The 55,341-nt window shown below is 69.7% G+C and carries 57 protein-coding genes and 1 riboswitch (2 of these 58 cut by a window edge); of the genes, 24 read left to right on the top strand and 33 right to left on the bottom strand.

What is annotated here, in order from left to right; genetic code table 11:
- The 5 genes from ABIE44_RS14345 to ABIE44_RS14325 form a co-directional block, all read right to left on the bottom strand.
- Positions 1-206, bottom strand: partial view of a BMP family lipoprotein gene (locus ABIE44_RS14345; protein ID WP_209716237.1) — the 5' end (the start) only. 868 nt of this gene lie to the left of the window's left edge; the window shows 206 of its 1,074 coding nt (coding positions 1-206); it begins with the start codon at positions 204-206; the stop codon falls past the left edge of the window.
- A 158-nt stretch (positions 207-364) separates the two neighbouring features.
- A complete protein-coding gene (locus tag ABIE44_RS14340) occupies positions 365-1,573 on the bottom strand; it encodes an amidohydrolase (RefSeq protein WP_354438086.1) in 1,209 nt (402 codons plus the stop codon).
- Between the two features lie 11 nt (positions 1,574-1,584).
- Positions 1,585-2,586: a methylmalonyl Co-A mutase-associated GTPase MeaB gene (meaB, locus tag ABIE44_RS14335; protein ID WP_209716240.1), complete on the bottom strand. Its 1,002-nt coding sequence runs from the start codon at positions 2,584-2,586 to the stop codon at positions 1,585-1,587.
- Positions 2,586-4,763, bottom strand: coding sequence for a methylmalonyl-CoA mutase (scpA, locus tag ABIE44_RS14330; RefSeq protein ID WP_209716243.1), 2,178 nt, complete (start codon positions 4,761-4,763; stop codon positions 2,586-2,588). The genes meaB and scpA overlap by 1 nt, the downstream gene beginning before the upstream one ends.
- The gene (locus ABIE44_RS14325; protein WP_209716247.1) at positions 4,760-6,547 is read right to left on the bottom strand and encodes a methylmalonyl-CoA mutase subunit beta; all 1,788 of its coding nucleotides are present in this window, start codon (positions 6,545-6,547) and stop codon (positions 4,760-4,762) included. Before ABIE44_RS14325 ends, scpA begins: the two co-directional genes overlap by 4 nt.
- A gap of 142 nt (positions 6,548-6,689) precedes the next feature.
- Here ABIE44_RS14325 and ABIE44_RS14320 point away from each other — a divergent pair, with 142 nt between their 5' ends.
- Complete coding sequence (locus ABIE44_RS14320; protein ID WP_209716250.1) at positions 6,690-7,697, top strand: glycosyltransferase; 1,008 nt, start codon at positions 6,690-6,692, stop codon at positions 7,695-7,697.
- Between the two features lie 16 nt (positions 7,698-7,713).
- Here the strand turns inward: ABIE44_RS14320 and ABIE44_RS14315 are convergent, their stop codons facing one another.
- From ABIE44_RS14315 to sdhC, 4 genes are all read right to left on the bottom strand, one after another.
- Entirely contained in the window at positions 7,714-8,433 is a 720-nt protein-coding gene (locus ABIE44_RS14315; RefSeq protein WP_209716254.1) for a hypothetical protein, read from the bottom strand.
- Between the two features lie 82 nt (positions 8,434-8,515).
- Positions 8,516-9,292 (bottom strand): succinate dehydrogenase/fumarate reductase iron-sulfur subunit, encoded by a 777-nt coding sequence (locus tag ABIE44_RS14310; RefSeq protein WP_209716257.1) that lies wholly within the window; start codon positions 9,290-9,292, stop codon positions 8,516-8,518.
- Positions 9,292-11,196, bottom strand: a complete 1,905-nt coding sequence (locus tag ABIE44_RS14305) for a fumarate reductase/succinate dehydrogenase flavoprotein subunit (protein WP_354438085.1) — start codon at positions 11,194-11,196, stop codon at positions 9,292-9,294. Before ABIE44_RS14305 ends, ABIE44_RS14310 begins: the two co-directional genes overlap by 1 nt.
- A complete protein-coding gene (gene sdhC, locus ABIE44_RS14300; protein ID WP_354438084.1) occupies positions 11,196-11,906 on the bottom strand; it encodes a succinate dehydrogenase subunit SdhC in 711 nt (236 codons plus the stop codon). Before sdhC ends, ABIE44_RS14305 begins: the two co-directional genes overlap by 1 nt.
- Before the next feature lie 289 nt (positions 11,907-12,195).
- Here sdhC and ABIE44_RS14295 point away from each other — a divergent pair, with 289 nt between their 5' ends.
- The 4 genes from ABIE44_RS14295 to ABIE44_RS14280 all read left to right on the top strand — a co-directional run bounded on the left by ABIE44_RS14295 (position 12,196) and on the right by ABIE44_RS14280 (position 16,844).
- Positions 12,196-12,924: a succinate dehydrogenase cytochrome b subunit gene (locus ABIE44_RS14295; protein ID WP_354438083.1), complete on the top strand. Its 729-nt coding sequence runs from the start codon at positions 12,196-12,198 to the stop codon at positions 12,922-12,924.
- A 31-nt stretch (positions 12,925-12,955) separates the two neighbouring features.
- The gene (locus ABIE44_RS14290; RefSeq protein ID WP_209723236.1) at positions 12,956-14,971 is read left to right on the top strand and encodes a fumarate reductase/succinate dehydrogenase flavoprotein subunit; all 2,016 of its coding nucleotides are present in this window, start codon (positions 12,956-12,958) and stop codon (positions 14,969-14,971) included.
- An 11-nt stretch (positions 14,972-14,982) separates the two neighbouring features.
- Positions 14,983-15,726: a succinate dehydrogenase/fumarate reductase iron-sulfur subunit gene (locus ABIE44_RS14285; protein ID WP_209716267.1), complete on the top strand. Its 744-nt coding sequence runs from the start codon at positions 14,983-14,985 to the stop codon at positions 15,724-15,726.
- Between the two features lie 107 nt (positions 15,727-15,833).
- Positions 15,834-16,844 carry a CAP domain-containing protein gene (locus ABIE44_RS14280; RefSeq protein WP_209716271.1) on the top strand — a complete coding sequence of 337 codons (1,011 nt, stop codon included), beginning with the start codon at positions 15,834-15,836 and terminating at the stop codon, positions 16,842-16,844.
- 109 nt (positions 16,845-16,953) lie between these two features.
- Here the strand turns inward: ABIE44_RS14280 and ABIE44_RS14275 are convergent, their stop codons facing one another.
- From ABIE44_RS14275 to ABIE44_RS14265, 3 genes are read right to left on the bottom strand one after another with little or no spacing between them, the layout of a single operon-like run.
- Positions 16,954-17,463: a 2'-5' RNA ligase family protein gene (locus ABIE44_RS14275; RefSeq protein ID WP_209716274.1), complete on the bottom strand. Its 510-nt coding sequence runs from the start codon at positions 17,461-17,463 to the stop codon at positions 16,954-16,956.
- 4 nt (positions 17,464-17,467) lie between these two features.
- Positions 17,468-18,478: a tryptophan--tRNA ligase gene (trpS, locus tag ABIE44_RS14270; protein ID WP_209716276.1), complete on the bottom strand. Its 1,011-nt coding sequence runs from the start codon at positions 18,476-18,478 to the stop codon at positions 17,468-17,470.
- Between the two features lie 55 nt (positions 18,479-18,533).
- Complete coding sequence (locus ABIE44_RS14265; protein ID WP_209716280.1) at positions 18,534-18,833, bottom strand: hypothetical protein; 300 nt, start codon at positions 18,831-18,833, stop codon at positions 18,534-18,536.
- A gap of 86 nt (positions 18,834-18,919) precedes the next feature.
- Between ABIE44_RS14265 and ABIE44_RS14260 the strand changes: the two genes are divergently transcribed.
- Entirely contained in the window at positions 18,920-20,032 is a 1,113-nt protein-coding gene (locus ABIE44_RS14260) for a GNAT family N-acetyltransferase (protein WP_209716283.1), read from the top strand.
- Here the strand turns inward: ABIE44_RS14260 and ABIE44_RS14255 are convergent.
- The 3 genes from ABIE44_RS14255 to ABIE44_RS14245 all read right to left on the bottom strand — a co-directional run bounded on the left by ABIE44_RS14255 (position 20,025) and on the right by ABIE44_RS14245 (position 22,923).
- Complete coding sequence (locus tag ABIE44_RS14255) at positions 20,025-20,417, bottom strand: type II toxin-antitoxin system VapC family toxin (protein ID WP_209716286.1); 393 nt, start codon at positions 20,415-20,417, stop codon at positions 20,025-20,027. The two genes, ABIE44_RS14260 and ABIE44_RS14255, sit on opposite strands and share 8 nt — an antisense overlap.
- Positions 20,414-20,650: a FitA-like ribbon-helix-helix domain-containing protein gene (locus ABIE44_RS14250; RefSeq protein ID WP_209716289.1), complete on the bottom strand. Its 237-nt coding sequence runs from the start codon at positions 20,648-20,650 to the stop codon at positions 20,414-20,416. The genes ABIE44_RS14255 and ABIE44_RS14250 overlap by 4 nt, the downstream gene beginning before the upstream one ends.
- 83 nt (positions 20,651-20,733) lie before the next feature.
- On the bottom strand, positions 20,734-22,923 hold the full coding sequence (locus ABIE44_RS14245; RefSeq protein WP_209716292.1) for an NADP-dependent isocitrate dehydrogenase: 2,190 nt from the start codon (positions 22,921-22,923) through the stop codon (positions 20,734-20,736).
- Positions 22,924-23,110: 187 nt separating this feature from the next.
- On the opposite strand from ABIE44_RS14245, the gene aqpZ reads away from it, so the two are divergent.
- The 4 genes from aqpZ (at position 23,111) to ABIE44_RS14225 (ending at position 27,656) form a co-directional block, all read left to right on the top strand.
- Positions 23,111-23,839 (top strand): aquaporin Z, encoded by a 729-nt coding sequence (gene aqpZ / locus ABIE44_RS14240; protein ID WP_209716296.1) that lies wholly within the window; start codon positions 23,111-23,113, stop codon positions 23,837-23,839.
- Positions 23,840-23,944: 105 nt separating this feature from the next.
- On the top strand, positions 23,945-24,367 hold the full coding sequence (locus ABIE44_RS14235) for a Fur family transcriptional regulator (RefSeq protein WP_209716299.1): 423 nt from the start codon (positions 23,945-23,947) through the stop codon (positions 24,365-24,367).
- Between the two features lie 46 nt (positions 24,368-24,413).
- Positions 24,414-26,543: a catalase/peroxidase HPI gene (gene katG / locus ABIE44_RS14230; RefSeq protein WP_209716302.1), complete on the top strand. Its 2,130-nt coding sequence runs from the start codon at positions 24,414-24,416 to the stop codon at positions 26,541-26,543.
- A 129-nt stretch (positions 26,544-26,672) separates the two neighbouring features.
- Positions 26,673-27,656 carry a malate dehydrogenase gene (locus ABIE44_RS14225; RefSeq protein ID WP_209716305.1) on the top strand — a complete coding sequence of 328 codons (984 nt, stop codon included), beginning with the start codon at positions 26,673-26,675 and terminating at the stop codon, positions 27,654-27,656.
- 82 nt (positions 27,657-27,738) lie between these two features.
- On the opposite strand, the gene ABIE44_RS14220 is transcribed toward ABIE44_RS14225, so the two are convergent.
- The 6 genes from ABIE44_RS14220 to ABIE44_RS14195 all read right to left on the bottom strand — a co-directional run bounded on the left by ABIE44_RS14220 (position 27,739) and on the right by ABIE44_RS14195 (position 33,510).
- Complete coding sequence (locus tag ABIE44_RS14220; protein ID WP_209716308.1) at positions 27,739-28,623, bottom strand: Gfo/Idh/MocA family protein; 885 nt, start codon at positions 28,621-28,623, stop codon at positions 27,739-27,741.
- Positions 28,620-28,943: a DUF3017 domain-containing protein gene (locus ABIE44_RS14215; protein WP_209716311.1), complete on the bottom strand. Its 324-nt coding sequence runs from the start codon at positions 28,941-28,943 to the stop codon at positions 28,620-28,622. Before ABIE44_RS14215 ends, ABIE44_RS14220 begins: the two co-directional genes overlap by 4 nt.
- Positions 28,940-29,809 carry a bifunctional methylenetetrahydrofolate dehydrogenase/methenyltetrahydrofolate cyclohydrolase gene (locus tag ABIE44_RS14210; protein ID WP_209716316.1) on the bottom strand — a complete coding sequence of 290 codons (870 nt, stop codon included), beginning with the start codon at positions 29,807-29,809 and terminating at the stop codon, positions 28,940-28,942. The genes ABIE44_RS14215 and ABIE44_RS14210 overlap by 4 nt, the downstream gene beginning before the upstream one ends.
- Before the next feature lie 172 nt (positions 29,810-29,981).
- On the bottom strand, positions 29,982-31,559 hold the full coding sequence (purH, locus tag ABIE44_RS14205) for a bifunctional phosphoribosylaminoimidazolecarboxamide formyltransferase/IMP cyclohydrolase (protein ID WP_209716320.1): 1,578 nt from the start codon (positions 31,557-31,559) through the stop codon (positions 29,982-29,984).
- A gap of 27 nt (positions 31,560-31,586) precedes the next feature.
- Positions 31,587-31,664: riboswitch (ZMP/ZTP riboswitch) on the bottom strand.
- Between the two features lie 8 nt (positions 31,665-31,672).
- On the bottom strand, positions 31,673-32,284 hold the full coding sequence (purN, locus tag ABIE44_RS14200; protein WP_209716323.1) for a phosphoribosylglycinamide formyltransferase: 612 nt from the start codon (positions 32,282-32,284) through the stop codon (positions 31,673-31,675).
- A gap of 5 nt (positions 32,285-32,289) precedes the next feature.
- On the bottom strand, positions 32,290-33,510 hold the full coding sequence (locus ABIE44_RS14195) for a cell division protein PerM (RefSeq protein WP_209716326.1): 1,221 nt from the start codon (positions 33,508-33,510) through the stop codon (positions 32,290-32,292).
- An 86-nt stretch (positions 33,511-33,596) separates the two neighbouring features.
- Here ABIE44_RS14195 and ABIE44_RS14190 point away from each other — a divergent pair, with 86 nt between their 5' ends.
- The 4 genes from ABIE44_RS14190 to ABIE44_RS14175 are packed head-to-tail and all read left to right on the top strand — an operon-like array spanning position 33,597 to position 37,064.
- Positions 33,597-35,390 carry a SigE family RNA polymerase sigma factor gene (locus ABIE44_RS14190; RefSeq protein ID WP_354438081.1) on the top strand — a complete coding sequence of 598 codons (1,794 nt, stop codon included), beginning with the start codon at positions 33,597-33,599 and terminating at the stop codon, positions 35,388-35,390.
- Positions 35,387-36,634: a kynureninase gene (gene kynU / locus ABIE44_RS14185; RefSeq protein WP_354438080.1), complete on the top strand. Its 1,248-nt coding sequence runs from the start codon at positions 35,387-35,389 to the stop codon at positions 36,632-36,634. The genes ABIE44_RS14190 and kynU overlap by 4 nt, the downstream gene beginning before the upstream one ends.
- Before the next feature lie 47 nt (positions 36,635-36,681).
- The gene (locus ABIE44_RS14180; protein WP_209716330.1) at positions 36,682-36,882 is read left to right on the top strand and encodes a hypothetical protein; all 201 of its coding nucleotides are present in this window, start codon (positions 36,682-36,684) and stop codon (positions 36,880-36,882) included.
- Positions 36,879-37,064 carry a hypothetical protein gene (locus ABIE44_RS14175; protein WP_209716333.1) on the top strand — a complete coding sequence of 62 codons (186 nt, stop codon included), beginning with the start codon at positions 36,879-36,881 and terminating at the stop codon, positions 37,062-37,064. Before ABIE44_RS14180 ends, ABIE44_RS14175 begins: the two co-directional genes overlap by 4 nt.
- A 17-nt stretch (positions 37,065-37,081) precedes the next feature.
- Here ABIE44_RS14175 and ABIE44_RS14170 read toward each other — a convergent pair whose 3' ends face one another.
- Positions 37,082-38,683 (bottom strand): phytoene desaturase family protein, encoded by a 1,602-nt coding sequence (locus ABIE44_RS14170; protein ID WP_209716336.1) that lies wholly within the window; start codon positions 38,681-38,683, stop codon positions 37,082-37,084.
- A 31-nt stretch (positions 38,684-38,714) separates the two neighbouring features.
- A complete protein-coding gene (locus ABIE44_RS14165; protein ID WP_209716339.1) occupies positions 38,715-39,326 on the bottom strand; it encodes a TetR/AcrR family transcriptional regulator in 612 nt (203 codons plus the stop codon).
- 96 nt (positions 39,327-39,422) lie between these two features.
- On the opposite strand from ABIE44_RS14165, the gene ABIE44_RS14160 reads away from it, so the two are divergent.
- Entirely contained in the window at positions 39,423-39,947 is a 525-nt protein-coding gene (locus ABIE44_RS14160) for a DUF2834 domain-containing protein (protein ID WP_209716342.1), read from the top strand.
- A gap of 65 nt (positions 39,948-40,012) precedes the next feature.
- A complete protein-coding gene (locus ABIE44_RS14155) occupies positions 40,013-40,195 on the top strand; it encodes a hypothetical protein (RefSeq protein ID WP_209716345.1) in 183 nt (60 codons plus the stop codon).
- Between the two features lie 52 nt (positions 40,196-40,247).
- Here the strand turns inward: ABIE44_RS14155 and sucD are convergent, their stop codons facing one another.
- From sucD to ABIE44_RS14140, 3 genes are all read right to left on the bottom strand, one after another.
- The gene (sucD, locus tag ABIE44_RS14150; protein WP_209716348.1) at positions 40,248-41,129 is read right to left on the bottom strand and encodes a succinate--CoA ligase subunit alpha; all 882 of its coding nucleotides are present in this window, start codon (positions 41,127-41,129) and stop codon (positions 40,248-40,250) included.
- Between the two features lie 18 nt (positions 41,130-41,147).
- Complete coding sequence (gene sucC / locus ABIE44_RS14145) at positions 41,148-42,314, bottom strand: ADP-forming succinate--CoA ligase subunit beta (protein ID WP_209716351.1); 1,167 nt, start codon at positions 42,312-42,314, stop codon at positions 41,148-41,150.
- Between the two features lie 157 nt (positions 42,315-42,471).
- A complete protein-coding gene (locus tag ABIE44_RS14140) occupies positions 42,472-42,861 on the bottom strand; it encodes a cobalamin B12-binding domain-containing protein (protein ID WP_209716354.1) in 390 nt (129 codons plus the stop codon).
- 194 nt (positions 42,862-43,055) lie between these two features.
- Here ABIE44_RS14140 and ABIE44_RS14135 point away from each other — a divergent pair, with 194 nt between their 5' ends.
- Positions 43,056-43,910, top strand: a complete 855-nt coding sequence (locus tag ABIE44_RS14135) for a M23 family metallopeptidase (protein ID WP_209716357.1) — start codon at positions 43,056-43,058, stop codon at positions 43,908-43,910.
- 166 nt (positions 43,911-44,076) lie between these two features.
- On the opposite strand, the gene pcrA is transcribed toward ABIE44_RS14135, so the two are convergent.
- Positions 44,077-46,572, bottom strand: a complete 2,496-nt coding sequence (gene pcrA / locus ABIE44_RS14130; protein WP_209716361.1) for a DNA helicase PcrA — start codon at positions 46,570-46,572, stop codon at positions 44,077-44,079.
- Between the two features lie 172 nt (positions 46,573-46,744).
- On the opposite strand from pcrA, the gene ABIE44_RS14125 reads away from it, so the two are divergent.
- Positions 46,745-47,137 (top strand): DUF2510 domain-containing protein, encoded by a 393-nt coding sequence (locus tag ABIE44_RS14125; RefSeq protein WP_209716367.1) that lies wholly within the window; start codon positions 46,745-46,747, stop codon positions 47,135-47,137.
- Between the two features lie 4 nt (positions 47,138-47,141).
- On the opposite strand, the gene ABIE44_RS14120 is transcribed toward ABIE44_RS14125, so the two are convergent.
- Entirely contained in the window at positions 47,142-48,296 is a 1,155-nt protein-coding gene (locus ABIE44_RS14120; RefSeq protein WP_209716370.1) for an MBL fold metallo-hydrolase, read from the bottom strand.
- Positions 48,297-48,358: 62 nt separating this feature from the next.
- Between ABIE44_RS14120 and ABIE44_RS14115 the strand changes: the two genes are divergently transcribed.
- The 6 genes from ABIE44_RS14115 (at position 48,359) to ABIE44_RS14090 (ending at position 52,638) form a co-directional block, all read left to right on the top strand.
- On the top strand, positions 48,359-48,748 hold the full coding sequence (locus tag ABIE44_RS14115; protein WP_209716373.1) for a DUF2237 family protein: 390 nt from the start codon (positions 48,359-48,361) through the stop codon (positions 48,746-48,748).
- A 110-nt stretch (positions 48,749-48,858) separates the two neighbouring features.
- Positions 48,859-49,149 (top strand): hypothetical protein, encoded by a 291-nt coding sequence (locus tag ABIE44_RS14110; RefSeq protein WP_209716377.1) that lies wholly within the window; start codon positions 48,859-48,861, stop codon positions 49,147-49,149.
- A 107-nt stretch (positions 49,150-49,256) separates the two neighbouring features.
- Complete coding sequence (locus tag ABIE44_RS14105; protein ID WP_209716380.1) at positions 49,257-49,928, top strand: hypothetical protein; 672 nt, start codon at positions 49,257-49,259, stop codon at positions 49,926-49,928.
- A gap of 89 nt (positions 49,929-50,017) precedes the next feature.
- Positions 50,018-50,395, top strand: coding sequence for a YciI family protein (locus ABIE44_RS14100; protein WP_209716383.1), 378 nt, complete (start codon positions 50,018-50,020; stop codon positions 50,393-50,395).
- Between the two features lie 49 nt (positions 50,396-50,444).
- Complete coding sequence (locus ABIE44_RS14095) at positions 50,445-51,755, top strand: RNA polymerase sigma factor (RefSeq protein ID WP_209716387.1); 1,311 nt, start codon at positions 50,445-50,447, stop codon at positions 51,753-51,755.
- Positions 51,756-51,825: 70 nt separating this feature from the next.
- The gene (locus ABIE44_RS14090; protein WP_209716390.1) at positions 51,826-52,638 is read left to right on the top strand and encodes an alpha/beta fold hydrolase; all 813 of its coding nucleotides are present in this window, start codon (positions 51,826-51,828) and stop codon (positions 52,636-52,638) included.
- Between the two features lie 81 nt (positions 52,639-52,719).
- On the opposite strand, the gene ABIE44_RS14085 is transcribed toward ABIE44_RS14090, so the two are convergent.
- The 5 genes from ABIE44_RS14085 to ABIE44_RS14065 form a co-directional block, all read right to left on the bottom strand.
- Positions 52,720-53,601: an Ig-like domain repeat protein gene (locus ABIE44_RS14085; RefSeq protein WP_209716393.1), complete on the bottom strand. Its 882-nt coding sequence runs from the start codon at positions 53,599-53,601 to the stop codon at positions 52,720-52,722.
- Positions 53,602-53,721: 120 nt separating this feature from the next.
- On the bottom strand, positions 53,722-54,105 hold the full coding sequence (locus ABIE44_RS14080; protein WP_209716396.1) for a VOC family protein: 384 nt from the start codon (positions 54,103-54,105) through the stop codon (positions 53,722-53,724).
- A 68-nt stretch (positions 54,106-54,173) separates the two neighbouring features.
- Positions 54,174-54,413 (bottom strand): hypothetical protein, encoded by a 240-nt coding sequence (locus ABIE44_RS14075; protein ID WP_209716400.1) that lies wholly within the window; start codon positions 54,411-54,413, stop codon positions 54,174-54,176.
- 16 nt (positions 54,414-54,429) lie between these two features.
- On the bottom strand, positions 54,430-54,867 hold the full coding sequence (locus ABIE44_RS14070) for a hypothetical protein (protein ID WP_209716404.1): 438 nt from the start codon (positions 54,865-54,867) through the stop codon (positions 54,430-54,432).
- 110 nt (positions 54,868-54,977) lie between these two features.
- On the bottom strand, positions 54,978-55,341 hold the end of the coding sequence (locus ABIE44_RS14065; RefSeq protein ID WP_209716407.1) for an Eco57I restriction-modification methylase domain-containing protein. The gene runs 1,607 nt beyond the window's last position; the window shows 364 of its 1,971 coding nt (coding positions 1,608-1,971); the start codon falls outside the window, past its right edge; it ends in the stop codon at positions 54,978-54,980.

The raw sequence follows: 55,341 nt of genomic DNA, 5'->3' as shown, positions 1-55,341 counted from the left end.
GTGTAGGCGGAGTCGTTGAACGACTGGTCGCCCTGGCCTCCGACGTCGTACGCGAGGCCGACCTTCGGGCCGTCACCCTTGGCGGTCTCGCAGACGTCCTTGCTGGCGCTGCCCTTGTTTCCGGAGTCACCGGACTTGTCGTCGTTCTTGCCGCAACCGACCAGCGCCAGGGACGCGACCAGTGCTACGACAGCGATCTTGCTCATGCGACGCAAGATGCCCTCCTAGGGATGTTGGGGCGCACCGCTCGGCACGGCGCGGATTCGTCGTCACCATATGCGGGTGCACCGTCCGGGGATAGGACGATCTCGGGCATTGACCGAGTTGTTACCGATCGGTGACCAAGCACCGATGACGGCGTGGTTCAGAGCGCCCGGATGGCGGTCGCACCCAGGACCTTGGCCCCGATCCCGATGGCTGCTTCGTCGATCCGGAGGTCGCCCTGGTGCAGGTCGTACGTCGGTCCGCCCGGGGTCCGGGTGCCCAACCGGGCCATCGCGCCGGATGCGCGTTCGAGGTACCAGGCGAAGTCCTCGCCGCCGAGGCTCTGCGCGGTGCTGACCAGGCCCTCGGGGCCGAGCACGTCCTCGATCGCCGCGCCCATGGTCCGGGTCGCGGAGGTCGCGTTGACCACCGGCGGGACACCGCGCGTGTAGGTCACCTCGGTGCTCACGCCGTACGGGCTGACGATCGCCGCGATGGTCTCGCGCACGATCTGCTCCGCGTCCGCCCACGCCACGGCGTCGAGCATCCGGACGGTGCCGGCCAGGCGGCCGGTCGACGGGATCACGTTCATGGCGGCCCCGGAGTGCAGCATCCCCCAGACCACGCTGACCCCGGCCCGCGGGTCGAGGCGGCGCGAGAGGACGGCGGGCAGCTCGGTGACGAGCTTGCCGAGGGCGAAGGTGAGGTCCTCGGTGAGGTGCGGTCGCGAGGTGTGCCCACCCCTGCCGGACAGCTCGATCTCCAGCGAGTCCGCCGCACCGGTCAACGGTCCCTCGCGCAGGCCGATGCGACCGATGTCCAGGGACGGGTCGCAGTGCAGCATGTAGATCTGACCGACACTGGCCATCACCCCGGCCTCGATGCTCATCAGCGCACCGCCGGGCATGATCTCCTCGGCCGGCTGGAAGATGAGTCGGACGCGTCCCGGGAGCTCGTCGGCGATCTCGTTCAGGGCGAGCCCGACACCGATCAGCGAGCTGGTGTGGACGTCGTGGCCGCAGGCGTGCGCGACGCCGTCGACGGTGCTCGCCCACGGGTCCCCCGTGCGGTCGGCGACCGGGAGGGCGTCCAGGTCGGCGCGCAGGGCGACGATCGGACCGGTGCCGTGACCGAGGTCGGCGTACAGGCCGCTGCCGGGCAGCAGGGTGACGTCGATGCCGGCCGCGCCGAGCCGCTTCGCGACCAGCGCGGTCGTGCGCTCCTCGCGCCAGGACAACTCCGGGTGCGCGTGCAGCTCGCGGCGGACCTCGATCAGGTCGTCAGCGATCCGATCGACACCGGCGGAGAACCGGTCGATCAGTGCGGAGGTCGGCCCGGGAGTCGGCCCGGAAGGCGGCAGCGTGGACACAAGTACCGACTTTACTGCGCGTCGTCGCCGTCGTACGCCGCGATCAGCCGGTCCGCCGCAACAGGCGCGGTCAGCTCGCCGGCGAGGACCTCGGCACGGACCTGGTCACGGATGGCGGCGACCCCCGGGGAACGGCGCAACCGCTCGGCGAGCTCGTCGCGGACCAGGGCCCAGGTGAACTCCAGCTGCTGGTCGGCCCGCTTGGACCGCAGACCGTCCTCGCCGAGGTGGGCGCGGTGGTCCAGCACGCGCTGCCAGACCGTGTTGACCTCGAGGCCCTCGAGACCGGAGCAGGTCAGGACGGGAGGCACCCACGCGTCGCCGCCGGCGTACACCAGGCGCAGCGCGCCGGCGAGCTCGCGGGCTGCCGACCGCGCCTCGGTCTCGCGGTCACCGTCGGCCTTGTTCACCGCGATCACGTCGGCGATCTCGAGGACGCCCTTCTTGATGCCCTGGAGCTGATCACCGGTGCGGGCGAGGGTGAGGAACAGGAAGCTGTCGACCATCCCTGCGACCGTGACCTCGGACTGTCCGACACCGACGGTCTCGACGAGGACGACGTCGTACCCGGCGGCCTCGAGCACGAGCATCGCCTGGGTGGTGGCACGAGCGACCCCGCCCAGCGTGCCGGCCGACGGGCTGGGTCGGATGTAGGCGTTCGGGTCTGCCGAGAGCTCGACCATCCGGGTCTTGTCGCCGAGCACCGAGCCGCCGGTGCGGACGCTGGAGGGATCCACCGCGAGGACACCGACCCGGTGACCGGTCCTGGTCAGGTGGACGCCGAGCGCCTCGATGAACGTGGACTTGCCGACCCCCGGGACACCGGAGATGCCCACGCGCACAGCCGTCCCGGTCGTCGAGCCTGCCGAGACGTCCGCCAGCGCCGTCAACAGCTCCCGCGCCGCTGCCCGGTGATCGGCCCGTGAGCTCTCGACCAGCGTGATGGCACGACTCACCGAGGCGCGGTTACCGGCACGGATGCCGGCAACCAGCCCAGGTACGTCGACGGGCATCAGTGACCGAGTCGCTCGGACAGCTTGGCGAGCAGGTCGAGGGCGGACTCCGCGATGACGGTGCCCGGCGGGAAGACCGCGGCCGCACCCATCTCCAGCAGCGTCGGGACGTCGTCCGGCGGGATCACGCCACCCACGACGACCATGATGTCGTCGCGACCGAGGTCGGCGAGCGCCTGCTTCAGCGCCGGCACCAGGGTGAGGTGACCTGCGGCGAGCGAGTTCACGCCGACCAGGTGCACGTCGGCGTCGACCGCCTGCTGGGCGACCTCCTCCGGCGTGGCGAACAGGGGACCCACGTCGACGTCGAAGCCGAGGTCGGCGAACGCCGTGACGATCACCTTCTGGCCGCGGTCGTGTCCGTCCTGGCCCATCTTGGCGACCAGGATGCGCGGGCGGCGCCCCTCGTCCTCGGCGAACTTGTCAGCGGCGGCGATGACGGCGGCCACCTTGTCGTCGTCACCGGCTTCGCGCTTGTACACACCCGAGATCGTACGGATGACGGCCTTGTGCCGGCCGTAGACCTTCTCGAGCGCGTCGGAGATCTCGCCGACGGTCGCCTTCGCACGGGCCGCGTCGACCGCGAGCGCGAGCAGGTTGCCGTCCAGCGAACCCTTCGCGGCACCCCGGTCGGCCGAGCTCGTCAGCGCGGCGAGGGCCACGTCGACGGCTTCCTGGTCGCGCTCCGCGCGCAGCCGCTCGAGCTTGGCGACCTGCTGCTTGTAGACCTCGTTGTTGTCGATCGAGAGGACGTCCAGCTTGTCCTCGTCAGCCAGCCGGTAGGTGTTCACGCCGATCAGCTTCTGGCTGCCCGAGTCCAGGCGGGCCTGGGTACGGGCGGCGGCCTCCTCGATGCGCAGCTTCGGGATGCCCTGCTCGATCGCCTTCGCCATGCCGCCGGCCTTCTCGGCCTCGACGATGTGCGACCACGCGCGGGTGGCCAGGTCGTGGGTCAGCTTCTCGACGTAGTACGAACCCGCCCACGGGTCGATCGTTCCGGTGGTGCCGGACTCCTGCTGGAGCAGCAGCTGCGTGTTCCGGGCGATCCGGGCGGAGAAGTCGGTCGGCAGCGCGATGGCCTCGTCCAGCGCGTTGGTGTGCAGCGACTGGGTGTGACCCTGGGTGGCGGCCATCGCCTCGATGCAGGTGCGCTGCACGTTGTTGAACACGTCCTGCGCGGTCAGCGACCAGCCGGACGTCTGGCTGTGCGTGCGCAGCGACAGGGACTTCTCGTTCTTGGGGTCGAACTGCGCCACGAGCTGCGCCCAGAGCGCACGCGCGGCGCGCATCTTGGCGATCTCCATGTAGAAGTTCATGCCGATGGCCCAGAAGAAGGACAACCGCGGCGCGAACGCGTCGATGTCGATGCCCGCGTCGAGACCCGCCCGGATGTACTCGACGCCGTCGGCCAGCGTGTACGCGAGCTCGAGGTCGTTCGTCGCCCCGGCCTCCTGGATGTGGTACCCGGAGATCGAGATCGAGTTGAACCGCGGCATCTTCTGCGAGGTGTAGGCGAAGATGTCGGAGATGATCCGCATGCTCGGCGCCGGCGGGTAGATGTAGGTGTTGCGGACCATGAACTCCTTGAGGATGTCGTTCTGGATCGTCCCCGCGAGCTGTTCCGGCTTCACCCCCTGCTCCTCGGCCGCAGCGATGTACAGCGCCAGCACCGGGAGGACGGCGCCGTTCATCGTCATCGACACCGACATCTCGTCGAGCGGGATGCCGTCGAACAGCACCCGGGTGTCGTAGATCGAGTCGATCGCCACGCCTGCCATGCCGACGTCACCGCGCACCCGCGGGTGGTCGGAGTCGTAGCCGCGGTGGGTGGCCAGGTCGAAGGCGACGGAGAGACCCTTCTGACCGGCCGCCAGGTTACGGCGGTAGAACGCGTTGGACTCCTCGGCGGTGGAGAACCCGGCGTACTGCCGGACCGTCCACGGCTGGGTCGTGTACATCGTCGGGTACGGCCCGCGCAGGAACGGCCGCAGACCCGGGTAGGTGTCCTGGGCGTCCAGGCCGGCCAGGTGCTCGGGGCCGTAGACCGGGAGGACGGGCACGCCCTCCGGGCTGTCCCAGACCTCTCCGCCCCCGGTCGTCGAGCCGGCACCGGTCGTCGAGCCTGTCGAGACGTCCGCAAGCGGGAGCCCCGCGAAGCTCTCGGGAATCGTGCTCATGCCAGCTTCTCCCTCGTCCGGTTCAGGAAGTCGAGCGCATCGACACCCATCGCGCAGGTGTCGTCGACGACGACACCCTCGGGGGCCTTGCCCGCCAGGATCACGTGCGTCGCCCCGGCGGCGCGCAGCGCCTCGGCCAGCTCGGCACCCCACTCGGCGTACGCCTTGTCGTTGCCGGTCAGGCACACGACCGGCTGACCGCCGTCCGGTCCCGTGTACGCAGCCACGACGGCGTCGACGTCGTCGTTGCGCCCCGGGTTGACAGCGGCGATCCCGCCGGCGGCGAACAGGTTGGTCGCGAACGTCGCACGCGCGGTGTGCGCGGCGACCGTGCCCATGGTGGCCAGGAAGACCGTGCCGGCGGGCTCGTCGCGCAGCGCCTCGAACGCGTGGCCCCACGGCTGCACGGCGCGGTGACCGGCGGCGTACGGGCGGCGCTCGGGGAGCGTCTCGTCGAGGTTCGGGAACTCCGAGAGGCCGGTGAGCGGGCGCTTGCGCAGGGCGATCTGGCGCTCGCGGTCGGCGACGACGCCGTCGATCCGGGCCTGCAGCGAGCCGTCCGCGACCGCGGCTGCGGCACCGCCGGCGGCCTCGATCGCGGAGAACTCCGCCCAGCCCGCGATCGCGAGGTCGTCGGTGAGCTTCTCGATCGCGTAGGCGCCGCCGGCGGGATCGGCGACCCGGGCCAGGTGCGACTCGTGGATGAGCAGCGCGGAGGTGTTGCGCGCGATCCGTCGGCTGAACACGTCGGCCAGACCGAGGTGCAGGTCGAACGGGAGGACGGTGACCGAGTCGGCACCACCGACGCCGGCGGAGAAGGACGCCACGCAGGTGCGCAGCATGTTCACCCAGGGGTCGTACTTGGTCATCATCGGGCGCGAGGTGACCACGTGCTGGCGCTGGCGTCGCGAGGACTCCTCGACGCCGCTCAGCTCGAGCACCCGGGCCCACAGCCGGCGGGCGGCACGCAGCTTGGCGATCGTGGGGAACTGCTCGTCGGTGGCGGCGTAGCGGAACTCGAGCAGCGCCGCTGCGTCGGCGACGCTGTGACCTGCGGCCACCAGCGAGCGCAGGTACGCCGCACCCGCGGCCAGCGACCAGCCGAGCTCCTGGACGTCGGAGGCGCCGAGGTCGTGCACCGCGGTTCCGTCGACGACCAAGGCGAGGCAACCGAGCTCGGTGGCCTTGTCGGCGACGGCCGACACGATCGCGTCCACGTCGAGCTCGGCACCGTCGCGGACGACCTGGCCGAGCGGGTCGGCACCGAGGTTGGTGCCGTCGGCGAGCTCCGTGCCGGACGCGTGCGCGGCGAACGCCATCGCGGCGGCGACCGCGTCGTCGGACTCGAGCACGACCGGGGCGACGTCGAGCAGCACACCCTCGAGGGCGGCCGCGACGTCGGTGGCGGGCACCCCGCCTGCGCCGACCTGGAGCCAGACCGAGTTCACGCCGTTGTCCAGGTCGAGCGCGATGTCGGCAGCGGTGTTCTTGGCGTCGGGGTCCGCGAACCACCCGCGGACGTCCCAGTCGCCCGCCCGGTCCGGGCGGCCGGACGTGGTCAGGTCCCCAACCAGCGCCGGGGTACCGAGGGGGGTGACCGCGATCCCGTCCAGCGTCGTGCGGGTGAGCTTGTCCCAGACCAGGGAGTCGTCGTCGGACTCGGACAGGCGGCCGGACTTGCGCAGGACGCCGGCAGCGAGCCGCTCCCAGTCCGCGCTGGTCTGCTCGGGGCCGGAGTCGAGGGGGATGGTCCCCTCGGGCACGGCAGCACTCGGTGAGGTCATGACTCGCAGGATAAGGGCGACCGACCGGTAGGCGTGACCGGAACCGGGTGTGTGAGACGTCACCCGCGCGACGCCCACGGGTTCACCCGACACTCACCGCCTGTTCACCGGACCTGCGTTGAACGGAGGCACCCTCGGAGTCATGAGGATCCTCCTGGTCACCGAGTCGTTCGCCCCGGCCACCGATCCGGCCGCGGACGCAGCGCGCCACATCGCCGACGCCCTGATCGGCGCCGAGCACGAGGTCGTGGTCGTCACGACCGGTCCTGGCAGCGACAGCTACCGCGGAGCCCGGGTGCACCGGACCCGCACCCTCTTCTCCGCCGCCACCATCCGGCGGGTCTCGCTCGACTTCGCCCCGGACGTCGCCCAGTTCCTCGCGCCGCGCGCGATGGGCGGGGCCGCGATGCGGGCGTTGGAGTCCGCCGGCGTCCCCATGGTCGTCCTCGACCCCACTCCCCTGCACCCGCGCCTGGGTACCGTGCTCGCGAGCAGCGACGCCTACGCCCGCGTGCTCGCGACCGCCGGGGTGCGCGCCCGGGTCTGTCGGCCGGGGGTGCGGACCGACGAGCACCACCCGGGACTGCGCTCCGCGGAACTGCACGACCGCTGGGCCAAGATCGGCAAGCCCGAAGGCCCGCTGACTGTTGTCGGGTACGTCGGTCCGGTCGGTCTGCCGACGTCGAAGTCCGTGCGCCGCCTGGCCAAGGTCGCGGCGCTCGACGGCGTCCGGCTGGTCGTGCTCGGCTCCGGCCCGGGCACTGTGACCCTGAAGGAGGCCGGCGCCAAGATCGTCGGCCCGACCAACGGACTGGAGCAGGCCCGCGCCATCGCGTCCCTCGACGTGCTGGTGCAACCGCGCAAGCAGGACCGCAACCTCAGCGCCGTGCGCAAGGCCCTGGCCAGCGGCGTCCCGGTGGTCGCCTACGCGACCGGCGTTGCCGCCGAGGTGATCACCCACGAGAGCACCGGACTGCTGGTGCGGCCCGGGTCCGGCGGGCTGGCCGGCGCCGTCGCACGCCTGGTCGCCGACCCGGCGCTGCGCGACCGCCTGGCCGCGAACGCCCGGGACTCGGTGACCGGTCGGACCTGGTCCGACGCGGTGGACGAGCTCGTCGGGCACTACCGGCGCGAGCCGGTCGCCGTCTGAGGACCGACCACCCGGCTCAGCGGACCGCGAGGTAACCGTCGACCGCCTCGGCGACGACCTCGTCCGCGCTGCGACCGGTCGCCGCGGCCCGCTCCCGGATCGCCGCGGACTGGGCGGCTGTGAGCGTCGGCCGCAGCGGGTCGTCGGCGCCGACGACCTCGGCCCCGCCGCCGCCGCTGAACTTCGCGAGCGCGATCACCACGAGTGTGCCCAGCACGTCGAGGATCGCGACGATGCCGAGCAGCTGCCAGACGTCACCGTCGATGGCCTCCACGATCAGCCCGCTGACCAGGACCGCGTTGAGCGCGGCCATGGCGATCGTGCCCCAGAGCACGAGGGCCAGGTTCTTGCGCGCGCCGGCGAGCGCGAGCAGCAGGCAGATCTGCGCCAGGGTCAGCGACAGGTCGACGCCGACGCCGAACGGCTGCACCAGCTCGCCGAACTTGTCGGCCGACCAGTCGCTCCAGACGAGGACCAGCGCGGTGATCGTCGGCAGCAGGGCGACCACCCCGCCCACGACACCGACGGGAGCCCACCGGGTGCCCGCGGTGGCGAGGTAGCAGAGCACGCAGACGCTGGCCGCACCGACGACCAGCGTCGTCAGCAGGACCTTGCCCTCGCGCTCGCCGAAGCCGCCGGCACCGAGGAGCGCGAGGATCCCCATCAGCGCGGCGATCGAGAAGGAGCCGATGGTCAGGGTCGCCGCGACGCGGCGGAAGGTCGTGGTCTCGTTCATGGGACCAACCCTGCCGCGCGCAGGCGTTCGCGCGCGTGAGCCCGGGTACTCATCTCGGCCGACTCGATGGGCCTGAGCCGCCTCAGACCTCGGTACGGCCGTCGTTGTCCTTGTTCCGGATGCCGATCTTCGAGCCGAGCCAGACCAGCGGGTCGAACTTGCGATCGGCGACGCGCTCCTTCATCGGGATGATCGCGTTGTCGGTGATCTTGATGCCCTCGGGGCAGACCTCGGTGCAGCACTTGGTGATGTTGCACATGCCGAGGCCGGCAGCGTCCTGGGACATCTTGACGCGGTCGTTCTGGTCGAGCGGGTGCATGTCCAGCTCGGCGTACCGCAGGAAGAACCGCGGGCCCGCGAAGGCCGGCTTGTTCTCCTCGTGGTCACGGACGACGTGGCAGGTGTTCTGGCACAGGAAGCACTCGATGCACTTGCGGAACTCCTGGCTGCGCTCGACGTCGACCTGGGCCATCCGGCGCTTGTTGTCCGCGTCGCGCGGGCCGAGATCGGCGTAGGGCAGCTCCTTGGCCTTCTCGTAGTTGAAGGAGACGTCGGTGACCAGGTCCCGGATGACCGGGAAGGTGCGCATCGGGGTGACGGTGATGGTCTCGTCCTCCTCGAAGTCCGAGAGCCGGCACATGCACATGAGGCGCGGCTTGCCGTTGACCTCGGCGCTGCACGACCCGCACTTTCCGGCCTTGCAGTTCCACCGGACCGCGAGGTCTCCGGCCTGGGTGCCCTGCACGCGGTGGATCGCGTCCAGCACGACCTCGCCCTCGGAGACCTCGACCGGGTAGTCCTTGATCTCGCCACCGGACTTGTCACCGCGCCAGACACGGAGCTTCAGGGTGTAGCCCATCAGTTCTTCCCTTCCTCGGTCTGCACGTTGGCCATCGGCGCTGCTGCCGCGAAGTACTTGGTGAGCTCCTCGGGCATCACCGGGAGCGGCTTCTCGTGCAGCTCGACGCCGGACCCGTCGGCGGTGAGGTTGACGACCAGGTTCTTGGTCCCCCACTCGGGATCGGTGGCCGGGTAGTCGTTGCGGGTGTGACCACCGCGCGACTCCTGCCGGGCCAGAGCGGCCTTGGCGATCGACTCGCTGACGATGAGCATGTTGCGCAGGTCGATCGCCAGGTGCCAGCCGGGGTTGTACTGCCGGTGCCCCTCGACCTTCATCGTCTTCGCCCGCTCCTTGAAGGCCTCGATCGCGACCAGGGACTGCTCGAGCTCGGACCCGTCGCGGATGATGCCGACCAGGTCGTTCATCGACTGCTGCAGGTCGGACTGGATCGTGTACGGGTTCTCACCGCCCTCCACCTCGAAGGGGGCGAGCGCGCTGCGCTCAGCGGCCTTCACGTCCGCCTCGTCGATCGTCGGACGGTTCGCACCAAGACTGCTCGCGTACGCCGTCGCGGCGTCGCCGGCCCGTTTGCCGAAGACCAGCAGGTCACCGAGCGAGTTGCCGCCGAGGCGGTTCGAGCCGTGCATGCCGCCCGAGCACTCGCCGACGGCGTACAGACCGGTGACCGCGCTCTCCTGGGTGTCGGCGTCCACCTCGACGCCGCCCATCACGTAGTGGCAGGTCGGTCCGATCTCCATCGGCTCGGAGGTGATGTCGACGTCCGCCAGCTCCTTGAACTGGTGGTACATCGAGGGCAGCCGCTTCTTGATGAACTCCGGCGTCCGGCGCGAGGCGATGTCGAGGTAGATGCCGCCGTGCGGGGTCCCGCGGCCGGCCTTGATCTCGGAGTTGATCGCCCGGGCGACCTCGTCGCGCGGCAGCAGCTCGGGTGGCCGCCGGTTGTTCTTCTTGTCCTCGTACCAGGCGTCGGCCTCCTCGACGGTGTCCGCCGTCTCGGCCTTGAAGAACTCCGGGATGTAGTCGAACATGAACCGCTTGCCCTCGGAGTTCTTCAGGATGCCGCCGTCGCCGCGGACCGACTCGGTGACGAGGAGTCCCTTCACCGACGGGGGCCAGACCATCCCGGTGGGGTGGAACTGGATGAACTCCATGTTGATCAGCGAGGCACCCGCGCGCATCGCGAGGGCGTGACCGTCGCCGGTGTACTCCCAGGAGTTCGAGGTGACCTTGAAGGACTTGCCGATGCCGCCGGTCGCCAGGATCACCGTCGGGGTGTCGAAGACGATGAACCGTCCGGACTCGCGCCAGTAGCCGAAGGCGCCGGCGATCGAGCCGGACCCCTTGTCCTTGAAGACATCGGTGATCGTGCACTCCATGAACACGTCGATGCCGAGCTGCACCGCGCGCTGCTGCAGCGTGCGGATCATCTCCAGACCGGTGCGGTCGCCGACGTGCGCGAGCCGGGCGTACTTGTGACCGCCGAAGTCGCGCTGGCTGATCAACCCGTCCTCGGTGCGGTCGAACAGCGCTCCCCAGTCCTCGAGCTCCATCACCCGCTCGGGGGCCTCCTGCGCGTGCAGCTGGGCCATCCGCCAGTTGTTCAGCATCTTGCCGCCACGCATGGTGTCGCGGAAGTGCACCTCCCAGTTGTCCTCGGGCCAGCGGTTGCCCATGGCTGCGGCGATGCCGCCCTCCGCCATCACCGTGTGCGCCTTGCCGAGCAGCGACTTGCAGACGATCGCCGTCCGCGCGCCGGCCTCGTGCGCAGCGATCGCGGCGCGCAGACCCGCGCCGCCGGCACCGATCACGACCACGTCGTAGGTGTGCCGTTCCATGCCGCCCTCGGCGTCGCCGTCCAGGGCGTTCCCGGTCATCGGGTGACGGCCGTCCTGTCCACTCATCAGAAGAACCTCAGATCCTCGATCGTGCCGTTGGCCACGAGCATCACGTAGAGATCCGCGAGCGCGACCGAGAACAGCGAGTACCAGGCGAACTTGGCGTGGTGGGCGTTGAGCTTCGAGACCTGGGTCCACATCCAGTAGCGCACCGGGTGCTTGGAGAAGTGCCGCAGGCGCCCGCCGACCGCGTGCCGGCAGGAGTGGCAGGACAACGTGTAGAGCCAGATCAGGACGACGTTGGCCAGCAGCACCAGCGTGCCGAGGCCCATGTGGATCCCGTCGCTCTCGCCCTCGGCCGGCCCGAAGGCCAGCACCACGTCGTAGGTCAGAATCACCCCGATCACCATCGCGGCGTACCAGGCGTAGCGGTGGATGTTGTTGAGGATCAGCGGGAGCCGGGTCTCACCGGTGTACTTGGCGTGCGGCTCGGCAACCGCGCACGCGGGCGGGCTCAGCCAGAACGCCCGGTAGTAGGACTTGCGGTAGTAGTAGCAGGTCAGCCGGAAGCTCAGCGGGAAGACCAGGATGATCAGCGCCGCGGAGAGCGGGAAGCCCCCGAACGGCGTCCCGAAGTCGGCGGCGGCCTTGCAGCTGTCGGTCAGGCACGGCGAGTAGAACGGCGAGAGGTACGGCTCGGTGAAGTAGTCCTTGTCCGCGAAGGCCCGCCACGTCGCGTAGACGATGAACGAGCTGAAGACGACGAAGGTCGCCAACGGTGCCAGCCACCAGCGATCGGTCCGGAGGGTCCTCTCAGCGATCGAGGCCCTCGTGGGGCCTCCGACACCGTTCCTCGTGCGATCGTCCGTGACTGACATCGACACCTCCGCGTTCCTGAACCACCGGGTGAGCACAACGTGTGGCCCAGGTCACCTGGGCACGACCGACTATGGCGTCTAACGCCTCCGGACGGAAGAGGCCACTCCGGAAAGGGTGGGATTGATCACCCGTTCAATTTCAACCCTCGCTTAGGCGCGGTGTCTCGGGTGGCGATACGGTGCGAAGGTGGCGATTCATAATCCGGAGCGCACCCTGGTCAGGGACGCATCCGCAGTCAGAAGCACAGTCTTCCTGAAGATCCTGATGGCCGTCAGCGGCTTCGTCTTCATCGGTTTCGTACTCGGACACATGTACGGAAACCTCAAGGCGTTCCAGGGCCAGGAGAAGTTCGACGAGTACGCGCACCACCTGCGCGTGCTGGGTGAGCCGATGCTCCCCCACGAGGGTTTCCTCTGGATCATGCGCGTCGGCCTGATCCTCGCCCTGATCGTGCACGTGTACGCCGCGGCGACGCTGTGGAAGCGCGCCCAGCGCGCCCGCACCGTCAAGTACCAGGTCAAGAAGCACACCGGCGCCATCTTCGCGAGCCGCCTGATGCGCTGGGGCGGCGTCACGCTGCTGCTCTTCCTCATCTGGCACCTGCTCGAGTTCACCATCGTGAAGGTCAACGTCGGCGACGGCGCGACCCAGATCGACGGGCACGACTCGCCGTACCTGCTGCTGGTCTCCAGCTTCGACGTCTGGTGGCTGACGGTCATCTACCTGATCGCGATGCTCGCGCTCGGTGCGCACCTGCACCACGGTGTGTGGAGCGCCACCCAGACCCTGGGCCTGACGGGCAGCGTTCGCACCCGCAAGCTCGCCAAGCGGACCGCGTTCGGACTGGCCGTGCTGATCTCCGGCGGTTTCTCGCTGGTGCCGCTCGGCGTCCTGCTCGGCATCATCGAGAAGTAGTCAAGAGAAGAGCACTGCGCACATGACTGACATGCCGGACACCACCCTCACCCCTGACCCGTCGCACGTCGCGGAGGGCCACCCGCAGTCCGACGACGCCGCCGGGTACTACACCCCGGGCTCGCCGCTGAAGGACACCAAGGCTCCCGCCGGGGACATCGCCCAGCGCTGGCAGACCCGCAAGTTCGAGGCCAAGCTCGTCAACCCGGCCAACCGCCGCAAGCTCGACGTGATCATCGTCGGCACCGGCCTGGCCGGCGCCTCGGCCGCCGCCACCATGGGCGAGGCCGGCTACAACGTGAAGTCCTTCTGCTACCAGGACTCCCCGCGACGGGCGCACTCGATCGCCGCCCAGGGCGGCATCAACGCGGCGAAGAACTACAAGGAGGACGGCGACTCCGCGCACCGTCTCTTCTACGACACCGTCAAGGGCGGCGACTACCGCTCGCGCGAGTCGAACGTCTACCGCCTCGCCGAGGTGTCGGTGAACATCATCGACCAGTGCGTCGCGCAGGGCGTCCCGTTCGCCCGCGAGTACGGCGGCCTGCTCGACAACCGCTCCTTCGGCGGCGTGCAGGTCTCCCGCACCTTCTACGCCCGCGGCCAGACCGGCCAGCAGCTGCTCATCGGCGCCTACCAGGCCCTGGAGCGCCAGGTCGCCGCCGGCACGGTGAAGACCTACACCCGCCACGAGATGCTGGAGCTCATCGTCGTCGACGGGACTGCTCGCGGCATCATCGTGCGCGACATGGTCACGGGCGACATCCAGACGCACCTCGCCGACGTCGTCGTGCTGGCCTCCGGTGGGTACGGCAACGTCTTCTACCTCTCCACCAACGCGATGGGCTGCAACGTCACCGCAGCCTGGCGCGCGCACCGCAAGGGCGCCTACATGGCGAACCCCTGCTACACGCAGATCCACCCGACCTGCATCCCCGTCTCCGGTTCGCACCAGTCGAAGCTGACCCTGATGTCGGAGTCGCTGCGCAACGACGGCCGGATCTGGGTGCCGAAGAAGAAGGAGGACTGCGACAAGGACCCGCGGACCATCGCCGAGGAGGACCGCGACTACTTCCTGGAGCGGATCTACCCGTCGTTCGGCAACCTGGTCCCGCGCGACATCGCCTCCCGTGCCGCGAAGTACATGTGCGACGAGGGCCGCGGCGTCGGCCCCGAGGTCGACGGTGTCCGACGCGGCGTCTACCTGGACTTCCAGGACGCGATCAACCGCCTCGGCCGCGACGGCGTGGAGGAGAAGTACGACAACCTCCTCGACATGTACGAGCGGATCACGGGTGAGAACCCGTACGAGGTCCCGATGCGGATCTACCCGGCCGTGCACTACGTCATGGGCGGCCTATGGGTCGACTACGACCTGCAGTCGACCATCCCCGGCCTGTTCGTGACCGGCGAGGCGAACTTCTCCGACCACGGCGCCAACCGTCTCGGCGCCTCGGCGCTGATGCAGGGCCTGGCGGACGGGTACTTCGTCCTCCCGCACACGATCCGCGACTACCTCGCCGACGGACCGTTCGAGAAGATCTCCGAGGACCACCCGGCGGTCGTGGAGGCGAAGAAGTCGGTCACCGACCGGATCGAGCACTTCCTCACCGTCAACGGCACCCGCAGCGTCGACTCCTACCACCGCGAGCTCGGCAACATCATGTGGGAGTACTGCGGCATGGAGCGGACCGAGGACGGCCTGAAGAAGGCGATCGACCTGATCCGCGGCCTGAAGGACGACTTCTACCGCAACGTGAAGGTGCTCGGCACCGCCGACAGCCTCAACCAGAGCTTGGAGAAGGCCGGCCGGGTGGCCGACTTCTTCGAGCTCGGCGAGCTGATGTGCATCGACGCGCTCAACCGTCGCGAGTCCTGCGGCGGCCACTTCCGCGCCGAGTCGCAGACCGAGGACGGCGAGGCGCTGCGTCACGACGACCAGTTCGCGTACGTCGCGGCCTGGGAGTACGCCGGCGACACGCCCGTCCTGCACAAGGAAGAACTGGTCTACACGGCCATCGAGATGAAGCAGCGGAGCTACAAGTGAGCAACGGGACCATGAAGCTGACACTCAAGATCTGGCGCCAGACCGACGCGAGCGACGCCGGCGGGATGCACACCTACCAGGTGGACGACGTCTCCCCCGACATGTCGTTCCTGGAGATGCTCGACGTCCTGAACGAGCAGCTCAACGCCGCGGGCGAGGAGCCGATCGCCTTCGACTCCGACTGCCGCGAGGGCATCTGCGGCATGTGCGGGCTGATGATCAACGGCGAGGCGCACGGCCCGGTCACCACGACCACCTGTCAGCTGCACATGCGCTCGTTCACCGACGGTGAGACCATCACCATCGAGCCGTGGCGCTCCGAGGCGTTCCCGGTGCTCAAGGACCTCGTCGTCGACCGCGGATCGTTCGACCGGATCATCCAGTCCGGCGGGTTCATCTCGGTCAACACCGGTTCCGCCCCCGAGGCGCACTCGGTGCCGGTCCCCCGCGACAACGCCGTCCGTGCCTTCAACGTCGCCACCTGCATCGGCTGCGGTGCGTGCGTCGCGGCCTGCCCGAACGGGTCCGCGTCGCTGTTCATGGGCGCGAAGATCACCCACCTCGGCGAGCTGCCGCAGGGCCAGCCCGAGCGCGACTCGCGCGTGGTCGGGATGGTCGCCCAGCACGACCACGAGGGCTTCGGCGGCTGCACCAACATCGGCGAGTGCGCGGCCGCGTGCCCCAAGGAGATCCCGCTCGACGTGATCAGCCAGCTCAACAAGGACCTGCGCACGGCGATCAAGCACGGCCACTGACCTCAGGGGGAAGCACGCCGCTGTCGGCTGAACACCGCGAAATGCCCGCATTGAGTTTCGTACCAAAACTGGTCAAATCGGACATTTAGGACGTATCGTCTTCTCCCATGAGGGAGAACACAGGACGATGGAGCGTCAAGTTCACCGGCGCGACCGTGATTGCCACGCTGGCCCTGGGTGTCGTTTCGACGATGTCCCCGGCTGCAGCCCAGACCGACGACCACCACCGGATCACCGCAGGGAAGCACACGACTGCGCGGTGGGCGAAGGCCATTGACACCACCGACCAGGGCGCCGTCAACGCGGCGTACTGGGCGGCGTACGCCCCGAAGCTGACCCTGCCGATCTCCTGGCTCGGCGGCAGCATCCTCGGGTGCATCCCGGGACTCTCGTCCCTGAGCACGAACAACGCGACCCTGAGCTCGCTGAACTTCGTGCGCTCGCTGGCCGGTCTCGCACCGGTCACCTTCAGCGCGAAGATGAACGCCGCCGCCCAGCGCGCCGCGTTGATCATGGACGCCAACGACTCGCTGAGCCACAACCCCAGCAGCGGCTGGAAGTGCTGGTCGGCGGCGGGGGCCAAGGCGGCCGGCAAGTCCAACCTGGCGATCTCGTTCCCGTCGATCAACGCGGGTCAGATCATCGACCTGTACATGGACGACCCGGGCGCCTCGAACACCGCTGCCGGCCACCGGCGCTGGATCCTGAACCCGTTCTCGACGGTGATGGGCACCGGAAGCACTCGCAGCGCGAACGCGCTCACGGTGATCGGGCCGACCAGCTCCTCGCGGCCGAACCCTGCCTGGGTCGGCTGGCCGACCGCCGGGTACTTCCCGAACGCGATCGAGCCGAACGGCCGCTGGTCGCTGAGCTCGGGGCTGAAGAGCATCAGCTTCAAGCGGGCCAAGGTGAAGGTCTACCAGGGCAGCCACCGGGTCCCGGTGAAGAAGTACGCCGTGAAGTCCGGCTACGCGCAGCCCACGCTCGTCTGGCAGATGCCGAAGAAGTTCAACCGCTCGGTCCCCTACCGGGTCGTCGTCACCGGCATCAAGAAGGCCGGCAAGAAGAAGCTCATCCGCACGGAGTACACAGTCCGACTGTTCACTCCCAACCAGTAGACGGTTGGGGGGCGGGATCCTCCCTCGCTTTCCGCCTCCCAACTTCTCCCACGGACGCCGGGTGCCGTCGCGCTGGTTCGCCGCAGCGCGACGGGCCCGGTGAACGGTCTCAGCCCAGCCGGAAGGCCTGGTCGGGCCGCCAGCCGTGGTCCTCGTCGTGGACGTAGAGCCAGAACTCGGCGACCTCGAAGGCCGCCTCGTAGCCGGCCAGCTCGGTGAACGCCCGGTCGAGCAGGTCGTCGGACAGGTGGTGCGCCACCGTCACGTGCGGGTGGTACGGGAACTCGACCTCGACCGCGAGCGGACCGGTCCGCGTCGCCGCGGCCAGCGCAGTGCACTCGGCGATCCCGGCGATGACCCCGACGAAGACGACGGGCGAGGTCGGTCGGAAGGTACCGGTGCCGTGCAGCCGGACCCCGAACGCCGAGCTCGTGGCGGCGACCCGGCCGAGGTGCTCGACGATCGCCGGCAGGGACTCCGCGGCGACCTCGGTCGGCGGCACCAGCGTGATGTGCGTCGGGATCAGCCGGGCTGACGGGTCCCCGAGCTCGACCCGGAAGTCCTGGAGCGCGGAACCCTCCGGGTCCGGGACTGCGATGGAGACGCCGATCGTGATCAACGGGCTAGGCCTTCAGGAAGCCGACGCGGTCGTAGACGTCGGCCAGCGTCCTGGACGCCACCGCCCGGGCCTTCTCGGCTCCGCGACGCAGGACGGCGTCGAGCTCGTCCCCGTCGGCGAGCAGCTCGTGGGTGCGGTCCCGGAACGGCGTCACGAACTCGACGACGACATCGGCCAGGTCGCCCTTGAAGTCGCCGTACCCCTTGCCGTCGTACGCCGCCACCAGGTCCTCGACCGTGCGATCGGTCAGCGTCGAGTAGATCGTGAGCAGGTTGGAGACCCCCGGCTTCTTCTCCTCGTCGAACGCGACCACCGTGTCGGAGTCCGTGACGGCGGAGCGGATCTTCTTCGCCGTGACCTTGGGGTCGTCCAGCAGGTCGACGATGCCGGCCGGCGAGGACGCCGACTTCGACATCTTCCGCGTCGGGTCCTGCAGGTCGACGATCTTCGCCGTCTCCTTGAGGATGTACGGCTCGGGCAGCCGGAACGTCTTCTTGTAGCGGTGGTTGAACCGCTGCGCGAGGTCGCGGGTGAGCTCCAGGTGCTGGCGCTGGTCCTCCCCCACCGGCACGTACTGCGGCCGGTAGAGCAGGATGTCCGCGGCCTGCAGGATCGGGTAGGAGAACAGCGCCACCGACGCGGCGCCCTCGCCGCCCTTGGCGGACTTGTCCTTGAACTGCGTCATCCGTCGCGCCTCGCCGAAACCGGTCAGCGAGTTCAGCACCCAGGCGAGCTCGGCGTGCTCCGGCAGGTGCGACTGCACGAAGATCGCGGAGCGCTCGGGGTCGATCCCTGCCGCGATCAGCTGGGCGGCGGCGACCCGGGTGCGCTCGGCGAGCTTCTTCGGGTCGTGCTCGACCGTCAGCGCGTGCAGGTCGGCGATGAAGAAGAAGGGCTCGAACTCGTCCTGCAGGTCCACCCACTGCCGCAGCGCCCCGAGGTAGTTGCCGAAGTGGAACGAGTCGGCCGTCGGCTGGATGCCGGAGAGGACTCGGGGGCGGGGCTGATCGGGCATGCGTGCATTGTTCCAGTTCTCGGTGAACGACGTGCGGCGGGTCTACCGGGCCGGGTCAGCCCGCTGCACCGGGGTCCGTGGGGTACAGCGCGGCGACGCTGAAGAGCAGCTGGGGGCCGTCGTTGAGCTCGCGGTCGACCGCGCTCTCGCGCTCGGCGAACACCAGCGCCGTCAGTCCGTCCGGGAACGGACCGGAGTAGCTGACCGAGCCGGTCTCCTCGTCGAGGCACACCACGATGTGCGGCATCTCCATCTCGGCCACCCCGGCGTCACCGACGGCCCCGCGCAGGAACTCCTGGACCGCCTCGACCCGCAGGTCGTCGCGCCACGAGGATTCCTCGCGCTCGTCATCCATGTCCTGCCTCTCGTCGCGTCGTCCCCAGGAGGACGCCTCACCCGGCCATCCATCACGCGCGTCCGTCCGGTGGGTAGCCTCGAGGCGTGCGAGCCCCGACACTCACCGACGGCGTCGTCACCCTGCGCGCTCATCGCGAGGAGGACCTCGAGGACTGCCTCGAGCAGTCCACCGACCCGCTCAGCGTCCGGTGGACGCGCGTCCCGGTGCCCTACACCCGTGACGACGCGAAGCGGTTCCTGCGCGATGCGATGCCCGGCGGCTGGGCGACCGACCAGGAGTGGGGCTTCGCGGTCGAGGCGCACGACGGCGGCACCCCGCGGTACGCCGGCACCGTCACGCTGCGCAACGAGGGCGACCGTCGGGCCGAGATCGCGTACGGCGCGCACCCGTGGGCGCGCGGCACGGGCACCGTCGAGCGCGCCCTCCGCCTGCTGCTCGACTGGGGCTTCGCCGAGCGCGACCTGGCCACCGTTCTGTGGACGGCCGAGGTCGGCAACTGGGCGTCGCGGCGTACGGCGTGGCGGCTCGGGTTCTCCTGCGACGGAGTCCTGCGCGACTGGATGACGCAGCGCGGCGGCCTGTCCGACGCCTGGGTCGGAACGCTGGGACGCGACGACGAGCGCGCTCCGCGGACGCCGTGGTTGCAGGCTCCCGTCCTGCGCGGCGAGCGCGTCGTGCTCCGCCCGGCCTCGGAGGCCGACGTGCCCCGGATGGTCGAGGCGTGCCGGGACGAGACGACGTCGTACTGGATCAACGCGATCCCGCGGCCGTTCGCGGAGACCGACGCCACCGCCTTCCTCGCCGAGCGTCGCGAGTCGATGATCCGCGGCGAGGTCGTGCACTGGACGCTCGCCGACCCGGAGACCGACGCCCTGATCGGGTCCTCGTCGGTGTTCAGCATCGGCAGCTCGAGCGGTGCCGAGATCGGCTACTGGCTGCACCCGGACGCACGCGGTCGCGGTGCCATGCGCGAGGCCGTCGCGCTCGCGGTCCGGCACGCGTTCATCGACGCCGAGGACGGCGGCCTGGGTCTCGACAAGCTCCGGCTGGTCGCCGCGGTCGACAACACCGCCTCACGGCGGGTCGCCGAGGTCAACGGGTTCCGCGAGGTCGGGACCGAGCGCGCCGGGACGACCTGCCGGGACGGCAAGCACGACGCCGTGGTCTACGACCTGCTGGCGAGCGACCTCAGCTGATCAGCTGGATCGCGCAGCGGATCCCGGGGGCCTGCGTGAACGCGGCGTCCGCGGTCGCCAGGGGCGCCTCCAGGGCCTCCGCGAGCGCGACGTACGCCGCGTCGTAGGCAGTGAGGTTGTCGCGGAGCTCCCACATCCTCACGAGGAGCGCACGATGAGGGAACCTGTCGACCGCGAACCTGCCCAGCTCGTCGACGAACGCGGTAGCCGCAGCCTCGCTGATCTTGCCTGCCCGGCGAAGACCACGGGCGACGTGGACGGCCTCGATGTCGATCAGCTCCGGAGCGACGAGCCCGGGAGCGAGCAGCACCTCAGCCGCCGCTTCACCGCGCGCTCCGCCCTCGAGAAGTCCCGCGACCAGGACCGAGGCGTCGATGACGATCACCGCGTCCGACCCTCCCGCTGGAGGCTGACGATGTCGTCCAGGGTGACGGAATTCTCCGCCCACATCACGTCGGCGCGCATGCGCTGGAGGGCACCTGCCACCGACTCCTTCCGTGCGGACTCCTCCAGGAGCAGCCGCAGGTACTCCTGGAGCGACCGGCCGGACTCGCTGGCCCTCCGCCGCAGGGTCGCGTACGCCTCGTCGTCCAGGTTCCTGATCTGCACCGTCGCCATGCATGCAGAGTAGCGCTGATTCAGCGCTACTTCCTCCCCGAAAGAGCGCCCTGGGGAGACCCCAGGGCGCTCGTCCGCGACGATCAGAGGCTGGCCAGTGCCGCGTTCAGCGTCGCCGACGGACGCATGACCGTCTCGGCCTTGGCGTCGTCGGGGCGGTAGTAGCCGCCGATGTCGGCCGGCGAGCCCTGCACGGCGAGCAGCTCGTCGACGATCTTCTGCTCATCGGCCTTCAACGAGCCGGCGAGGGCGGCGAACGCGGCCGCCAGGTCGGCGTCCTCGGTCTGCGCCGCGAGCTCCTCGGCCCAGTACAGGCCCAGGTAGAAGTGGCTTCCGCGGTTGTCGATGGTGCCGAGCTTGCGCCCCGGGGACCGGTCCTCGTTGAGGAAGGTGCCGGTCGCGCGGTCGAGGGTGTCGGCGAGGATCTGCGCCCGCGCGTTGCCCGTGCTGGTGGCCAGGTGCTCGAAGCTCGCGGCCAGGGCGAAGAACTCACCGAGGCTGTCCCAGCGCAGGTAGTTCTCCTTGACCAGCTGCTGCACGTGCTTCGGCGCCGAACCACCGGCACCCGTCTCGAACAGACCGCCGCCGTTCATCAGCGGGACGATCGACAGCATCTTCGCCGAGGTGCCGAGCTCGAGGATCGGGAAGAGGTCGGTGTTGTAGTCGCGCAGCACGTTGCCGGTCACCGAGATGGTGTCCTCGCCCTTGCGGATCCGCTCGATCGAGAACGCGCAGGCGTCGGCCGGCGCCTTGATCGAGATGTCCAGACCGTCGGTGTCGTGGTCCTTCAGGTACTCGTTCACCTTGGCGATCAGGTTGGCGTCGTGCGCCCGGTTCTCGTCGAGCCAGAACACCGCCGGCGAACCGGTGGCGCGGGCCCGGGAGACGGCCAGCTTCACCCAGTCACGGATCGGGGCGTCCTTGGTCTGGCAGGCGCGCCAGATGTCGCCGGCGTCGACGGTGTGCTCGATGAGCGCCTCGCCGGCGCTGTTGACGACCCGGACCGTGCCGGCCGCCGGGATCTCGAACGTCTTGTCGTGGGAGCCGTACTCCTCGGCCGCCTGGGCCATCAGGCCGACGTTCGGGACCGAACCCATCGTGGACGGGTCGTAGGCGCCGTTCGCGCGGCAGTCGTCGATCACGGCCTGGTACACGCCGGCGTACGACGAGTCCGGGATCACCGCGAGGGTGTCGGCCTCGTTGCCGTCGGGGCCCCACATGTGGCCCGAGGTGCGGATCATGGCGGGCATCGAGGCGTCGATGATGACGTCGGAGGGGACGTGCAGGTTGGTGATGCCCTTGTCGGAGTCGACCATCGCCAGCGCCGGGCCGTCGGCGTACGCCTTCGCGATCGCGGCCTCGATGGCTTCCTGCTCGGGCAGGCCCTTGATCTTCTCCAGCAGCGAATTGAGTCCGTCGTTCGCGGAGATGCCGGCGCTCGCCAGGACCTCGCCGAACTCGGAGAAGACCTCGGGGAAGAACGACTGCACCACGTGGCCGAAGATGATCGGGTCGGAGACCTTCATCATCGTCGCCTTGAGGTGCGCCGAGAACAGGACGCCGTCGGCCTTGGCGCGGGCGACCTGCGCGGTCAGGAAGGTGCGCAGCGCGGCGACGTCCATGAACGTCGCGTCGACGACCTCGCCCTCACCGACGGCGAGGCCGTCCTTGAGCACCGTGACGGTGCCGTCGACGTCGACGTGCTCGATGCGCAGGGTGTCCGCCGCTCCGATGACGACGGACTTCTCGTTGGAGAAGAAGTCGTTGGCACCCATGGTGGCGACGTTGGTCTTCGAGTCGGCCGTCCAGGCGCCCATCGAGTGCGGGTGGGTCTTGGCGTAGTTCTTCACCGAGGCGGGCGCGCGGCGGTCGGAGTTGCCCTCCCGCAGGACCGGGTTCACGGCGCTGCCCTTGACCTTGTCGTACTTGGCCCGCGTCTCGCGCTCCTCGTCGGACTGCGGGTTCTCCGGGTAGTCCGGGATCTCGAAGCCCTGCGCCTGCAGCTCGGAGATCGCGGCCTTGAGCTGCGGGATCGAGGCGGAGATGTTGGGCAGCTTGATGATGTTCGCCTCGGGGGTCTTGGCGAGCGCGCCGAGCTCGGAGAGCGCGTCGTCGGCCAGACCGAACTGGGCCAGGATCCGGGCAGCCACCGAGATGTCCCGGGTCTCGACGTCCACACCCGCCGTGCTGGCGTAGGCGGAGATGATCGGGAGGAACGAGTACGTCGCCAGCAGCGGCGCCTCGTCGGTGTGGGTGTAGATGATGCTGGACATTCCAGGCCCTTCCGTGGTGGAGCGGTCTTCTCGGCGTCAATCTCTTGACGTCAAGATATCTCAGGTGCGTCCGGGACGCGACACCAGCCTCGCAGTCGCGGCCAGCGTCACACAACCAGGCCTTTTCGAGTCCTACCCTCACAGCAGAGGCCCACTTCCCCGGGCCCTCACCAGAAAGGTGTTCATCATGGAACCCACCACCTCGAAGAAGGCCGCTGCCGAGTTCCTCGGTACGTTCGTCCTCGTCTTCGGCGGATGCGGCACAGCCGTGCTCGCCGGCGAGCAGGTCGGCTTTCAGGGCGTCGCACTCGCGTTCGGTCTGACCGTCGTCGCGATGGCCTACGCGGTCGGGCACGTCTCCGGCGGGCACTTCAACCCCGCTGTCACCATCGGTGCCGCCGTCGCCGGGCGGATGTCCTGGAAGGACACCCCGGTCTACTTCGCCTCCCAGCTGGTCGGCGGCATCGTCGCCGGCGCGGTTCTGCTCGTGATCGCCAACGGCAAGGACGGCTTCGACGCGGTCAAGAGCGGCTTCGCGGCCAACGGGTACGACGACCACTCCCCGATGGGCTACTCGCTGCTCGCCTGCCTGGTGGCCGAGGTCCTGCTGACCGCCGTGTTCCTGTGGGTGATCCTCGGCGTGACCGACGTACGCGCCCCCAAGGGCTTCGCCCCCTTGGCCATCGGTCTCACGCTCACCCTGATCCACCTGATCTCGATCCCGGTCACGAACACCTCGGTCAACCCGGCTCGCTCCATCGGCGTCGGACTCTTCGCCGGAGGCGACGCGATCGGCCAGCTCTGGCTGTTCATCCTGGCCCCGGTCGTCGGCGCGATCATCGCCGGTGCGACCTACAAGGTGCTGCTCGACGACCCGAACGTCAGCGGTGACCTCGCGGAGGCTGCAGCCGGCTGAGCGCCCGCGCCGACCCACGCACCGGTCGTCGAGCCTGCCGAGAGGCAGCTCGACGGCCGGTACGCTTTTCTTGACTCGTTCAAGAAAGCGCGCTAGAACTGTTCCGTGACCTCCCCGGACTTCGCCGCCCTCCTGCGCGAGTCCTCCCTGCGCGTGACCCAGCCGCGGGTCGCCGTCCTGGACGCGGTCCACGAGCACCCGCACGCGAGCACCGAGACCGTGATCGACGCCGTCCGGGTCGGCCTCCCCGAGGTGTCGCACCAGGCCGTCTACGACTCCCTGGCCGCGCTCACCGCAGCCGGCCTCGTACGCCGCATCCAGCCGGCCGGATCGGTCGCCCGGTACGAGTCGCGCACCGGTGACAACCACCACCACCTGATCTGCCGCAGCTGCGGAGCGATCGCCGACGTGGACTGCGCCACCGGCCACGCGCCCTGCCTCGACGCTTCGGAGGACCACGGCTTCGTCATCGACGAGGCCGAGGTCGTCTACTGGGGCACCTGCCCCTCCTGCACGTCCACACCGTAGTGCTCCACACCGGAGCGAAAGTCCCCCACTGAAAGGTTGCTGCTCAATGTCTGAAAGCGAGAACCCGGCGCTCGACGCCCCCACCCCGGCGTCCGACTCCCCCCGGACCAACAAGGACTGGTGGCCGAACGCTCTCGACCTGACCGTGCTGCACCCGCACAACCCCAAGGGCGACCCGCAGCCCGGTTTCGACTACGCCGCCGCGTTCGCCGGCCTCGACGTCGAGCAGCTGAAGGCTGACATCACCGAGGTGCTGACCACCTCCCAGGACTGGTGGCCGGCGGACTTCGGTCACTACGGCGGCCTGATGATCCGACTCTCCTGGCACGCGGCGGGAACCTACCGGGTGACCGACGGTCGCGGCGGCGCCGGCGACGGCAACCAGCGCTTCGCCCCGCTCAACAGCTGGCCCGACAACGGCAACCTGGACAAGGCCCGCCGCCTGCTGTGGCCGGTGAAGAAGAAGTACGGCCAAGCGCTGTCCTGGGCCGACCTGCTCGTGCTCGCCGGCAACGTCGCCCTGGAGTCGATGGGGTTCAAGACCTTCGGCTTCGGCTTCGGTCGTGAGGACGTCTGGGAGCCTGAGGAGGTCGACTTCGGTGCCGAGGCCGAGTGGCTCGGCGACGAGCGCTACTCCGGTGACCGCGAGCTCAAGGGCTCGCTGGGCGCGGTCCAGATGGGCCTGATCTACGTCAACCCCGAGGGACCCAACGGCAACCCCGACCCGCTGAAGTCCGCGCGCGACATCCGCGAGACCTTCGGACGGATGGCGATGAACGACGAGGAGACGGTCGCCCTGATCGCAGGCGGCCACACCTTCGGCAAGGCGCACGGCGCCGGCAACCCCGACCTGGTGGGACCGGAGCCCGAGGGCGCCCCGATCGAGGAGCAGGGCTTCGGCTGGAAGAACGCGCACGGTTCCGGCAAGGGCGGCGACACCATCACCTCCGGCCTGGAGGTCACCTGGACCGACAAGCCGACCCAGTGGAGCAACCGGTTCTTCGAGATCCTGTTCGGCTACGAGTGGGAGCTCTCCGAGAGCCCGGCCGGCGCCAAGCAGTGGGTCGCCAAGGACGCCGAGGCGATCATCCCGGACGCGCACGGTGGGCCGAACAAGCTGCCGATGATGCTGACCAGCGACCTCGCGCTGCGGTTCGACCCGGCGTACGAGAAGATCTCGCGGCGGTTCCTGGAGAACCCCGACGAGTTCGCGCTGGCCTTCGCCAAGGCCTGGTACAAGCTGCTGCACCGCGACATGGGTCCGGTCGAGCGCTTCCTCGGCCCCTGGGTCGCCGAGCCGCAGCTGTGGCAGGACCCGGTCCCGGCCGCGACGGGTACGCCGATCGGCGACGCCGACGTCGTCACCCTGAAGAACGCGGTCCTCGACTCGGGCCTGTCCGTGGCCGAGCTCGTCGCCACCGCCTGGGCCTCGGCCTCGAGCTTCCGCAACACCGACAAGCGCGGTGGCGCGAACGGTGCTCGCCTGCGGCTCGCGCCGCAGAAGGACTGGGACGTCAACGCCGGCACCGGTGAGGTGCTCGCCAAGCTCGAGGAGATCCAGGGCGAGTTCAACGCCGCCGGCGGTGCGACCGTCTCCCTGGCCGACCTGATCGTGCTCGCGGGCAACGCGGCGATCGAGAAGGCTGCGGCTGACGCCGGGGTCGACCTCGAGGTGCCGTTCCGGGCGGGCCGCACCGACGCCACCCAGGAGCAGACCGACGTGGAGTCGTTCTCCTGGCTGGAGCCGCGCGCCGACGGTTTCCGCAACTACCTGCGGGCCGGCGAGAAGGGGCGCCCCGAGCAGCTGCTGGTCGAGCGCGCCTACCTCCTCGGTCTCACCGCTCCGGAGATGACCGCGCTGGTCGGAGGGCTCCGCGCCCTCGGCGTGAGCCAGGGTGGCCACGGTGTCTTCACCGACCGTCCCGGGACGCTGACCACGGACTTCTTCACCGGGCTGCTGGACACGGTCGGTGGCTGGAAGACCTCGAGCACCGAGAACGTCTTCGAGCACGAGGACGGCCGCACCGCCACGGCGGTCGACCTGATCTTCGGCTCGAACTCGGTGCTCCGCGCGCTGGCTGAGCGGTACGCGAGCGACGACGGCTCCGGATCGTTCATCAACGACTTCGTCGCGGCCTGGGTCAAGGTGTCCGAGGCGGACCGCTTCGACATCTAGGTCTCACGCAGGACCCGAGCGAACCGACGCTGGCGCACCTGCGCTAGCGTCGGTTCGTCGTATCCCCACCGATCCGGTCGTCGAGCCTGTCGAGACGTCGGAACCGACCCACCCTCTTTGGAGTTTGACGTGACCGCACCCCTCAAGGTTGCCGTGACCGGTGCTGCCGGCCAGATCGGCTACAGCCTGCTCTTCCGCATCGCCAGTGGCGCCATCGCCGGAGACCGCCCGGTCGAGCTCCGCCTGCTCGAGATCGAGCCGGCCCTCAAGGCGCTCGAGGGCGTCGTCATGGAGCTCGACGACTGCGCGTTCCCGAACCTCGCCGGCGTCGAGATCGGCTCGGACCCGGAGAAGATCTTCGACGGCGTGAACCTGGCCCTGCTGGTCGGCGCTCGTCCCCGCGGCCCGGGCATGGAGCGGGGCGACCTGCTCTCCGCGAACGGCGCGATCTTCACCGCCCAGGGCAAGGCGCTCAACAAGGTCGCCGCCGACGACGTCCGCATCGGCGTCACCGGCAACCCGGCCAACACCAACGCGCTGATCGCGCACAAGAACGCCCCGGACATCCCGGCCGAGCGCTTCTCCGCGCTGACCCGCCTGGACCACAACCGGGCCATCTCACAGCTCGCCGCGAAGACCGGCTCGTCGGTCAACGACATCAGCAAGATCACGATCTGGGGCAACCACTCGGCCACCCAATACCCGGACATCTTCCACGCCGAGATCGCCGGCAAGAACGCCGCCGAGGTCGTGGGCGACGAGGCCTGGATCGCCGACACGTTCATCCCGACCGTCGCCAAGCGCGGTGCCGCGATCATCGACGCCCGGGGCGCCTCCTCGGCCGCCTCCGCCGCGTCCGCGACCTGCGACGCCGCCCGCGACTGGCTCTACGGCTCCGCCGAGAACGACTGGGTTTCGATGGCCGTCGTCTCCGACGGTTCGTACGGCGTCCAGGAGGGCCTGGTCTCCTCCTTCCCCGTCACCACCAAGAACGGTGACTGGGAGATCGTCCAGGGCCTGGAGATCAGCGAGTTCTCGCAGAGCCGGATCGACGCCACCGTCGCCGAGCTGGCCGACGAGAAGGCCGCGGTCACCGAGCTCGGCCTGATCTGACCCTCGCGCTGACCCGGGTTGAATGTGCAGGTCGCCCCCGAGGCGATGTGCACATTCAACCCGGGTCAGCGTGCTTTTCTGACTATGCAGGCCGGGTGAGCACTGCTTCGCAGCGGGTGATCACCTCGACGACGTCGCGGCCGAACCGGACGTCGCAGCGGTGCGCGGACTGTCCGGCGGAGATGTTCGCGAGCAGCTCGTCGAGCGCGCGGGCATAGGCCTGGCCCAGGTCACGCGGGTTGTCCGGCTGGGTGCGCCAGCCGTCCTCGCCGTAGAACTCCACACCGACGCGGACCGCGGCCTTCGGCACGTTCTGCCCGACCGACATCCGGCTGGTCGCACCGGACTCGTGGGTCAGCACCAGGTGCACCAGGTCGGCCTCGCCGCGAGCACCCGCGACGTCGACGACCGGACCCAGGGCGGGGATGAGCTGCGCGAGCTGGTGCGGGCCGACGTCCCACAGCGCACCGTTCTCGCGGCGCCAGACCGACGCGGCGTACGGGTTGTCGGGGCCGACCTGGCAGGACAGCCAGTCGGCGCGTCCGCCGACGGGAGCGGCGGCGATGGTCTCCTCGAGCCAGGCTTCCCACGCGTCGACGTACCGGGCGGTGAAGAACACGACGCTGCTGAGGTCGCGGTCCTCGACGGCGTCGACGAGGGCGTTCGCGACGTCCAGGTCCAGCGCGATCGGCTTCTCGAGGAACAGGTGCTTGCCGGCTTCCGCAGCGCGCAGGGCGAGCTCGCCCTGCACGCTCGGGGGGACCGCGAACGCGACGGCGTCGACCTCGGCGAGCAGCGCGTCCAGGTCGTCGTACCCGGTACCCCCGTGCTCCCCCGCGACGGCGTCGGCCTTGGCGAGGTCACGGCCGTAGACGCCCACGAGCTCGACTCCCGGGTGGGCCGCCAGCGCGGTGGCGTGCACCGTCCGGGCCCAGTAACCGGTGCCGACGAGTCCGATCCGGGTCACGAGAGCTCCTGGTCCGGGATGTTGCTCGCGAGCACGATCAGCGCGACGCCCACACCGGCCAGGGCGGTCACGTCGAACCAGCGTCCCCGGACCCGCAGCATCCCGGCCTCGCCCTCGTTGATGACCAGCCGCATGCCGGAGGCGAACAGGAACCCGACCCCGACCAGCGCGATCCCCCGCCGCCACGGGCCGATGGCCACCAGGGCGAGCCCGGTCACCGTGGTCGCGACGACGATCAGGTAGATCAGCCCCCCGAACGTCGAGGGGCGCCGGCGCCGCTCCGGGAGCGGCGGCAGCTGGGGTTCGAGGGACTCCGTCACTGGACGCCGCTTCGGGTGGGCGCCGCCTTCTCCGCGATGGAGACGACGTTGGCCAGCAGCATCGCGCGGGTCATCGGACCGACCCCGCCCGGGTTCGGCGAGACCCAGCCCGCGACGTCCCAGACGTCGTCGGCGAGGTCGCCGGCGATCTTTCCGTCGACCCGGGAGACCCCGACGTCCAGCAGGGCGGCGCCGGGCTTGACCATGTCAGCCGTGATGATCCCCGGTACGCCGGCCGCTGCCACCACGATGTCGGCCTTCCGGGTGTGCTCGGCCAGGTCGACGGTGCCGGTGTGGCACAGGGTGACGGTCGCGTTCTCCGAGCGCCGGGTCAGCAGCAGGCCTAGCGGACGACCGACGGTGACGCCGCGACCCACGACGACGACCTCGGCGCCGGCGATCGGGACGTCGTGGCGGCGCAGCAGCTCGACGATCCCGAACGGCGTGCACGGCAGCGGGGCGTCGGTGCCGAGCACCAACCACCCGAGGTTGGTCGGGTGCAGGCCGTCGGCGTCCTTGGCCGGGTCGATCAGGCCGAGGACGCGGTTCTCGTCGCGGCCGCGCGGCAGCGGCAGCTGCACGATGTAGCCGGTGCAGGCCGGGTTGGCGTTGAGCTCGGCGACGGCGGCCTCGATCTCCTCCTGCGACGCCGTCTCGGGCAGGTCGACGCGGATCGACTCGATGCCGACCTCCGCACAGTCCTTGTGCTTGCCGTTGACGTACCAGCGCGAACCCGGGTCGTCACCGACCAGGACGGTGCCGAGGCCGGGGGTGATGCCCTGCGCCTTCAGCGCCTCGATCCGGGAGACGAGCTCGCCCTTGATCGCAGCGGCCGTGGCGGAGCCGTCGAGCTTCTGTGCAGTCACGCGGTTCATCCTGTCATCTGTTGCTGTGGGCTGTGGGCCAGGTCGGCGAGCCGGGCGGCGGACCCTGCCCCGTGCGCTGACCTGGCAGCGATGTGCAGATCGGGACCCGCCCTCAAGCCTTGCTTCCTGCACATCGCTGCCAGGTCAGCGTGGTGCCGGGGCAGTGTCGCTGTCAGTGGAAGAAGTGGCGGGTGCCGGTGAAGTACATGGTCACGCCGGCTGCCTTGCAGGCCTCGACGGTCAGCTCGTCGCGGACCGAGCCGCCGGGCTGGACGATCGCGGTCACGCCGGCGTTGATGAGGATCTGCGGGCCGTCCTCGAACGGGAAGAAGGCATCACTCGCTGCCACGGCACCGCGGGCGCGCTCGGATCCCTCGACCAGGGTGTTCGCACGCTCGACGGCGAGCTTGCAGGAGTCGACCCGGTTGACCTGACCCATGCCGATGCCGACGGAGCCGCCGTCCTTGGCGAGCAGGATCGCGTTGGACTTCGCCGAGCGGCACGCCTTCCACGCGAACTCGAGGTCGGCGAGCACCTCGGGCGACGCGGCCTCGCCGGTCGCGAGCGTCCAGGTCGAGGAGTCGTCCCCGGGGGCGTCCACGTGGTCGACGGTCTGCATCAGCAGGCCGCCGGAGATCGGCCGGGTCTCGACCGGCGAACCGCCCTCGGTGCCGGCCACCAGGATCCGGATGTTCTTCTTGCGTGTGAGGATCTCGACAGCGCCGTCCTCGTAGCCCGGCGCGACGATCACCTCGGTGAAGACCTCGGCGACCTGCTTGGCCATCTCGACGCTCACCGGGCGGTTGGCCGCGATGACGCCGCCGAACGCGGAGACCGGGTCGCACTCGTGGGCGCGGCGGTGCGCCTCGGCGATGTCGGTGCCAACGGCGATGCCGCACGGGTTCGCGTGCTTGATGATCGCGACGGCCGGGCCGTCGAAGTCGTTCGCGGCACGGCGGGCGGCATCGGTGTCGACGTAGTTGTTGTACGACATCTCCTTGCCGTGCAGCTGCTCGGCCTGGGCAAGGCCGGGAGCCCCGAACCCGTTGAGGTAGAGAGCTGCCTGCTGGTGCGGGTTCTCGCCGTACCGAAGGACGGCGGACTTGTCGTAGGTGCCGCCGATCCAGGCCGGGAAACCGGTCCCCTCGGAGGAGTCGACCAGGACGCTGCCCATCCAGGACGCGACTCCGACGTCGTACGTCGCGGTGTGCACGAACGCCTTCGCGGCCAGAGCCTTCCGCTCCTCGTAGGTGAAGCCGCCGTTGCGGGCCGCTTCGAGCGCAGGTGCGTAGTCGGCGCCGTCGGTGATGATCGCGACGCTCGGGTGGTTCTTGGCCGCGGCGCGGACCATCGACGGTCCGCCGATGTCGATCTTCTCGATGATCTCCTCGACGGTGCCGCCGGCGGCCACGGTCGCGGCGAAGGGGTACAGGTTCACCACGACCAGGTCGAACGGCTCGACGCCGAGGTCGGCCAGCTGCGTCACGTGGTCCTCGAGGCGACGGTCGGCCAGGATGCCGGCGTGCACGCGCGGGTGCAGCGTCTTGACCCGGCCGTCGAGGCACTCGGGGAAGCCGGTCAGGTCCTCGACCTTGGTGACCGGCAGGCCCAGCTCCTCGATCAGCGCGGCGGAGCCACCGGTGGAGACCAGCTCGACACCTGCCTCGGCCAGACCGCGGACCAGGTCGTCGAGACCGGTCTTGTCGAAGACGGAGACCAAGGCGCGCTTGATCGGGATCTGGTCGTTCATGGGTACTCCTGGGGTGGGGCGGTCCGCTGAGGGCACCCAGGCGTTCGATGCGACCTCGACTCACTCCCTGCTGGTGGCCCAGCTGCGCCAGTCGTGTGGGCCGATTCTAAGGCTTACCGAGCGCCGAATCGAACCCGGCGGTTCTCTACCGAAATGCCCTCACGCGCCATCCGACCGACACTCTCGACCAGCATCGCCCGCTCGGCGGTCTTGATCCGTGCGTGCAGCGACTCGACGTCGTCGGCGTCCTCGACCGGGACCGTCGTCTGGGCGATGATCGCGCCGGTGTCCACCCCGGCGTCGACCACGAACAGCGTCGCACCGGTCACCTTCACGCCGTACGCGAGCGCGTCCGCGGGGCCGCTGGTCCCGGGGAACGACGGGCACAGGGCGGGGTGGGTGTTGACGACCCGCCCCTCGAACCGTTCCAGGAAGCTCGCCCCGACCAGCTTCATGAAGCCCGCCAGCACGACGACGTCCGGCCGGTGCTCGGCGACGGCCTCGGTCAGGGCGGCGTCCCAGTCGGCGCGGGTCCCGTAGTCGCCGACCTTGCGCACGAACGTCGCGATGCCGGCCCGCTCGGCGCGGGCCAGACCCTCGATGCCCTCGCGGTCGGCCCCGACCGCGACCACCTCGGCCCCGTACGCCGCGTCCCCGGCCGCGTCGATGAGGGCCTGGAGGTTGGTGCCGTCCCCGGAGACGAGGACGACGAGGCGGGAAGGCACGGGCGTCAGGCTACTGCGTTCCTGCGCTGCAGGAACGACTGGACCAGCGCCGCGAACACGCCGCCGATCACCATCGAGGCGAGCGCGAAGACGAAGGTCTCCCCGACCGGCGCGCCGATCTTCGCCAGCCGGTCGACCCCCATCGGCCCGCCGGACAGGCCGATCGCCACCGTGACCAGGACCGCCGAGCCGAACCCGGCGCCGGCGCCGCGGATCGCAGCGAGGTCGTAGGGCAGCGGCGCGGTCGCTCGCCCGGCCTTCCACACCCCGAGCCCGGCTGCCAGCAACGGCACCGCGCACACCCCGATCAGCCAGCCCGGCGTCGGGCCTTCCTCAGGCAGGGCAGCCAGCAGCGGCACCGCCGGTACGGCGCCGAGCACCACCGGCGCGGCCGGGGAGACCGAGGTGGTCACCCCCGAGGCGATCGTGCCGACGGCGAAACCGGGTCCGATGAGGTAGGCGCTGCCGAACAACGCCGCGTTCGGGGCGAACAGCGAGGTCACCAGCACCAGCGTGACCGCGTCGCCGGAGCTCAGGTCGAGCGAGGTGAGCACGTTGGCCGCCTCGTTGAAGGACAGGCCGAGCGAGACGACGACGAGCACGGCGCCGGCGGCCAGGAGTGCCAACGCGCCGGCGACAGCGCCAGCGACCATCTCGCGCAACCACTCCGGGAGCCGCAGGACCCAGTAGCCGAGGTACCCGGTCCCGGCGGCCAGCCCGGCGCCGCCACCGAGGGCGGAGACCAGCAGCGCGCCGAGGATGCTGCGACCGAGCTCGGGCTCGGCACCGGTGCGGGAGGCCGCGACGCAGACGACGACCGCCAGCACGACGTACGAGCCGACGAAGGCGGCCACGGCGAGACCCAGCGCCCGATCCCCCTCGGGCTCCTCCGCCCGGCCGGCCGCCCAACGGCCGCCGCGGAAGGCGCCCAGGACCAGCAGCATGGTGACCGTCAACGGGACGATGCCCAGGGGCATGCCGTTGAGGACGAACCGTGAACCGTGCCCGACCAGCCAACCGTCGGCGCCTGCGCGCAGGGCGTCGGTGGTCTCCCCGTGCGCGCCCGCGTCGGCCAGGAACCAGGCCGTCAGCGCCACCGCCATGCAGACGACAAGCGTGACCAGGCCGGCCACCGCACCGCCGATCGCTGCCGAGGTGCTCAACGAGCGCCCGGACCCCTCGCCGGAGCCGGAACCCCGGGGCAGGCGGATGGTCAGGTCGGACACCGGGTCATCTTCGCCCATCCGTGGTTGAGGTTGCCTGTGCCACGCGGGTGATCGGGTGCCCGACAACCCGGTAATCTCGGACAGTCATGCCAACAGCCGAGGAATTCGACGAGTTCTACGTCAGCACGCGCCGCGACCTGCTCCTGCAGACGTTCGCGCTGACCGGCGACCTCGTGGCTTCCCGGGCCGCAGTCCGCGACGCCTACGTGGCGGCGCGGCACCACTGGGCCAAGCTCGGCCGGTTCGAGAGCCCGCTGGCGTGGGTGCGTCCGCGCGCATGGTCCCGCGCCCAGCGACGGCACACGGCTCGCCCGTGGCACCGCGAGCGGCACATCGACGCCGACCAGGCCGCGACGCTCGAGGCGTTGCACCGGCTCAAGGACGCCCAGCGCCGCACGCTGGTGCTCTCCCACCTGACCGATCTCGGCCTGGAGGCGATCGGCCGCGAGATCGGTCTGCCGGTACAGCGGATCGAGGAGCTCTTCGACGTCGCGACGCACACGGTCGTCGAGGCACTGGACTGCGACCCCTCGGAGATCACCGGGCGGCTCCAGGCACTCGGCCAGGCCGTCGACACCGTGAAGCTCCCCCGGCCCACCATCGTGCGCCGCAACGGCCTGCGTCGTCGCCGCAACTTCGCCGTGACCGGTTCGATCGCGATCGCGGCGGTCATGCTGGGCGCCGGCAGCTTCGTCGCGGTGGGTGCTCCGGAGGGACAGGGGTCGGCAGATCCGAAGATCCGCACCCTCGTCAGCCGCTCGATGCTCCTCACCCCCGAGCAGATCGCCCCGCTGTCCTCGAACCAGGTCTGGCCGAAACCAACGACGAACAACAACAACGCCGGGAACGGCCTGAACACCATCTGCCAGAAGAGCCGCTTCGCCGACGAGAACGGTCTCGGCACGCTGGTGCGCACGTGGGGGATCACGAGCGGCAAGAAGCAGCGGTCCCTCGTCCAGACCGTGGAGATCTCCCGCTCCGAGGACGCCGCCAAGAACGCCTACGCCACCACGCTGGGCTGGTACGCCGGATGCACGGTCGCGCGGGTCCAGCTCGTCGACGCGTACGACGTCGACCAGGTCGGCGACCAGGCCGAGGTGCTGCGCCTGCACGTGCCCAGCAGCGACGACCGCTCCTACGTCGTCGGGATCGCCCGGACCGGCTCCCTGACCACCTCGACCGTCCTGGAGACCCACACCGAGGAGCCCGCGTCGGCCAAGGTGCTGGTGGACGCGCTGGCGGCCTCGGTGCGCAACCTGTGCAGCTCGAAGGTCGCCGGTGAGTGCGTCGGAGCGGTCTCGACCAAGGTCACCACACCGCCGCCGTCCGGCGAGACCCCGGGCATGCTCGCCACTGCCGACCTGCCGGCCGTGGCCAAGGTGAACTCGCCATGGGCCGGCACCCAGCCGCAGACCGCCAGCCCGAACTCGGCCGCCACAACGTGCGACAAGGCCGACTTCGTGAAGTCGGGGGCGGTCAAACCGATCAGCCGGGTGTTCCTCATCCCGGACGCCGACCTGCCGGCCCGGTTCGGCGTCACCGAGACGATCGGCCGGTTCCCGAACGCCAGGGCCGCGAGCAAGTTCGTCAACCAGGTGATCGCCCGCATGAAGGCCTGCCCCGACAAGGAGCTCTCCAGCACGATCAAGGAGCAGTCGGTCCGGAACGGCACCGCCAAGACCCCGGCGCACGCCTACTGGCGCCTGGTGAACCAGATCAACCAGGACCGCGACGAGGTGGTGTTCTGGATGGGCGTCACCCGGGTCGGCCCGTACGTCGCCCAGGTCACGATGACCCCCGTGCGCCAGTACGACGTCAGCGGCAAGACGTTCTCCCAGCTGCTGCTGCGCAGCCACGACCGGCTGCTGGAGGTCCGGTGACCACGGGCACGATCACCCGGGCCGACGCCGAGCGGCTCGACGTCTCCTCTCCCCTTGCCGGCACCCGGGAGCGCTTCCGGATCCCCGAGGGCGTCATCTACCTCGACGGCAACTCTCTCGGCGCGCTGCCCCTCGGCGTCGCCGACCGGATGGCGTCGGTGGTGGAGGACGAGTGGGGAACGGGTCTCATCCGCTCGTGGAACGCTGCTGGCTGGATGGAGCTGGTGGGACGGATCTCCGCCCGGATCGCTCCCCTAGTGGGCGTTCGTGGGGAGGACCTGCACGTCGGCGACTCCACCAGCGTCAGCCTGTTCAAGTCGATGGTGGCTGCTGCCCGGCTGCGCCCCGAGCGGTCGGTCATCGTCGTGGAACCCTCGACCTTCCCCACCGACGGCTACATCGCCGCCGGTGTGGCCGACCTGCTCGGCCTCCAGCTGCGCTGGTGCGACCCGGCTGATCCACTGGCCGCCGTCGACGAGGACGTCGCGCTGCTCAGCCTGACCCACGTCGACTTCCGCACCGGGGCGATGTTCGACATGGCCGGGATCACCGCGGGCGCACACGCCCGCGGGGCGCTGGCCCAGTGGGACCTGTGCCACTCCGCCGGCGCGGTGCCCGTCGACCTGACCGGCGCCGACGCGGACTTCGCCGTCGGCTGCTCCTACAAGTACCTCAACGGCGGCCCCGGGGCACCCGCGTTCACCTGGGTCTCCCCGCGACTGCAGGACCAGGCCCGCCAGCCCGTCACCGGCTGGATGGGTCACGCCGCACCGTTCGCGATGCAGCGCGACTACGCCGCCGCCGACGGGATGGCCGGCTGGGCCTCGGGCACGCACCCGGTGCTGGCGCTCTCCTCCCTGGACGCCGCGCTGGGCGCCTTCGACGGCGTCAGCACCGACCAGCTCCGGGCGGCGTCCCTGTCGCTCACCGACCTGTTCCTCGCCCTCCTCGACGAACGCGTTCCCGGCCTCGACGTGGTCACGCCGAGCGACCACGCCCGCCGCGGCAGTCAGGTCTCGTTCCGGCACCCGCACGCCTACGCCCTGGTGCAGGCGCTGATCGCGCGCGGCGTGATCGGCGACTACCGCGACGACGGGGACCGCGACGGCATCGCCCGCTTCGGCTTCGCCCCGCTCTACGTCACCCACACCGAGGTGTACGACGCGGTCGAGCACATCGCCGCGGTGTTGGCCGCCGAGGAGCACCTCGACCCGGCGTACGCGACGCGGAACGCCGTGACCTGATTGTTCGTTCCCTGGCGCAACCAGCTGCCGAGGCGCACGATGGGGTCATGACCTTCTGGATCATCGTCGCCGCTGTCGTCGTCGTGGGCTTCGCCCTGGCCTGGTGGACCTCGGGCCGCGCCAAGCCGGAGACCGGGCGGCGCAGCATGCAGGACTCGATCGACATCGGCAAAGCCGAGACCCGCAGCAATGCCAAGGGCGGCGGGGACGGCGGCAACAGCATCGGCTTCAGCCTGGGTGGTCAGTGACGGCCATCGTGGTGCTGGCCGGTCTCGCCGTCATCGCGCTCCTGGTCTGGGCGTTCCTCTACGACCGCCAGCACGGCAGGAAGCGCATCGTCGGCTCGCACACGGACGCAGCTGCCGGCGAGGCCCGCTCGCAGGCGGCGATCCGCAACATCCACGGCCTCGGTGCGGGCTCGGGTCCCTAGCTCCTAGCTCCAAGCCCCTAGCGGTCCTCCAGCACCGCCTGCGCCGCGTTGTAGCCCGGGATGAACGTGATCCCCGGCCCGCCGTAGCACCCGGCACTGCCCAGGTAGAGCCCGTCGATGCCGTGCGGCTGGTCGAGGTAGCCCTTCGGCCCGGGACGGTACTGACCGAGCAGGTCGGGGTGGATCAGGCCGTGGCAGTAGTCGCCGCCCGGAGCCCCGAACATCGTGCCCATGTGCTTGGGCGTGAAGGTCGTGTGCTTGAGGATCAGGCTCTCGAAGTTCGGGGCGAACTTGCTGATCCGGTCGATCACCGCCTGACCCATCTCGGCCTTCAGGCGCGCGTACGTCGCGGAGTCCTCTGCCGCGTCCTCGATCGGGAACCAGAGCGCGAACGCCGAGGCGGCGGCCTTGCCCGACGGGGCGAGGTCGGGATCGGAGGCGGACGGGATCTGGAACGCGACCGCCGGGTCGGCAGGGACGATCCCGCGCCGGGAGTCCTCGAACTGGCGCTGGAGGAACTCGGGGGTCGCGAACAGTCCGATCGCCGACTGCATCTTCGGGTCGTTGAGGAACTCGTACGGCGCGATGAACTCCGGGACGCCGTCGAGCGCGAAGTGCATCTGGACGTAGGAGCCGCGGTGGTCGATGTTCGCCAGCCGGGTGCTCAGCGCCGGGTCGACCGCCCCCGCGGTGATCAGCGTGTTGAGGGTCAGGTCGGGGGCGACCCCGGAGACCACCGTGGTGGTGCCGATCCGCTCGCCGCCGTCGAGGACGATCGCCTCGACCTTGCCGTCGTTGACGACGATCTCGCTGACCGACGCATCCAGGCGCAGCTCGCCTCCGGCGTCGGCGTACTGGTCGACGAGGTGCTGGGTCAGCACACCGATGCCGCCCTTGAGCTTCTTCGTCAGCACGGTGTTCTCGTCCGGCACGGCCATCCCGAAGGCGAGCCCGGCCGCACTGCCCGGGCTCTCGGGTCCCCGGAAGGTGGAGTTCACCGCCAGGAACGCGAGCATGCCACGCAGCGCGGCGTGCTTCTGCTTCTCCGGCAGGTAGCGGTTGAGGACGTCGCTGGCCGACCCGAAGAGCATCTCGGTGATGCTGGCCCGCTCGGCGTCGCTGCTCGCGCAGGCGTACATCTCGTCGACGGTCTTCGGCAGCGTGCCCGCCTCGAAGCGCCCGAGCGCCCGGGTCGGAGCGGCGCTCCAGCCGGTCATCTCCGCCATGCCCATCAGCGCGTCCGCGCCGTGGACCTCCATCATGGTGTTCGCCGCGACCTCGAGATCGGTGTAGTAGATCAGCGGCTCGACCACGGGGTCGCCGGGCGTCGCAGGCGGCGCGTCGATGAGGGAGACCGACATGACCTCGAGGTCGACCTGCGGCAGCGTGTCGAGGCCGAGCTCCTTGCTCACGGTCGCGGACGTGGGCAGCTGGACCGAGCCGGCGATCTCGAACTGGAAGCCGTCGAAGAGCTCGACGGTCGAGGCCATCCCGCCGGCGTACCGCTTGGACTCCAGGCACAGGGTCCTCAGTCCGGCCCGCTGCAGCAGCAGTGCCGAGGTCAGGCCGTTGTGCCCGGCTCCGATGATGATCGCGTCGTAGGTCTCAGAGGTCGCCATGGGGCGACAGTCGCACGGGGTTCACGTTTCGTCAATAGTGACGAAACATGCCGTCCGCGTCGAGCCCGCTCTCCAGCGCACTGAGCACCGCATGACTCAGGTCTGCCAGCTCGTTCAGCGAGCGTTCGGGCTTGGTCATCCAGACCTCCATCGCGCCGAAGACCGCAGCCGCGATGCACCGCGACGTGACCACGATGTCGAGCCGGCGCTGCTCGGCGTCCTCGCGGCGGGACAGGTGCTCGGCGATCGCGTCGGCGAGGTCGGACTCGACCTGACGCAGGTGGCTGACGATCCGCTCCGGATCCAGCTCCTCGGCACGGAACGCTGCGACCTGGGTGAGCGCCTGGACGTCGTACGGGAAGGCGAAGATGGCCGTCCGGATGGACTCCAGCACCGGCTCGCCCTCGGGCCGCGCGACCAGCGCCTTGCGGAACCACTGCAGTCCCGAGTCGTAGTCGGCGAAGAGCAGGTCGTGCTTGGAGGGGAAGTGCCGGTAGAAGGTCCGCAGGGTGACGCCGGCGTCCTCGGCGATCTGCTCGGCCGAGGTCGCCTCGACCCCGTACGCCGCGAACCGCTCCATCGCAGCCCGGCGCAGTGCGGCGCGGGTGCGCTCGCTGCGGACGGTCTGCGGGTTCCGGGCCATGGGTCGACGTTAGCCCGCGCGCACCCGGGGGTCGAGTTCAGGGCAGATCGAATGTCACTGTTGACAAAACTTGGTGCCAGGCGTGACGGTGGCGGCATGGTCTCCCTCATCGTGCACGCCGCGCTCGCGTTCGGCACCGTCTGGCTGATCGTCCGCGCCAACCCCGCGATCTTCCGCCGCACGGCGACAGGGCCGCTGCTGTCGGGTCTGGAGCTCGCGCTCTACGGGATCGGGATCGCGTCGGTCGCGCTGGGCTGGTACTTCAACGTGACCTTCGTGGTCGACAACACCGACGGCTGGTTCAACAACCCCATCTGGGGCGACGGCAGCTGGCAGCAGTACATCCAGCTGATGTTCGACAACCCGGCGTCGAGCTCGGCCGGCGGCGACTTCACCGTGGCCAACGTGCTGATCCTGCCGCTCGTGGCGGTCGTCTGGGGGCGCCGCCAGGGCATCAACAAGCCCGTGCTGTTCTTCGTGGTGACGCTGTTCGCCAGCTTCACCTTCGGCTGGGCGTTCTTCGCTGCGGCGCTGGAGCGGCAGCGGCGGTTGGCCCTGGAGAGCTCGACAGTCCCGAGCGATCAGCACCAGCCGGTCGCCGGGACAGGTGCGATTCACTAGGCAGTATCCGGGCGTCGGACTAGTCCTGTCGTTGACGCCTCGAGCACCGCGGCGCACCATGGCGCATGGTCATCATCGGGTCCGCCATCGTCGCCGTCGTCGTACTCGTCCTCGTCCTGGCCTGGCGCCACGACCGGAAACGCGGGGTCAGCGCGGACGTCGCGGCGAACGCCACGGAGCTGCAACGCAGGTCGGCCGGCGAGGTGCAGCAGTTCGTCCCGCCGCGCACGCTGCCGCCGCCGCCGTAGAACGACGAAGGCCCCCGGAGCAGGGCTCCAGGGGCCTCCGTGCCGACGAGTGTCAGAGGTTGTTCATGATCTCCCGCATGAGCTCAGCGGTCTCGGACGGCGTCTTGCCGACCTTGACGCCGGCGGCCTCGAGGGCCTCCTTCTTCGCCTGCGCGGTGCCCGCCGAGCCGGAGACGATGGCGCCGGCGTGGCCCATGGTCTTGCCCTCGGGGGCGGTGAAGCCGGCGACGTAACCGACGACCGGCTTGGTCACGTGCTCCTTGATGTACGCCGCCGCACGCTCCTCGGCGTCGCCGCCGATCTCGCCGATCATCACGATCGCCTTCGTGTCGGGGTCGTTCTCGAAGGCCTCGAGCGCGTCGATGTGGGTGGTGCCGATGATCGGGTCACCGCCGATGCCGATCGCCGTGGTGAAGCCGAAGTCACGCAGCTCGTGCATCATCTGGTAGGTCAGCGTGCCCGACTTGGAGACCAGACCGATCGGACCGGCGCCCGCGATGGTGTGCGGGGTGATGCCGGCCAGCGACTGTCCGGGGCTGATGATGCCCGGGCAGTTGGGCCCGATCATCCGGGTCTTCTTGCCGTCCAGGTACGCCCAGACCTCGGCGCTGTCCTGCACCGGGACACCCTCGGTGATGACCACCAGGAGCGGGATCTCGGCGTCGATGGCTTCGATCGCGGCGTCCTTGGTGAAGGCCGGCGGGACGAACGCGACGGACACGTTCGCACCGGTGGCGGCCATCGCCTCGGCGACGCTCGCGAAGACCGGGAGCTCCTTGCCGCCGAGCTCGACGGTGGTGCCGGCCTTGCGGGCGTTGACGCCGCCCACGATGTCCGCGCCGGACTCGACCATCAGGGTGGTGTGCTTCGCACCCATCCCGCCGGTCATGCCCTGGACGATGATCTTGCTGTCAGAGTTGAGGTAGATCGCCATGTGTCTTCAGTCCCCTATTCAGGCGTTCGCCAGCTCGGCGGCCTTGTCGGCCGCGCCGTCCATGGTCGCGACCACGGTCACCAGCGGGTGGTTCAGCTCGTTGAGGATCTCGCGACCCTTGTCGACGTTGTTGCCGTCCAGGCGGACGACCAGCGGCTTGGTCGCCGCGTCGCCGAGGATCTCCAGCGCGCCCTTGATGCCGTTGGCGACCTCGTCGCACGCGGTGATGCCACCGAAGACGTTCACGAAGACCGACTTGACCTGCGGGTCGTTGAGGATGACGTCGAGGCCGTTGGCCATCACCTGGGCGTTGGCGCCACCACCGATGTCGAGGAAGTTGGCCGGCTTCACGCCGCCGTGGTTCTCACCGGCGTACGCGACGACGTCGAGCGTCGACATGACCAGGCCGGCACCGTTGCCGATGATGCCGATCTCGCCGTCGAGCTTCACGTAGTTCAAACCCAGGTCCTTGGCCTTCGCCTCGAGCGGGTCGGCCTCGTCGCGGATCTCGAACTCGGCGTGCTCCTCGTGGCGCACCTCGGAGGCGTTCTCGTCGAGCGAGACCTTGCCGTCGAGGGCCTCCAGGACGTCGCCCTCCAGGCGGGCCAGCGGGTTGACCTCCACCAGGGTGGCGTCCTCCTCGACGAAGACCGTCCACAGCTTCTGGACCATCTCGATGGCCTGGTCACGCAGCTCGGCCGGGAACTTCGCGTCGTCGACGATGAACGCCGCCTTCTCCGGGGTCACGCCCTCGATCGCGTTGATCGGGATCTGGCGCACGGCCTCGGGGTTGGTCTTCGCGACCTCCTCGATCTCGACACCACCCTCGACGCTGGCGATGCAGAGGTAGGAGCGGTTGGAGCGGTCCAGCAGGAACGAGAAGTAGTACTCCTCGACCGGCGGGGTGGCGGGCGTGACCAGGACACGGTTGACCGTCAGTCCCTTGATGTCCATGCCGAGGATGTTCGACGCGTGCTCGAAGGCCTCGTCGGCGGTCTTGGCGAGCTTGACGCCGCCCGCCTTGCCGCGGCCGCCGGCCTTGACCTGTGCCTTGATGACGGTGACGCCGCCGAGCTGCTCAGCGGCAGCCTTCGCGGCATCGGCGGTCTCGACAACGATGCCGAGAGTCGTCTTCACGCCGTGCTTGGCGAAGAGCTCCTTCGCCTGGTACTCCATCAGATCCACGGTTTTACCCATCCACTAGATGTCTGTGAGAGCGCCGGCCCGGCCAGAGATCCAGAGCGGGACGCATCGAGCACCATAAACCCGTTGACTTCGGGTTAGCGATTCCGGGGCAGCAGGTGGACAGTGACCCGCAGCACGTTACCGACGAGTTGGGTTATCAGTCCTCCGGGAACTGCTCGGTCACCCAGTCGGTGATCTCCGTGGTGGTGGCACCGGGGGTGAAGATCTTGGCGACGCCCATCTCGTTCAGCGCGGGGAGGTCTTCGTCGGGAACGATCCCGCCGCCGAAGACGACGATGTCACTGGAGTCCCGCTCGGCGAGCAGCTCGACGAGCCGGCGGAACTGGGTCATGTGCGCTCCGGAGAGCACCGAGAGGCCGATCAGGTCTGCGTCCTCCTGGATCGCCGTCTCCACGATCTGCTCGGGCGTCTGGTGCAGTCCCGTGTAGATCACTTCGTGGCCGGCGTCGCGCAGAGCCCGGGCGACGACCTTGGCTCCGCGGTCATGCCCGTCCAGGCCCGGCTTGGCGACAACGATTCGCAACATGGCGCCGAGGCTATCGCCTGGGAGGCACGAGATAGTAGGGGGCCCTACTAGTTGCTTGTAGTGATCTGTGTGACTCCGTGCACGGTGGATCGTTGAACTTCCGGGAATTGGTCTAGGCACCGATTTCACCCCCCTGTGACCGTTCCGTTACTGTTTGGCCGGTCACTACGCACTCTGGGCAACCGAAGGACGGCATGGGCAACCACCGGGCAGATCATCGCGCCGGCTCCGTTGGAGCCGAGGGCGCGACGACCCCGGTCCGCGGCACCCGTGCGGCGGGCCGCCGCAAGGCCACCCGCGCCCAGAAGGCCGTCAACCCGTTCCGGAAGATCCCGGCCATCCCGACGGTCGTCGGCGTCGTCGCGATCGCAGCCGCCGTCAGCGGCACCGTGGTGATGGGTCCGGGTCAGGCCGGCGACCTGCAGCTCTCCTCGGGCAAGACCGAGACGTTCAGCGGTACCGACGCCTTCAACTTCGCGGGCAACGACCCGCGGTCCCAGGCCATCAGCCGCGACACCGAGCGCAAGGCTCTCGAGGACACCCTCGACCAGGAGCTCTCCGCCACCGTCGAGGCCAAGGCTCAGCAGCGTGATGCGAACCTCGCCGCACTGGCCGCCTCCGCGGAGAAGCGTGCCGACCAGATCGCGAAGAACCTCTGGGTCCTGCCGACGCGCGGCTACCACCTCACCGCCCGCTTCGGTCAGTCCAGCGGCCTGTGGTCGCACTACCACACGGGTCTGGACTTCGCGGCTCCCAGCGGGACGCCGATCTACGCCGTCGCGAACGGCGTGATCACCTCGACCGGGTACGAGGGTTCCTACGGCAACCAGACCATCCAGACGCTGCCGGACGGCACCGAGATCTGGTACTGCCACCAGTCCGAGATCGGCGTGAACGTCGGCGACAAGGTCGTCCAGGGCACCCAGATCGGACGGGTCGGTTCGACCGGCAACGTCACCGGCCCGCACGTGCACATCGAGGTCCGCCCCGGAGGCGGAGACCCGGTCGACCCGTACCCGGCGTTCCTGTTCCACGGAGTGACGCCCTAAGCGCGAAGCGCTTCGGCGTCACGCAGTGGAACCGAGCCGACCCGTCGGTTCTGTGCATGCCCACCGGGGCGCAGCGACGAGGTGGACGTGCACAGAAGCGACGTGTCGGCGATCCCGGCACAGACTGCGCGTCGGTCACGTCTCGGGGCCCTCGACGACCGGGACTCTAGAGCTTCTCGACCGGCGCGTACCTCAGCAGCAGACGCTTCACGCCGTCCGCGCCGAAGTCGATGCTCGCGACGGCCTTGTCGGCCGCGCCCTCCACGCTGACGACCGTGCCGAGGCCGAAGGTGTCGTGGGTGACCCGGTCGCCCGGGGACAGGTTCGGGATCTCCCGACCGGCCATCGCCTTCTTCGAGGCGTCGGCGGCAGCCGAGGTGCTGGAGAACCGGTTCGCCATCTGCTGGCGACCGCGGCCGGTCAGCGTGCCGTTGCCGGCGTACCCGGATTCCGAGGAGGAGAAGTCCTGCCGGACCCAACGGGTCTGGTCGGCTTCGGTGCGCTTCCAGTCCACGAGGTCGACCGGGAGCTCGTCGAGGAAGCGTGAGGCTGGGTTGTGCGAGGGGGCACCCCACGCCGAGCGCACCACCGCGCGGGAGACGTAGAGCCGTTCGCGGGCCCGGGTGACGCCGACGTACGCGAGGCGGCGCTCCTCCTCGAGCTCGGGCTTGTCGTTGAGCGAGCGCATGTGCGGGAAGATCCCGTCCTCCAGCCCGGTGAGGAAGACGACCGGGAACTCCAGTCCCTTGGCGGTGTGCAGCGTCATCATCGTGACCACGCCCGGAGCGTCCTCTCCCTCGGGCGCGTCCGGGATCTGGTCGGAATCGGCCACCAGGGCGACCCGCTCCAGGAAGTCGTCGAGGCCCGGCGCCGGCAGGTCGGCCGGGGCGACCCCTTCGCCCTCGTCGTCGAGCACGTCCAACGGGTCGGCGCTCGGCCCGAGCAGCGGGTCGTCGGCGAACTCCCGGGCGACCGCGACGAGCTCGGCGAGGTTCTCCACCCGGGTCTCGTCCTGCGGGTCCTCGGACTCCTCGAGCTCCTTGAGGTAACCACTGCGGGTCAGCGTGGCCTCCAGGACCACGTCGACGCGCTCCCCCGCGGCGACCATCGACTGGAGCTGCTCGATGACCTCGACGAAGCCGTTGATCGCGTTCAGCGAGCGGCTGGCGATGCCCGGTGCCTCGGACGCGCGCTGCAGCGCCTCCCAGAAGGTGATCCGCTCGCGGGTGGCGAACGCGTCGACCATGGCCTCGGCCCGGTCGCCGATGCCGCGCTTGGGGGTGTTGAGGATCCGGCGCAGCGAGACCTGGTCCGCGGGGTTCGCGAGCGTGCGCAGGTAGGCCAGCGCGTCGCGGACCTCCTTGCGCTCGTAGAACCGGACCCCGCCGACGACCTTGTAGGCCATCCCGACGCGGATGAAGACCTCCTCGTAGATCCGGGACTGGGCGTTGGTCCGGTAGAAGACCGCGACGTCACCGGGCCGGGCACTGCCCTCGTCGGTCAGCCGGTCGATCTCCTCGGCGACGAACCGGGCCTCGTCGCGCTCGTCGTCGCCGACGTACCCGATGATCTTGGCGCCGTCGCCGGCATCGCTCCACAGCCTCTTCGGCGTACGGCCCTCGTTGTGCCCGATCACCGCGTTGGCGGCGGTGAGGATCGTCTGGGTTGACCGGTAGTTCTGCTCGAGCAGCACGGTCGCGGCGTTCGGGAAGTCCTGCTCGAAGTCCATGATGTTGCGGATGTTGGCGCCGCGGAACGCGTAGATCGACTGGTCCGCGTCACCGACCACCATCAGCTCCGCCGGCGGCACCCGCTCCGCCGAGGACTCCGTGTCGGTGAGCTCCTCCATCACGTCGGCGCAGAGCTCGTGGATCAGGGCGTACTGGGCGTGGTTGGTGTCCTGGTACTCGTCCACCAGGACGTGGCGGAACCGGCGCCGCCAGGACTCGCGCACCTCCGGGAAGGTCCGGAACAGCACGACGGTCATCATCAGCAGGTCGTCGAAGTCGAGCGCGTTCGCCTGCCGCAACCGCTCCTGGTAGAGCTTGTACGCCGCCGCGTAGGTCTCCTCCTGGACGTTGCGGGCATCCTTCGCCGCCTCCTCGAAGTCCTGGAGCTCGTTCTTCGCGTTCGAGATCCAGTTCAGGATCGCGCGCGGCTGGAACCGCTTGGTGTCCAGGTCGAGGTCGCGGCAGACCAGCGTCATCAGGCGCTTGGAGTCGGCAGCGTCGTAGATCGTGAAGCTCGACTTGAAGTCCAGCCCGACCGCGGCGAACTGGGTGATCTCCTTGCGCAGGATCCGCACGCAGGCCGAGTGGAACGTGCTGACCCACATGATCTTCGCGCGGTTGCCGACCAGGTCCTCGACGCGCTCGCGCATCTCGGCCGCAGCCTTGTTGGTGAAGGTGATCGCCAGCACCGAGCCCGGGTGCGCGTGGCGCTCGGAGATCAGCCAGGCGATCCGTCGGGTCAGCACCCGGGTCTTGCCGGAGCCGGCGCCGGCGACGACCAGCAGCGGGGCACCCTCGTGGACGACGGCTTGGCGCTGCGGTTCGTTCAACCCCTCGAGCAGCTCGTCCCGGCTCGGGCGGCGGCGCTTGACGGGGGTCTCCTCGGCGGGCTCGGCCGCAGGAAGGCCGGGGATCGGGAACTGCATGCTCATGTCAGGTCCAGCCTAGTCGCGCGCACCGACGCCGACGGCCGCGCACGCTTGTCTAACTGGTCTGGACGACTAAAACTCCAAGATCGGACTTAAGCGCCCATTCGCACCTAACGCCTATACCAAGGTCACGGCAAGTACTAGGTTCCCCCGAACGCCTAGCCAGGAGATTCTCATGACTCAGACGCCTCAAGGTTGGTATCCCGTCGACGGTGGCCAGGAGCGCTACTGGGACGGAGCGGCCTGGACGGATCAAGTTCGTCCTAGTGCGCCGCCGGCGCCCCCTGTGCCGTCCGGAGCACCTGCACCCGCGAAGAAGAAGCGCAAGATTTTCCTTTGGTTCTTTCTCGCCATCCAGGTGCTCTTCATCATCTGGATCATTGCCGGTGCCTCGACCGGCTCCGGACAGCCGGACGACTGTGGCGTACTGGACGCCGAGACTTGCAACGATGCAGCAGACACGGGAACAGCCATCGGCGTTGTCCTGATCATCGTCTTTTGGATGGTTGTCGATGTGATCCTGGGCGTCATCTACGGGGTTTACCGACTTGCCAAGCGATCCGACTGACTGATCAACTCGCCCGCGATTCCTTCGCCACCTCGCGCCACCAGGCGGCGCTCGGAGCGGTCGAGCGGTCGAACCGCTCCCCCGGCCTCGGCAGCGCCAGCACCACGTCCCGGGTAGCGGCGTCCTCGACCAACCACTCGACGGGCGCCGACCAGCTGTGGAAGGCGAGGTCGAAGGTGCCCCAGTGGATCGGCAGCAGCAGGTCGCCGTGCACGTCGAGGTGCGTCTGGACCGCCTCGGCGGGGTTCATGTGGATGTCGGACCAACGGGTGTCGTAGGCACCGATCGGCAGCACGGTCAGGTCGAACGGGCCGTGCTGGTCCCCGATGTCGGCGAAGGCCGGGGTGTAGCCGGTGTCGCCGCCGAAGAACACGCTGCGGCGCTCCTCGCCCGTGCCGGAAGCGACCACCCACGAGGACCACAGGGTCTTGTTGCGGGTGAAGCCGCGACCCGAGAAGTGCCGGGCCTCGGTGCAGGTCAGGACCAGGTCGGACAGACCCGGCCGGACGACGGTGTGCGACTCGTCCCAGTCGAGCTCGACGATCCGCTCCTCGGGCACACCCCAGGCACGCAGGTGGGCGCCGATACCGAGCGGCACCACGATCGGCATCGACTGGTACTCGGTCAGCCAGTCGATCGTCGCGGTGTCGAGGTGGTCGTAGTGGTCGTGAGAGATCAGCACGGCCGAGAGGGCCGGCAGGTCGGCGAGCTCCATCGGGACCGGGTGGCTGCGCTTGGGTCCGACGGTGGCCGACGGGGAGACCCGGTCGCTCCACACGGGATCGGTGAGCACCCAGTGGCCGTTGAGCTCGAGCAGGACGGTCGCGTGCCCGAGCCACGTCGCAGCGAAGTCGGACGCCTTCTCGGGCAGTGCCGGGGTGACCAGCGGGACCGGCTTGGCGGGGCGGCCGATGTCGCCCTTCTTGGCGAAGTCCACGGCCATCGACCCCTGGCTGCCGCTGCTGGGCAGCACGTGCGACTCGAGTCGGTTCTGGAAGCCTCCGCCTTGCCACTGCGGAGATCCGGTGACACGCGGGTCACCCTCCGGGTCGGCGCCCATCGAGCGGCGCAGACCGCGGGTCGCGTTGGCGACCGGGGACACGAGAACGGCCGCCGCGCCCAGGGCGGCGGCAAGGATCGGGAGGCGGGGTCTGCTCACGACTCCATAATGCGCCCACGTCGGTAGCCATTCCCGAGCCGACTCGTGAAAGGGTCGTGAACATGACGGAGAGCAACGTGCTGGGCGGCGGGCTCGAGCCGTGCGGCTCCGACCCGGTCACCGGCTTCTACCGGGACAGCACCTGCACCTGCGGACCCGAGGACGTCGGGCTGCACGCGGTCTGCGCCGTGATGACCGCCGAGTTCCTCGAGCACCAGCGCGCGACCGGCAACGACCTGATCACCCCACGACCGGAGTGGCAGTTCCCGGGCCTGGTCCCGGGCGACCGCTGGTGCGTGGTGACGGCGCGCTGGCACCAGGCGTACGCCGACGGGGTCGCGGCACCGGTCGTGCTCAGTGCCACCAGCGCTCGGGCCTTGGAGCTTGTTCCGCTGGAGCACCTCGTCGAGCACTCGGTCGACGTACCGGAAGACCCGGGGACCCTGACCTGACCTGCGTTTCCCACCGGCTCAGTGATGTTTTCGGCGTGGGTGCCGCTGAGCAGTTTGAGGCATGTGCCTCATTTCACACCCTTGCTCGACTAGCCCCACGAGGACTTTCTATGAACGCGTTCCGCACCTCTGCCGTCGCTCTCGCCACGACTCTGGCCTTCGGGTCGTTCGCGGCCGTCGCAGCACCGTCTGCGATCGCGAAGGGACCCTCGAACGCGCCGTGCGCAACCCAGCAGGCCCAGGTCGACAAGGCCACCGCCAAGCTGGACGCGCTGAAGGCGAAGTTCGCGGCGCACCCGACCAAGAAGAACAAGAAGGCCAAGAAGGCCCAGGCCCAGCGTGTCCGCCACGCGAACGAGCGCCTGAACAAGTGCCTGGCAGCACACCCCGCCGCCGCCTGACACCTGCTCGAACCGACAGCCAGCCCGACCGCGAGGTCCGGCTGGCTGTCGGCGTCCCAGGGGGCGGCTCACGTGCCGCGCCACCCCGATACGCCTAAATTTCTCGCGTGACCAAGTTGATCGCTGTCCTCTACGGTGCCGAGCCCACCGTCCTGCACGACCCGGACCTGCACGCCCGGCTCGCGGCGTCCGGCGCCACCGGTCTCCAGGTGAACACCGACGACGCGGACGTCGCTCCGGCCCTGCGGTTCGGGCCCGGCGACGGTGCGGGAGCAGCGATCACCGGCTTCGTCACGGTGTGGACCGAGGACGCCGCTGCGACCCTGGTCGCGCTCACGACCCTGCCGGCCCCGACCCACGTCTACCGCGTCGAGGAGCACCGCCCGGTCGAGCCGCCGGCCGTGCCCGCCGGCGAGCGGCACGACGCGCTCGCGAACATCGCTGTCCTGCGCAAGCCTGAAGGCATGTCGCAGGAGGAGTACCTGGCGATCTGGCTCGGCAGCCACACCCCGATCGCCTCGGAGACCCAGCACACCTTCGGCTACATCCAGAACGTCGTCCTCGAGGCGCTTACCCCGGGCGCGCCGGTGATCTCGGCGATCGTGGAGGAGCTGTTCCTGATGGCCGGGATGACCGACGTGCACGCCTTCTACGGCAGCGGCGGGGACGACGAGGAACTGGACCGCCGGATCACGAAGCTGATGACCAGCGTCGCCCGGTTCGGCGCCGACCAGGGCCTGGACCTGGTGCCGACGAGCAGGTACATCTACGAGGTCTGAAAAAAGTCTTGGCCGATGTCGAAGGCCGTGTTCCCCGTTCGACGTACGTGCACAGAGCAACTCCCCCACCAGATGAAGGACTGATCGACATGCCGCGTTTCATGGGATTCGTACGGATGGAAGAAGGCCAGGGCATGCCGCCGCAGGCGCTGTTCGACGCGATGGACACCTACATCGGCGAGCAGGCCGCGAAGGGCGTCTTCCTCGACGGCGGCGGCCTCTACGGCACCGAGGACGCCGTGAACTTCGTCGTGAAGAACGGCGAGACCACCCGCGTCGACGGCCCGTACGCCGAGTCCAAGGAGGTCGCGGGCGGCTTCGCGATCCTGCAGTACGACAACCTCGAGGACGCCATCGCCGGTCAGCAGGAGTTCGCCGACCTGCACGCGAAGCACTGGCCCGAGTGCCGGATGGTCGCGACGCTGCGTCAGATCTCCGACGAGCCGCCCGCGGCCGACGACGCCTGACACCCGTTCGTCGAGCCTGCCGAGACGTCACCGCATCTCGGCAGGCTCGATGACCGGCTCTAGGCTGGCTCTCGTGCCAGCCGACGCGACCACCACCGACGCGATCACCGCCACGTGGCGCGAGGAGTCGGCACGTCTGGTCGGCGCGCTCACCCGGATGACCCGGAGCGTCGAGCTCGCCGAGGACCTCGCCCAGGACGCCCTGGTCGCTGCTCTCGAGCAGTGGCCGTCCTCGGGCATCCCGTCGAACCCGGCTGCCTGGCTGATGACCACGGCCAAGCGCCGCGGGATCGACCACATCCGGCGCGCGGACACGCTGCGCCGCAAGACCGAGGAGATCGGTCACGCCCAGCTGCTGGGAGAGGAGGACCAGATGCCCGACCTCGACTCCCAGGTCGACCACATCGAGGACGACGTCCTCCGCCTGGTCTTCCTGTGCTGCCACCCCGCGCTCACCCCCGAGTCCCGGGCCGCGCTGACGCTGCGGATGGTCGGTGGCCTGACCACCAGCGAGATCGCCCGCGGCTTCCTGGCGGCGGAGTCCGCGATGGGCCAGCGGATCTCGCGGGCCAAGAAGACGCTCAGCGAGGTCCGCGCCGAGTTCGAGCTCCCGGCGGGACCGGACCGCGAGAAGCGGCTCGACGACGTGATGGCCGTGATCTACCTGATCTTCAACGAGGGCTACTCCGCAACCGCCGGCGACGACTGGATGCGGCCCGAGCTCGCGAACGAGGCGATGCGGCTCGCCAGGATGCTCGCCGACCTCGCCCCGGACGAGCCTGACGTGCACGGACTGCAGGCTCTCCTGGAGATCCAGGGCTCCCGGATGGCCGCCCGGGTCGACGACGCCGGCGAGCCCGTCCTGCTCGAGGACCAGGACCGCAGCCGCTGGGACCAGCTGCTCATCCGCCGCGGTCTCGCGGCACTGCAGCGGGCCGAGCTGCTCGCCGCCCGCGGCGCCCCGGTCGGCCGCTACTTCCTGCAGGCCGCGATCGCCTCGCAGCACGCCAAGGCAGCCACCTTCGCCGAGACCGACTGGCGCCAGATCGCGATCCTGTACGACGTCCTGGCCGAGGCCGCGCCGGGCCCGGTCGTCGAGGTGAACAGAGCCGTCGCGCACGGACGCGCGTTCGATCCCGGTGCCGGGCTGGCCGTGCTGGAGGCCGTGGACGAGTCCTCGCTGGGCGACTCCCCGATGCTTCCCAGCGTCCGCGGTGACCTGCTCTTCCGTGCCGGTCGGTACGCCGACGCCGCCGAGGCGTTCACCGAGGCTGCGTCGCGCACCCGCAACGAGGGCGAGCGGACGGTGCTGGAGAAGCGCGCCGAGGAATCCCGCCGGGCGATGTCGAGGACGACCTGACCCGTTCGACGTACGGACACCACATCCACCGTCGTCGGGCTTGCCGCGACGTCGCCACCGAGGAGAGCCCATGAGCACCACCACCACCGCCACCCGCTTCGCCGTCTCGGCCGACGGCACCCGGATCGCCTACGACCTGACCGGCACCGGCCCGGTGCTCGTGATCGTCGAGGGCGCGCTGTGCCACCGCGGAATGGGTGCCGCCAAGACGCTCACGCCGGCGCTCCGGGACCACTTCACCGTCGTCGGGTACGACCGCCGGGGACGCGGCGAGAGCAGCGACACCCAGCCGTACGCCGTGCAGCGCGAGGTCGAGGACCTGGTCGCCGTGCTCGACGCGGTCGGTCCGGACGCGTTCGTGTTCGCCGCCTCCTCCGGAGCCGCGCTCGCCCTGGAGGCCGCGCGCCAGGGCGTGCCGATGCGGAGGCTGGCCGTCTACGAGGCGCCGTTCATCGTCGACGACACCCACGCGCCGAACGCCCCTGACCTGCCCGAGCAGATCGAGCGCCTGGTCGCGGCGGACGACCGCGGCGGCGCGGTGAAGCTGTTCATGAGGACGGTCGGCGTCCCGGCACCGATGCTCGCGCTGATGCCGCTGTTCCCGGTGTGGAAGGGCCTGAAGGCCGTCGCGCACACGCTCGTCCACGACTTCCGGATCGTGCTGCCGTTCGAGCAGGGCGAGCCGCTCCCGGTCGGCCACTACGGCTCGGTCGCAGCGGAGACGATCGTGATCGCGGGCGGCAAGAGCCCGGCGTACCTGCAGAACGCGCAGGCTGCCATCGCCGACCAGCTCCCGCACGGGCGGTTGCTGACCCTCAAGGGTCAGACCCACATGATCAAGGCGAAGGTGACCGGCCCGGAGCTGGTGCGCTTCTTCGTGTGAGTCGTGTGCCTGGCGCCGCGGCGCGGGAACGAGCACACCGGGTCCGGCCGCGCGGCCGGACCCGGTGCGTGCTGCGGGTGACTACTTCTTGAGCTTGAACTTCGCCGACGTGTAGGTCGACGGCTTCTTCGTCGCGGAGCCGCCGTACGTGATCGTGTACTTGTAGCTCCCCTTCCTGACCTTGGTGAAGACGACCTTGGCCTTCCCGCCCACCAGGGTCAGCGTGGCCGTCCGGATCTTCTTGCCGGACTTGAAGAGGGCGATGGTCACCTTGCCGGTCGGGGTCGCACCCGAGGACTTCACGTTCGCACCGATCGTGAGCTTGTCCTTCTTCCGCGAGTACGCCTTGGCCGCGGCGATGGACGTCGCCACGACGGTCGGCGGCGGGGGCGGCGGGGTGTTGGACACGATGACCGTGTCGATGTTCGCCGAGGTCGCCCCAAGGGTGCAGGCCAGGACCGGGGCGAATCCCGAGCCCGTCAGGTTGAGCGTCAGGGCCGTGAGGTCACCCGGCTTGTAGACGACCGACCCCTCGGGCAGATCGGTTAGCTTCGCCATCGTGGCGGTTGCCTTCGCCGTGACCGCCTTGTCCTGCTCCAGGGGCACGGAGGGGAAGGTCAGGTTGCTCACCGTGGTGCTCGCGCCGTTGGTCTTGACGGCGACCTTGCCGCCGGAGCCCGCGATCGCAGTGGCGTTCAAGTTGCTGCGCAACCCGTTGACGACCGAGGCCGGGAAGTAGACGGAGGCGGTGAGGACGGGCTGAATCGACGACCCCGGCGCGACCGAGTACGGCGCACTGGTGTCCAGGGTCACCGTGACCGGCGCCGTGTTGCCCGAGATCTTGCAGGTGTAGGGCAGGTTGCCCGACGCCGCCGTGGCGACGGGGACGACAGTCGGTACGACGGCGAGAGCGACGCCGGCGGCCACGAGCAGGCCGAGAGAGCGGGAGCGTGCGAGTTTCATGAAGTTCCTTCGGTGAGTTCCCAGAACGGTCACCGATCAGACAACAGCATGTGCACCGTTGGCTGAATGAAAATCCTAAACTCGGAGTCTAAACTGAGAAGGTGGTACAGACCATCTTCCTCACAGGTTCTGGTGCAGGCAGAGCACGTTGCCGTGCGGGTCGAGGAACCAGGCCGCCTTCGCGCTCGCCATCACGCAGACGTGGTCCACGGTCTTGAACCCGGGCAGGTCGTAGTCCTGGAAGACCAGGCCGCGGGCCTTGAGGTCGGCGATCTCGGCCTCGACGTCGTCGACCACGAAGCTGACGGCGGTGCTCGGCGACGGCGGCTGGTCCGGCCGCGGCAGCAGCACGAGCTGCGAACCGCCGGGCAGCCCGAACAGCAGGCTCCCCTCGCTGTTGGTGCCCTCGAAGGGCAGTCCGACACGGTCGGAGTAGAACTCCTGCGCCGCGGCGGCGTCGCCGATCGGCAGCATCACGGAGACGGAGCTGGTGTTCAGGGACATGGGCTGACCTCCTGCGGTCCAGCGTGCTCCCGCCCGCGCGGCGGCGCTACGGGTCCCGCAGAGTCCCGTTACTCCTCGCCGGCGCTCATCGCGGCCAGTCGCGACCTCCACGACATCGCCGAGGCCAGCGACAGTCCGGACATCGCGGACCCGAGGCTGGCGAAGGACGCGACCGAGAACGCCGAGGCGAACGAACCGATGGACCCGATCGAGCCGATGGATCCGATGCTGCCGATCGACAGGATCGAGTTCTTCGATCGGATCGAGAGGATCGAGCCCTCGGACTTGTAGGACAGCAGGTTGGCCATGGAGCGATTGTGCACCTCACGCCGTACGGGTGCCTCGGTCTGCGAGCCGGAAGACCTCGACCCCGCCACGGTGCGCCCAGTGCACCGGCCAGGCGTGTCCGTCGATCTCGGCGGTGGCGTTGAGCAGGAACCGCCCCCACGCGCGGTCGCTGACCGTCCACGGCGCACCTTCGGGTCGGGTGAGCAGAAGGGCGACCGAGCCACCGCCACCTGGTCCGCGGAGGATCTCGTCGCACCACCCGACCAGGTCGTCCCGGTCGATCCCGTACGGCCCGTCGGGCAGGTTGTCGAGGGTGAGCAGCGGGCCGACGGGGCGTCGGGCGTCGTCGAGGAACAGCAGCCAGAGCGATCGGAACAGCAACGGCTCACCACCGATCACAGACCGCCACAGGGCGGTCAGGTCGGCGGTCGTGCGGACGGGGCTCTGGTGGCGGGGCGGTCGGCGCTGGGTCACGGGCAGATGGTCGTACGCCGCCGTCGGGTGACGCCGCGCGTATCCACAACGCCCGCCGGCCCGGTCGCTCCCGACGGGCTGTGGACACCTCGGCCGCCCGACCCTGCCGGTCAGCGCTCGAGCAACCGCGCCTTGATCGCCGCTTCGCCGCCCGGGTCGAGCCCGAAGCGGGTCCTGTCCCCGACGACCTGGAGCCCGTGCACCAGCACCTCGTCGATCCCGTGCGCAGCCAGGACCGCCCGGTCGACCTCGACGACCGCGTCCCGGATCGCGGCGATCTCCGGCGCCACCGGCGCGGACCCGTGCACCTGGTTGAGCAGCTCGGTGACCCCGACCTGCTGCGCCTCGCCCGCCCGTACGACGGCCTCGGCCAGCCGGGCACCCGCGTCGCGCGCGCCGTCGACCGAGTCCGGGAACGGGTAGGTCGCGCGCAGCCGGGAGGGGTTGTAGCGGTGGCTCTCGTTGAGCCGCGAC

The sequence above is a fragment of the Marmoricola sp. OAE513 genome (genome assembly GCF_040546585.1).
Lineage (GTDB): Bacteria > Actinomycetota > Actinomycetes > Propionibacteriales > Nocardioidaceae > Marmoricola.
The sequence above is the reverse complement of the archived record's forward strand: the minus strand, read 5'-3'. Positions and strand labels throughout refer to the sequence as shown.

Coding starts and splice junctions, on each gene's coding strand:
- purH (WP_209716320.1), bottom strand. CDS start 31,559: ATGAACGACCAGATCCCGATCAAGCGCGCCTTGGTCTCCGTCTTCGAC.
- ABIE44_RS14075 (WP_209716400.1), bottom strand. CDS start 54,413: ATGGCCAACCTGCTGTCCTACAAGTCCGAGGGCTCGATCCTCTCGATC.
- ABIE44_RS14085 (WP_209716393.1), bottom strand. CDS start 53,601: ATGAAACTCGCACGCTCCCGCTCTCTCGGCCTGCTCGTGGCCGCCGGC.
- ABIE44_RS14170 (WP_209716336.1), bottom strand. CDS start 38,683: ATGGCGACCTCTGAGACCTACGACGCGATCATCATCGGAGCCGGGCAC.
- ABIE44_RS14290 (WP_209723236.1), top strand. CDS start 12,956: ATGCCGGACACCACCCTCACCCCTGACCCGTCGCACGTCGCGGAGGGC.
- ABIE44_RS14155 (WP_209716345.1), top strand. CDS start 40,013: ATGGTCATCATCGGGTCCGCCATCGTCGCCGTCGTCGTACTCGTCCTC.
- ABIE44_RS14180 (WP_209716330.1), top strand. CDS start 36,682: ATGACCTTCTGGATCATCGTCGCCGCTGTCGTCGTCGTGGGCTTCGCC.
- ABIE44_RS14135 (WP_209716357.1), top strand. CDS start 43,056: ATGGGCAACCACCGGGCAGATCATCGCGCCGGCTCCGTTGGAGCCGAG.
- ABIE44_RS14265 (WP_209716280.1), bottom strand. CDS start 18,833: ATGGATGACGAGCGCGAGGAATCCTCGTGGCGCGACGACCTGCGGGTC.
- ABIE44_RS14165 (WP_209716339.1), bottom strand. CDS start 39,326: ATGGCCCGGAACCCGCAGACCGTCCGCAGCGAGCGCACCCGCGCCGCA.
- ABIE44_RS14100 (WP_209716383.1), top strand. CDS start 50,018: ATGCCGCGTTTCATGGGATTCGTACGGATGGAAGAAGGCCAGGGCATG.
- meaB (WP_209716240.1), bottom strand. CDS start 2,586: ATGCCCGTCGACGTACCTGGGCTGGTTGCCGGCATCCGTGCCGGTAAC.
- ABIE44_RS14090 (WP_209716390.1), top strand. CDS start 51,826: ATGAGCACCACCACCACCGCCACCCGCTTCGCCGTCTCGGCCGACGGC.
- scpA (WP_209716243.1), bottom strand. CDS start 4,763: ATGAGCACGATTCCCGAGAGCTTCGCGGGGCTCCCGCTTGCGGACGTC.
- ABIE44_RS14110 (WP_209716377.1), top strand. CDS start 48,859: ATGAACGCGTTCCGCACCTCTGCCGTCGCTCTCGCCACGACTCTGGCC.
- ABIE44_RS14115 (WP_209716373.1), top strand. CDS start 48,359: ATGACGGAGAGCAACGTGCTGGGCGGCGGGCTCGAGCCGTGCGGCTCC.
- ABIE44_RS14250 (WP_209716289.1), bottom strand. CDS start 20,650: ATGGCGACGGTGCAGATCAGGAACCTGGACGACGAGGCGTACGCGACC.
- ABIE44_RS14325 (WP_209716247.1), bottom strand. CDS start 6,547: ATGACCTCACCGAGTGCTGCCGTGCCCGAGGGGACCATCCCCCTCGAC.
- ABIE44_RS14305 (WP_354438085.1), bottom strand. CDS start 11,196: ATGAGTGGACAGGACGGCCGTCACCCGATGACCGGGAACGCCCTGGAC.
- ABIE44_RS14095 (WP_209716387.1), top strand. CDS start 50,445: ATGACCGGCTCTAGGCTGGCTCTCGTGCCAGCCGACGCGACCACCACC.
- ABIE44_RS14310 (WP_209716257.1), bottom strand. CDS start 9,292: ATGGGCTACACCCTGAAGCTCCGTGTCTGGCGCGGTGACAAGTCCGGT.
- ABIE44_RS14140 (WP_209716354.1), bottom strand. CDS start 42,861: ATGTTGCGAATCGTTGTCGCCAAGCCGGGCCTGGACGGGCATGACCGC.
- ABIE44_RS14190 (WP_354438081.1), top strand. CDS start 33,597: ATGCCAACAGCCGAGGAATTCGACGAGTTCTACGTCAGCACGCGCCGC.
- aqpZ (WP_209716296.1), top strand. CDS start 23,111: ATGGAACCCACCACCTCGAAGAAGGCCGCTGCCGAGTTCCTCGGTACG.
- ABIE44_RS14315 (WP_209716254.1), bottom strand. CDS start 8,433: ATGAACGAGACCACGACCTTCCGCCGCGTCGCGGCGACCCTGACCATC.
- katG (WP_209716302.1), top strand. CDS start 24,414: ATGTCTGAAAGCGAGAACCCGGCGCTCGACGCCCCCACCCCGGCGTCC.
- trpS (WP_209716276.1), bottom strand. CDS start 18,478: ATGCCCGATCAGCCCCGCCCCCGAGTCCTCTCCGGCATCCAGCCGACG.
- ABIE44_RS14285 (WP_209716267.1), top strand. CDS start 14,983: ATGAAGCTGACACTCAAGATCTGGCGCCAGACCGACGCGAGCGACGCC.
- pcrA (WP_209716361.1), bottom strand. CDS start 46,572: ATGAGCATGCAGTTCCCGATCCCCGGCCTTCCTGCGGCCGAGCCCGCC.
- sucD (WP_209716348.1), bottom strand. CDS start 41,129: ATGGCGATCTACCTCAACTCTGACAGCAAGATCATCGTCCAGGGCATG.
- ABIE44_RS14320 (WP_209716250.1), top strand. CDS start 6,690: ATGAGGATCCTCCTGGTCACCGAGTCGTTCGCCCCGGCCACCGATCCG.
- ABIE44_RS14080 (WP_209716396.1), bottom strand. CDS start 54,105: ATGTCCCTGAACACCAGCTCCGTCTCCGTGATGCTGCCGATCGGCGAC.
- ABIE44_RS14280 (WP_209716271.1), top strand. CDS start 15,834: ATGAGGGAGAACACAGGACGATGGAGCGTCAAGTTCACCGGCGCGACC.
- ABIE44_RS14160 (WP_209716342.1), top strand. CDS start 39,423: ATGGTCTCCCTCATCGTGCACGCCGCGCTCGCGTTCGGCACCGTCTGG.
- ABIE44_RS14125 (WP_209716367.1), top strand. CDS start 46,745: ATGACTCAGACGCCTCAAGGTTGGTATCCCGTCGACGGTGGCCAGGAG.
- ABIE44_RS14245 (WP_209716292.1), bottom strand. CDS start 22,923: ATGTCCAGCATCATCTACACCCACACCGACGAGGCGCCGCTGCTGGCG.